Raw genomic sequence first — 57,671 nt, forward strand, 5'->3', positions numbered from 1 at the left:
GTGACATTTGAGGAAATTGATCACCACTAAAGCGAGCACAATTTGCTGCCTTAGAATTGTTCCGCCTAAATTCGACGGTTTCACCGCCTGACGCCGGGTTGGACGGCGAACGCAGCGGAGATCAAAAGCAAAGTCCGCGTGCACCGGAAACAGGATGTTTCTAGGTTTATGATTCGGCAGCTGATAACATCGTCATTGAGCCAGGAGAGCTATCGTACGTTCAATCAGTTTTAGAGATACCGGACAATATGAAAACACTTTTTTCAATCACCCTTTCGATTGCCGTACTCGTGTTGAGTGCGTCGGAATGTGTCGCCGAGCAGTTCGTGCTTTTCGACACCACATTTACGATTACCAAAGCGGAGGCCGATGACTCGAAGCCGAGTCCGTCGCACGTTTACCTCAAAGGAAAAATGCTGAACGCCAAACGTCCAACGGACTGGACATCGCCAATCGACTATCGCAACGGAAGCGTCCACGTTCGACTGGAAGTCATCGATAAATCCGCTGGCGGCGAACCGACGACCTGGAGTGTCTGTTACATCCCGAACAAGCGACAAAATGGAGGCTACGGTTGCATCGGTACCGATGTCTACAAGGAAGCGGGAGTCTACGAGAAAGACATCGCTATGACAAAGTTCTGGCAAAACGATGGCATTGTCTGGACCGAAGGCATCAAGGAGATGCATCTCGTGATCAAGGACAATAGCGGCGGCAAGGGGCATGCCCACAAGCGTTCTGACCACCAGAAATTCTTTCCCACCAAAGTCCGCATGACGCTGGTCCAGGTCGCCAAGGGATCAAAGTACGACCCGAAAATGATTCCGAGTCAGCCTGTTTCGAACGCTGACAAAACCGACTGAGGACGAGCGTTCTGGCAAGGAGATGCGTTCATCCCAAGTGAACGTGCTGAGCCGAATTCACTTCGACGCGGTGTCGGCCCTGTTAATGGACGCTCCCATGTGATCGCCGACTCTGGCGTACAGTTCGCGGTGCTGCTGTGAGTTTTCGACGAGGTCTGTATCAAATTTGATGCGTCCGGGTTCAAAAATGGTGATCGTGGAGGAGCCTCCAAAACGAAAGTACCCTTTCTCGTCTCCTTTTTCGACGAATGCTCCTTCGCGGTACGTTTGGCAGATGCTTCCCACGCAAGTCGCTCCGATTTCCATGACAATTACTTTGCCAAACGATTCTGTTTCCAACTCGGTCAAGCATCGTTTGTTTGTCGCCAAAATCTGAATGTTTTGACGCAGCGCGATTGGGTTCACCGAATACAGCGGGCCGTTGATCAGTCGTGTCGCGCCTGGCACGCCAGCAGCAGGGAAATGAAAGCGGTGGTAGTCGACGGGGCACAATCGCGAAAGAAGTAGGCTTCCCTCAGCGTATTGCTCTGCCAGTTGCGTATCGCCCACCAATGTGGCCAAGTCGAACATTTCGCCTTTGACAAACAGGCCTTCGCACCGCGATAGATCGGGAACACAAAGATGGCGACCGTCCGCGGGGAACACGATCGAGGACGCGTCTGAGTCAATCGGCCTGGCTTCTGGTTTGAGCTCCCTGAAAAAGAACTCGTTGAAATTTTCGAAGTCCTCGACATCACGCACGAACTCGGTCGCGTCAAGTTCATAGTTCTTGATAAATGGCACGATCTTTTGACGCGTGCTGGGACGGTCCATCTTCCATCCATACCAACGCGAAAACGCCGCACGCTTCACAAGGGCGTTCAGGGAGACTCGCCCGCCCAGCGTTCCGTAAGTCCAGCGAAGTGCTTTTTCGCCGTAGATTTTTTCAACGCAGGTTTCGTCGCGGTATCGGTCGTAGTAGACGATTTCATCCATATCAAAAAAAGTCTTCCATAAGCGGTTTGCTGGGGCCAACTTTGTCGCCAACATGGCAGAAAGGTGCAAGGGAGGGCAGGGTAGTCGGATCAAAGCAAACGCATCGACCGCAGAGAACGCGTTGTTCGCCGTGTCTGAAATGCTCGGTCGACGCGTTTGATCGAAAGATAAGTTGAATCTGGAGGCCGACTACTTCACGATTGTCTTTAGCTTTTGCAGCGATCGGAGGGAGTCATGGCCAGCCTTGGTGGTCCGGGTGCCACTGATGTTTAACATCTGTAGTTCGCTAAGACTCTGGATGGAAACGATTCCGGCATCGGTGATACGCGTTCCACCGACCTGCAGTTTCTTCAGTTGCGGCATGGCTTTCACATGGGCAAATCCCGCATCGGTGATCGTAGTGCCGTTCAGATCCAAGTCCTTAAACTCTTTGATTTGAATCATCGCCCCGTCATTGATATTGAGAATGTCACTGAGTCGAAGACGCTCTAGCAAGACAAGGCTGCTGATGTAGTCGAGGCTCTTGTTCGCCATTTTTCCTCCGTTTCGGGCGATGTCCAAGAACTGTAGTTGCTTCAGTTTGGGCAGGAATGACAAGCCTTCGTTTGAGAGCTGGCATGCACTTAGGCTTAGTTCTTGCAGGTTGGTTAGGTTGGCGAGTTCGGCCAAGTCGTCATTGGAAAGAGCGATCATGCCAACGTCCAGTCGCACCAATCGCTTGGTTTTGCTGGCGTGGCGGACGGATTTTCCCGTTAGCCCATTGGCGACGTGACTGCCAAAAGACAACGATTCGAGTGCCGGAAAACTCTGCAGGTTCGCAATGCCTGAATCGGTCACCTGTGTCATCTTCAGTGATAACTCTTTCAGGTTCTTTAGGTCGGATAGATGAGAAAGTCCGCCATCGGTGACGGGGGTGAAATTAAGATTCACGACTGTGACGTAGGGAAGTCCTTTCCAGTTGACCCTGGCAAGCCACGCGTCGGTCATCTGGGAGCGATCCTTGACCATGCGGGAAGTGACTTCGACGACGTTTCCCAGAGCATCTTGTTTGATAACGGCCCCGGACCGTTTCAATGCTGCCACCGCCGTCGGGCTATCCTTGATCGATGTCACCGCAATGCTGGTGATTGCAGCAGTCGCTTTGTCGAAGATCACTGCTGCATGACGGTCGACGGGAAGCTGTTCCAAACTCGCTTCGTCTCCGTTGATGGTGACACTCGCGTCGGCGGCCAAGGGGAGAGTGCGTACTTTCCCCCGGTAGATCAGTTCGATCGCGTGATCGGCATCGTTCCAAGACTTGATCTTCACTTTGACCGGCGTCGCTGCGTTGGCAGTCGACGCGAACAGAGCAGAGATCATGATCAGCCAGAACGATACGCGAACGACTAACATCAACGCATTCCTTGGAAAATGCTGGCTGGGGACACAATGCAAATCATCCTATCGGAATGTTGGCAGCTTGTTCAGGCTGACATCATCTGGTCCGCCAGAAGAACGCAAAATGGTGTCGATGCCAGCAACGATCTGCGTTGCGTTGTCCCCGTGCGGTTACTTTAACCCTTGCTGTTGAAGCCACTGAGCGACATCGGCGCGGCCTTGCGTGAGTGACTCCAAGAGCTCGTTGGCCGAATCGCCTAAACCGTATCCGACGCGACCCGCACGGTAGAGGGGCACGCGATTTTTCGGTGACCGTGGTGTTGCCGTTGCATACTCAAGTGCATTCTTGCCGTCGATTCCGCCGTAAAGATCTTGCAGCACATCGGCAACGAACGACCCGACGACGGTTTTATAGACGGGTCCCAAGAGGGTTGAGTAACGGCCTTTTGTGACCAACGTCGGTGCGTCCCATCGGACTTCAAAATCCGCATGCTTTCCGCCTTTAGCGATCGCGGTTTCGTCGCAGCCAAGTGTGGAGACGGCATTCAGATCGGCACCTTGTTCAATCAAGTGTTTCACCAACTCTAAATCTCCGCCGGCAGCGGCAAAGTGCAGAAGTGTTTTTCCACCGCAGCGACTCTCCACTGTCAGCTTGCCCGTTTTCAACGCCTGCATGACGGCGGCGGAGTCTCCCAGAATCAGTGATTCGATTTCCGATGGATACTTGATCGTTTGACTGAACAATCGAAAGGCGTAGTGAGGTTGAATCAGTGCCAGTTCGTTCATCGTCAATCCAGAAGCGATTTGCCATTCGACAAGGCCTTCGGTCTTGATATCGGCCAGGACATCCAGGCGATGCTGATGGTTGATCAAGTTTGCCAATTCTTGGTGGCCGGACGTAGCAATGAGGTGTCCGACGGCACAGTGAGTTCCCCACGGATCAATGAACACGGGCCGGCGTCCGGCAACGAAGGTGTTTTTCGGAAACATGCCGTTGGTCATGTAATCGTGCAACCGCTGAATTTTATCGATCCGCTGTTCACGTTGTGATTCGCTTAGGTGTTCGACGTCCGCCGACTTCAATCGCTGGATTACCAATGCAAAGTGACTCTGAATCAGAGACACTTCGTCGTCCAAGTCGCCAACGTTCGCGATGACGGTAAAGTCAGGCGTCTCGTCCGACCAATATGGGTTCAATTGACAAAGACGCTGGTAAAGGCTGGGTGTTGGGTCAGTGTTGGCGGCCATGTCAGCACGAGCAGATGCTGCGAACAGCAAGGCCGGCAGGACTATTAGGACGACGCGTTGGATCAATTGTTTGGCGTGAATCATCGGATCAGTTTCCATCGGAGAAAAGGGAGCTTTCGGGCGAAGTGTTCATCGCCTGTAACTACACCTGTGGTTTTTCTCCGTCGGGGCCTCAACAAAATCCAGAGGAATTCTTGAATGATCCGATCCGCTGCGAACAAAGCGTCTTTTTGCAGTGTGTAGCGTGCGAAAAACGTGGCGTCGTCGGTGTGGGATATGGGCAGGATAAGCACTGCCGAGTTGTTTGGCCCCTGAATTTTGAGTTTTGGTTAAGGGATCTGGACCGTAACCGCACATGGTCTTGCGAAGCTGGCATGAGCCAGTTGGAACGAACGTCCAACCACCGAGATGATCCCATGATCCGAATTCTTATCACGACTGTCGCCCTAGCCACCTGTTCGCTACTCGCGTCACCTGTATCGGCCAGCATTCCTAGCAGCCTGCCTCAGACCCGCGCGATCTATCAAGATCTGGCGGGTTTGAAAACGGAGTGCGATCGAACGATTCAGATGGCGTTACGACTTCGCGAAGCCACACGCGGTGCCCGACGCAATGTGGATCAGTCGATCGAAGTGACCAAGGCCATCAAATCGATGGACGGACGTTTGGTCCGACTGATCGACCGATTGAAGCCATACGCATCCGTCCCCAAAGTACGCACTGTGGTGCGAACACTTTCAAGAAATTTGCAACGCATTCAAGCAAAGCTTCATGCGGTCAGAAAGAAGACGGATCGCTGTGAGAAAGAGGTGCTTCGTCCCACACAAAAACGGCTGAAAGATTTGGAGCAGTCTTTGGCCGGTGCCGAGCAAAAGCTTCGTGGACTTAAACGTGATATTGACGAGAAAATGATGCAACTGGAGCAAGCGGCCCAGGTCGCACAGCGCACGCGGTTTACTCGCCAAACACTGGAGACAACTGCTCGATCGCTTCGACAAGCCACGTCCGTGACGCTTGATGGCGTTCGCCAAATCCGCCAACAGATCGATCTTGTCGGACGCAAGTTGCCATCGTTGAATCAGCATGCAGCCAGTTTTCGTACGGTCGGAAACTCATTGAGTGACATGAATCGCAAAATGCGTACGCCGGAAGACATGGTCGGCAAATTGGACAAGGCGATCGGCAAGAAGCTGACGATCAAAATTCCGTTCTCTCGAAAGTCGGTCAGTTTCACTATTCGACAGATTTTGGAGAAGCCGGGCCAAGTCATCGGGATCGTCTTGAAGCCCCTGGAAAAACTGGCCGACGGAATACTGCAACCGATCCTTGGGAAGATGAAATTGGAAATGCAACCGCCCAAAGGGCTGCACGAATTGGAACAGAAACTTGCGTCGCTCAGCAGTCTCAATCGCTCGCTGGGTTCTGCCTGTGACAAACTGGTCGGCCAGTTGAATACCCGCATCGATCAGCAGCGAAATGGACTGAGAGCGATTCGGATAACAATCCCAGCAACACCTCGTCTTGCCCAGCAGTCATCAACGCAATGAAGCGTGTTTGGAAACGCTATTTTTCCTGACTCGCTGCGGCTGATGTTTCTGCAGGCACGCGATCCTGCTTGGACTTTACCCAAGCGGCGGCCTCTTGAAAGGTTGCCACCCAGACCGATTTGTCCTTCTGCAGAAAGCGAAGAATCTCTTTGTGGTCGTTTGCACTGATTGCCAAGTGGTCGCCACCCACACCATGAAACATAAACACAAGCCAGCCGTGCTTTTCTTTTGTGTTGGTTACTTGGGAAAGCTGATACGCCAGGTCGCGTTCGTGGCCTGCTACAGTCTTCACGGCAAAGAGATCAATTTTCTCTTTGCTGGGGACATGAAATCCAAATTTGGTGGTTCTGGCGGCAAAGAATCGCTCTTTCACCAGCGGGATGTAGCTATGATTGTCTTCGCCGATGTACGTGGCTCCGCAAGGAAAAGCAAACGTAGCCTTTTCTCGCTTGACGCCATTTCGGACTAGGTTTCCTAGGTTGTCATCGAGTTCTGCTGCCATGCGTGCATCGTCGTAGTCTTCCAGAGCATCGCCCGGTTTCACCCAATCGTTCTTGCGAGCGCAAGGATGCTTGATCGTGTGTCCGGCCAGTTCGTGTCCTTCGCTGCAAACTTGATCCAAGTCTTCTTGCGACCACCGATAGGTAACGTCTCCGGGACAAAAGAACGTTCCCTTCAGTTTCGCGGCTTTCAACTGTGGCAATGCGTGATCGATCTGACTTGGGATTCCGTCGTCATACGTGAGTGTCACACAGTAGGTTTTTCCCTGTGGCCAATACCCATCTTCTGCGGCGACCATCGACGGAACGGTGATTAAGGCGGCAAGTGAAAGGAGCCATAATAGCTTCGTGGAACCGAGCATGAATCGAACTCTACGCAAAGGATTGCTGGACATGATAGGGTCGACTAAAGGCCGACACTTGCAGCAAAAGTGCTGCGTGGTCATCGTAATGCAAATCGAAAAGGAACGCGAATGGTTGGGGTAACGCGGCAGGGCGAATCACTTTTGAAATGTAGAAGCTTTTATTAGGCGGAATGGCGCCAGCCATCTGCTCTCGTCGCTCCGGACGGCTCGCGCCGTTCCGCTCACAGTTGAGCCCGTTTCAGAAAGCGAAATGCCGTGGGATGGTCGCGTTGCGGTCAAAAGTGTCGGCCAGTTCATTTAACGTTGTTGAATTTCAATTAGAATACAACGGTCGTCATCGCTGGATCGACAGAGACTAAGACGTTGGCAGGTGTAGCGGAAAATCGATCGACGGCTGACCTCTCTCGGATGCAGAGTCTTGTGGTCAGCGGCTGTTTGATTGGCGTTGATAGCGAATCTCTAATACTCATTGCGAAGGTGGATGCGTCAACCAATGTCGCGTTTAGATCATCGACTGGGCGAACAAATTGTTCGTTTTTGCGGCGTCGGGTTCAATGTGATTGAATGGATTTGCCGGTGGTTGGGCCGTCGTCGTGTGGAAGTGATCGCGACCAGTGACGTCCGCGCGAAGATGATGCGAGACAGTGCCAGCCATGTCTTAGTTGACGTGCGCAGTGCGGCAGAACATTCGGTTTCCAGGATTCCTGGCGCGATCACTCAGGCTGAGTACGAAGCCGACGCCGACTCTTTGGCGGGGCGCCGAGTCATTGTCTACTGCACTGTCGGTGGACGCAGTTATCTTTACGCTCGAAAACTGGTCAGCGATGGCATCGATGCGGTGAACTATCAAGAGGGGATCTTGGGTTGGTGTCGAGCAGAATTACCATTGGAATCGCCTGGCAAGCGACCAACCGCTGAGGTGCATCCGTATTGGCGAATCTTTTGGGTGCCGGATCGCTACACGGTCAAAACGTAGCGGACGTTTACTTAGCGGCCACGTAAAGTTCTTGTCGGTCACATGAGATCGTGATGGGGCTGGGATTCAGTGAGGCTGTTTCGCGGTTGGTTTTCCGAATCGAAAAGGCTTCCCTCGGCGTGGCACGGGAGTGACAGTAAAATCGGTGAGAGGTTCACCTTGGGGGTAAAATGCGACCCAGCCACCCGGCAACGTTTTGACTTGATAGAGACCGTCTTGGGAAACTTGCACGGTAGTGTCTGGCGACGTCAAATACTGCGCGGCAGGCATTTGCGGATCGATGGCGACGGTGCCACCGCTTTGGGACTGTATGACCGCCCATTTTGTGCTTCCTTGTTCACGGCGGGCGCTCACGAGAAAAGCACCTTCGCCGCGCAATTGGTGAAACTGGACTGTGGACCAATCGTCTGGTACCGCCGGAAAGATTCGTAGCCGTCCACCCCAGCTTTGCAACAGCATCTCCTGGATCGCGGTGGCACCGTGTAGTGGTGTTTCAATGACCGGCAACCCGCCTGCTTCGGAATAGAACGTGTTGGCGTGAAGAAAGTTTTTCAGCCGACCCAAAAACTCTAAGGCCCGATCACCGTCGCTTAACAAAGCCGCCATGCAAGCACCACCAGTGGCGGAGTAGCCCGCCAGCCCGGCTTTGAAACTATGCCAATGATCCAAGCTGCGTGTGATGAGTTCACGGTCCTCGGCAGTGTCGGGCGTGAGATTACGAAGCGGATAGATCGCCATGAGGTGCGACCAGTGACGATGCGGTCCGCTCAGCGGCAAACTGCGTCCGATCATTCGGCCGGTTTTGTCGACGTGACTTGGCACCAGTCTCTTTTGAATATCTTGCCACGCTGAAATCAAAGGTTCGTCCGCCTGGTTCAATCTGGATTCTTCAGCCAGTTCCAACAATCGGCCACTGCCCCATCGCAGCAAGTCCAGGTCATAAGTACAGTCTTCGGCGAGTCGGTATTCGGGGCTGTATGTCTGTGGCAAGTGCAGGAGACCATCGGGTTGTTCGACAAGGAAATGACGATAGTAATTGACGGCTCGCACAAGCAGCGGGTAGAGAACTCGGTCGCGCAATTCCTGGTCCTGCCAGTAACGGTATTCCAGATCAACGTTGTGAAGTGCCCACAGCAAATTGCCGCACTCCCGGCCAATCAATCGATCCATCGGCGGTCGCCCGGTTCCAGGTTGACCGGCGCGACCCAACAAATCCCAGCCGGAAGAATTGCGTCCGATTGCATAGGAGTCTTCGCGGTAGGCCGGAGCGACGTTGCGGGCAAGATTTTCGCGTTTGATATCCAAGCGATAGCTGAGTGCCGATCCCATGTCACGGCGATTGGCCGTTGCAAATCCGCTATGCGAAAGCTGCGCGTTTAGGTTCCACCAGATGGAATTCCACGCTGTCGGTTGCAACCACGGTCCTTGATTGTCGAGTATCCAGCCTTTGCCGCGAGTCGCCGATGCGAGTTTGTATTGCTGCGCCCAATAGAATGCGTCCCAGTAGGGATCACCGGTCGACACGAAACTAGCGTGATAGTACTGGTGCCACCAATCGCGGTGCGTTTGCAACCAAACGTCTTGGTCAGCGGCCACCGCCGATCGAACGGCGCTGACTGCTTTGTCCATTGCAACTTTGTCTGGAAAACTATGTTGCACACTCAGCCACAACCACTGGGTGCCATCGATGTTTCGTTGTTGCCAAGCCACGGCGGTTTGTCCGCCCGCGTGCAGATTGTGCACAGCGGTTTGAACACCATCGGCCAGCTTTGATTGGACCGGAGCTGGGTTGGCGGGAATGCGAGGTGTTTTTGCTCTCTGCGCCCGAGGATTGGTTGCCGGCTGGGGCACATACGCCATCACCATCCCTTTAAGCTGGCCCGTTGCTTTGCAACCAAGCCGCATGACCGGTGCGTTTGCGTGCACCAGGGCGGTCCATTCGGCGTTGCCCGCCAAAGAGTCAAGTGTGCCGGTTGTTTCCGCGTTCCATAGTCCAAGTCGCGCGGTTCCGCCGGTCAGTTTCGCTGGAAACTGCATCTCAAGATGACCGATGAAGTGCCGTCCGCGATTGAGCGTCGCGACGTTCTTTTCACTTTGGTCATCCTGTTCAAAAGGGCGATGATCATGAGCGGCCGAACAACCCACGTCCCAGCGCAGACGGCGATTGTCGATCTGGTACATCATGGTGCCCTGTTCGCCATTGCCCAGAAACGGTGCTTCTTTCCAATTTCGCGGCAACTGGTCCCAGATCATGTCCTGTTGGGCCAAAGTGGTTTTCCAGTCGACATGGTCAGCTACCGGGACAGTAATCGGCAACGAAGTTTTAGTCGGAATCGAATTGCTCTCATCGGCTGCCGTCCAGGGACTGGATGATACGGCCAGAATGACGATCAAGATGGTAGGATGTGCGAACGACTGAAAATGCATGGCGGGTTTCGGGGTTCGTCGATCGAATCTTCACGGAGAATGGGCAAGTCACATTGTAGCTGTGGACTTGCAGGCGCCCACGTCGCTGACTGAGTGCGTTTCTGCGGAAATTCTGATGTGGCTGCTCGGTCAACTTTGCATGGTGTTGGTCGCCGTTCGTTCTTTTGTTTTCCAGAGTTGGATTGGTCTTTTACGATGATGCGTTTTATCTGTGGTGTTTTGCCCCTGTGGCTGATTCTTGGCAATGTGCTAGCGGCAGATGAATTGGCAGTGCAGCAACGGCAAGCAACGGCGCTGCGGCTGTCCAGAATGTTTGGCGACGGCATGGTTTTTCAACAACAATCCGACGCAGCGATTTGGGGCTGGACCAACGCTGGTTCAACGGTATCGGTGACTCCGTCGTGGTCGAATGAAACGTCTCAAGTCACGGCGGGAACCGATGGGAAATGGCAAACCAAAGTCAAGACTCCTCGAGCAGGCGGGCCGTTTCAGGTTCGCGTGAGCAACGGCAACGAAACGGTTGAACTCAAAGACGTGCTGGTGGGCGAAGTCTGGATCTGTTCGGGACAGTCCAACATGCAGTGGAAGATGCGTGGTTTTGGGCTAGAGCATTTTGCCGAGGACGTTGCCAAAGCGAAGCATCCACAGATCCGATTTTGCGACGTGCCGCAAGTCATTGCACTCAAAGGACGCGATGATGTTCAGGCAAAGTGGACCACGTGCAGTCCGCGGTCCGTATTGGCATTCAGCGCGGTCGGCTACTTCTTTGGATCGCGATTGCATCAAGAGCTTGATGTGCCGATCGGATTGATCTCGACCAGTTGGGGAGGATCGTCCGCGGAGGCTTGGGTGAGTCCCGAAGTTTTGAAGAACCAGTTTCCGGAATTCAATGAGTCATTCGAGATCAATGCAAAAACAGCGGATCAAGCTGGCGTTTCGTTCGGCCGAACCAACAAACCACCTAAAGGATTGAATCAGCGGAACCCAAGTGTTTTGTACAACAGCATGATACGGCCGCTGATTCCGTTTTCGTTACGCGGCGTCGTTTGGTACCAGGGAGAGTCGAATGTGAAGGAACCTGAGCAATATCGAACATTGTTTCCCGCAATGATTGACGATTGGCGAAATCGTTGGGGAGCGGGAGACTTTCCGTTTTACTTCGTGCAGATCGCACCCTTTGCGTATAAGCAGGAGCCCGTCAGCGCAGCGTTTCTACGGGAGGCTCAGATGATGACTTTGTCACAGCCGAACACTGGCATGGTCGTGACGATGGATATCGGCAACCCGACCAACATTCACCCCAGACAGAAAAAGCCAGTGGGCGATCGGCTTGCTCAAATGGCTTTGGCACGCGATTACGGACGCAACGACATTGTAGATTCCGGACCTTTGTTTCAGCGAGATGAAATCGAAGGAGCAACCATTCGGCTGCATTTCACGGACATTGGCGGCGGGTTGGCAACGCGTGACGACTTGGCTCTAAGCCATTTTACGATCGCAGCAGCGGACCGCAGATTCGTTCCCGCGAAGGCGATAATCGATGGAAACACGATCGTTGTTAGCAGCGAATCGATTGGAAAACCGGTTGCGGTTCGATATGCGTGGGGAAGCGGCGACACGCCCAACTTGTCCAATCGAGAAGGGCTGCCGGCATCCTCGTTTCGCACCGATGACTGGCCAATCAAATGATGCGCGGTGTTCGTTGCTGGGACGACAAAACCAAGCGAGCAATGCAATTGCGAACTTCGTACTACGGAATGATCGCTTGGGCGAGGTCGCTGCCAACGACGAAGTAACCAAGCGGCTGTGCGTCGCTGGTCTTTACTAGCCATACGTGGCCACGACTTGTCTTGTAAGGTTTGAACCAACCAGATTCAAGGATTCCATAGGAGTGTTCACTTGCATCGGCGTCGATGCGCACGATTTCGACGGGTTGCCCGCTCTTGTTATTGAAGAAGATGTCGAACGACTTGCCGGTTGGCGCCGCCAGCGGACGCGACTCTAAATCGGTCCGCCATTTCAGCTGCGGGAGTTTGCCCACGTCAGCTGGAATGAATTGGGCGAACGATTTTGGGGCGTGTTTTCGCAACGCTTCTTTTTGCTGAGTGTACTTCGCGTCCTCGGCGAGGTTCGTCCATTCGTACGGATCAGCTTGGATGTCGTACAGTTCTTCGTTGCCGTTGTCGTAGTGGATATAGCGAAATCGTTTTCCGCTGATGCCGTAGTTGTTTGGTGTTTGCAGGTGTGTCACCGCGGCATGGTCCCACTTGGCTTGCGGATCATCGAGCAGCGGCACCAAACTTGGCTCGGTCGAACCGTCCTTGGCTGGCAGGCCGGCGAGCTCGGTCAAAGTAGAATAGAGGCTGGCCAAGCTAACCGGTTCGTCGCAGCGCTGGCCGGGCTGAGTTCCCGCGGGAAGTCCGGTCGTTCCGCTGGGCACTTTCACGACCAGGGGCACACGGCTGCACGAACGCCACGCGGTGTACTTTTGCCAGTGTTGTTTTTCGCCAAGATGCCATCCGTGGTCGCTCCACAACATCACGATCGTGTTGTCGCTGTTCGGGCCCTGCTCCAGCGAATTCAGAACTCGACCGACCATTGCATCGGCAAACGCAATCGACGCCAGATAGCCTTGAATACCCTGCTTCCATTGCCCCTGTTCTTGGATGTGTTTGAAATAGCGATTCGGTCCAAGTGCTTTGCCGGCGGAGGGAAGATCATCCAAGTCGTTGGCGCGATAACCGGGTGGCAATTGGATTTCGTCCAACGGGAACAAATCAAAGTACTTCTGCGGGACAAACCATGGTTCGTGTGGACGGTAGATTCCGCAAGCCAGAAAGAACGGCTGGTCGTGTTGTTTGCGAAGTTGTTTTCCGATCCAGTCTGACACCAACCAGTCGCCGCCGAATTCCTCGTCGCTGACGTCCAGCCCGCCCCAATCGGTTTCGATGTATTGCCATTTTCCGCCGCGCGGCAAACTGACGGGCCGTTTCTCCGGATAGAGCGTGCGTGGAAACGGATTCTCGGTAAACCGTTTCGGGAAATATTGGTCCCACGAATCCCCATCGATAAAGTAGTGAAGGATCTTTCCCGATCCCGCTGACCAGTACCCGTGGCGAGAAAAATAGCGAGGGATCAATTCGGCAGTGGGCAGTATGTTTCTCATGCGTTGCCGATTGTCATACAGTCCCGATCGATAGCAGGGGATTCCCGTCATCACGGCTGTGCGCGAAGGATTGCAAGATGGCGACGAACAGTGCGCATTGGTGAACAGGACACCGCTGTCGGCCAGTCGGTCGATATTGGGAGTCCGTGCCTGGGGATGCCCTTGGAGACAGCCGACCCAGTCGTTGAGATCGTCTACGGAAATAAACAGCACGTTGGGGCGAGCAGTTTCATCGGCCATCGCTGGCCAAGCTGTGAGAACGCAAAGCAGAAGGGGCACGGACAACCAAGTACCGCGCAGAGTCATTGGCAAATGCATCATCAGTCGTTCCGAATTGAGAAGTGGTCATCACACGAAGGGATAAGACGACTCGCTAGAGTTTTTCGTAATCGGGAGCGTCGTACATTTTTCGCAGTCGATGGTACTCGGCGGTTAATGCTGCGCGGGTATCCTCGTAGACCGGGTCCGCATGAACACTTTGCATCTCTTGCGGGTCCGTTTTTAAGTCGAACAGATTCCATTGGTCGGCTTGCGGAAAGTAGATCAATTTGTGCCGGTCGGTACGGACGCCAAAGTGCTGTGGCACGGCGTGTTCGCCTAGTTCGTAGTAGGCGTAGTAGAGTGATTCTCGCCAATCGTTCGTATTGCCCGTTAGCAAGGGAACCAGGGATCGGCCTTGAACTGCCGAAGGGATTTCTACCTGAGCTGCCTCCAGAAACGTCGGTGCGTAGTCAATGTTCTGAATCAGTTCGCGTGGTTGCGAGCCAGCATCGATGACACCAGGCCAGCGGATGATAAACGGCATGCGAAACGATTCTTCGAACATCCAACGTTTGTCGTACCAACCGTGTTCGCCCAAAAAGAAACCCTGGTCGGACGAGTAGATCACGATGGTGTTGTCCGCCAAACCATGGTCGTCCACGTACTTCAGCATACGGCCGACGCTCTCATCGACGGCTTTGACCGTACTGAGATAATTTCGCATGTAGCGACGGTATTTCCAACGAACGACGTCGCGGTGCTTGAGTTTTCCCGCTCTGAAGTCCGCCAGAAACTCTTTGTTCTTGGGGCCGAAGTGGGCGTCCCAGTCTTTGCGTTGATCCGCATTCATGCGGTTGTACTCGGGAGTGCCATAGCGATCCGGCGCGGGGAGTTTGACGTCGCCCCGTTCGTCTTTGCGGATCTTGACGTCGTAGGCCCAGTCAAAATGACGATCGATCTCCATTTCGTTTTTTGCGAGCAGATCGGACCGATTGGAGTAATCGTCAAACAGTGTGTCCGGCTCGGGAATATCGACATCATCGAAATCGCCAAGGTGTCGCAGCGCGGGTGAAAATGTTCGATGCGGCGCTTTGTGTTGACACATGAGAAAGAACGGTTTGTCGGCGTCGCGTGATTCCAACCAAGCGACGGCTTTGTCAGTGGTGAGGTCCGTCGCGTAACCATCGAACCGTTTCCGCTGACCATCCATCTGCAAAAAATCGGGGTTGTAGTAGCTTCCTTGGCCAGGCAGGATTTCCCAGTGATCGAATCCAACGGGATCGGATTTTAAGTGCCACTTTCCGATCACGGCCGTGGTGTATCCGCTTGCCTTGAGTTCTTTGGCAACGGTCCATTGCTTGGCATCGAAACTGTTACCGTTGCGCATGAAGCCGTTTGCGTGACTGTGCTTGCCCGTCAGAATCGTTGCCCGCGAAGGCCCGCAGATTGAATTGGCACAAAACGAATTGCGGAACACCGCGCCTTCGTGGGCAATGCGATCGATGTTGGGAGTCGGAGCGACCTTTGCAAGGGACCCGCCGTACGCCGAAATTGATTTGACTGCGTGGTCGTCCGAGAACAGAAACAGGATGTTGGGCCGGTCGGCAGCATAGGAGTTCCCGAGCTGTGTAGAGAGAAGGACGAGCAAAAACAATGCTGGACGTGGCACATTCATCGGCGATGGATCCCTTGGTTCGTAAACGTATCAGTCACTCGACTGGTTCCATTAGTCTGTTGCATCACGAACGACCTGGCAACTCGCCTAACGCCGATGATCACTGCGGCAGTTGGTAGCGACGCGTCCTCGCCCAAAAGGTTTGAGGGCATCGATTTGGTGGGCGAGCCGCGTGGAAACCAAATACAATGTTGGGACTGTACATGCCCAAGTTGAATCGCACGTACGCAGCGATCCAGGACCAAAATAGCTGTTCGGCCCGATCGTCGCGGAACCGTAGTCTGTCGTTGAACGAATATTTATTAATTAGGAAAGAATAGACGCGATGAAGTATCCCCTGACGCTGTTAGCTCTTTTACTTTTTGCAAGCGATGTGGCGGCCGAACGATCGGTGAACTCGCCACCAAACATCGTCGTCATCTTTGCCGACGACCTTGGCTACGGCGATGTAAGTTGCTACGGAGCGACAAAAATCTCAACTCCCAACATCGATCGACTCGCAAGGGAAGGAATGAGATTCACGGATGCTCATTCGGCGGCTTCGCTGTGTTCGCCCTCACGCTACGGTTTGCTAACGGGGCGGTCTCCTTGGCGATTGCACAAGAAGGGCAACGGATTCCGCCTTCGGCCTGGCCAAATGACAATGGCGGCGTTTCTAAAGGAATGTGGCTATCGATCCGCGGCCGTTGGAAAATGGCATCTGGGCTACAGCAAGGACTGGAACACCTTACCTATCACAGGACCGCTGGAAGTCGGATTTGATTACCACTTTGGCGTTCCGCAAAATCACAACGATTCGACCAGAGCCTTCATCGAGAATCACGACTTGGTGGGCCGCGAACCAGGCAAAAAGTATCGCATCGTCAAAGGCCGTGACTTTCCCGAGGGGCTGGCACGACCGCGCATCGAGGATCAAGTCGACAGCACTTTGACGGACAAAGCTGTGGGATTCATTCGTCGCAATGTGGAGCAACCTTTTTTTCTGTACTTCACGCCCTGTGCTCCGCACACCCATGTCACACCGACTTCCGCTCTGCGTGGTTCCAGCAAGGCAGGTCTGTACGGCGATCATGTGCAGGAACTTGATTCGCACGTCGGAACCATTCTCAGTACGATCGATGAACTCGGATTGTCGGACGACACGCTCGTGATATTTACAAGCGACAATGGTTCGACGCCTAAGGATTTCAGGGGCACGCAAGGAGTTCGGTTGAATTTGGCCGACGATTCTGGTGACATTCGCAAGAAGTTTAAGACCGCCAAAGCAGACGCGATGAAACTTGGGCATGTGACCAACGGTCCCTGGCGTGATGGCAAAGGCTATGCATACGAGGGAGGTCACCGCGTGCCCTTCATTGCTCGATGGCCAAATCGAATCGCGGCCGAGACATCATCCGATTGCACGACAAGTCTGACTGATCTGTTTGCGACTGCCGCCGAAGTCGTCCATCACGAACTGCCGAAAGATGTCGCCGAAGATTCGTTCAGTTTGCTGCCTGTGTTGCTGGGCAAGAAAGAGCGGATTGCCGGACGTGAAACGGTGTTCATTCTGGGGAACGGAAAAGACAGTGCTGTTGCGGTCTGCAATCGAAAATGGAAACTGATCCTTCGCTACGGCGCTGACCAAGAGCAAGGGCATGAGCTCTACGATCTTTCCAATGACCCTGGCGAGTTGACTGACTTGGCCGATAGGCATCCCGAAGTGGTAACGAGGTTGGCCGCCGATTTTGAGAAAGCCGAAGCAGCTGGCCGCACCCGCCCTTAGCGATTTGGTCATACGTTGATCGGGATGCAAACAGTGACTTGGCAATGATCGTCAGCCAAGGTGACCAAGAAGCTGCGGGAGGACGTCAATTTTTCTCCGCATGTCGTTCGCGTGCGACGAGATATCGCTACGATGAGCGAATGATCGAAAATCAAATTCCGCTGATCGCTGATCCACGCAAACTGTTGCTGGAGATGGCACGCTGTCGGCAGCTTTCCGAGGTGCTGTCGCTAATCGTGGCGACGATGGCAGATTCGCCCGCCGTCGCGCTGGCAAGGATTTGGCTGATCAAGCCGGGCGAAGGCTGCGGGACCTGTCCGCGACAGTCGGAGTGCCCCGATCGAACCAACTGCCTGCATTTGGTCGCTAGTGCAGGAACGTCTTTGGCCGATCCCGGTGACGATCTGTCCCGTTTGGACGGGAATTTTCGGCGGTTTCCAATCGGGGTTCGCAAAGTCGGACGCATCGCTGCGACAGGGCAGGCAATGGAGGTTCCTAGTATCGAAGGCGAACCGGATTGGCTGGTCCGCCCCGAGTGGGCCAAGGCCGAGGGGATCCGCAGCTTCGCCGGTCAGCCGCTCGTTCACCAAGGCCAGGTGCTTGGCGTTCTGTCGATTTTTGCACGCACAACGATGGGTGACGACTGCACTCAGTGGCTGCGTATGATCGCTGATCACGCAGCGGGCGCATTGGCAAACGCGACGGCATGGGAGCAAATCGAAACACTTAAACGTCGTCTGGAATTGGAGAACGATTACCTGCAGGACGAAGTGCGCCAACAGAAAGCGTTTGGTGACATCATTGGAGACAGTTCCGCGATTCGAAAAGTGGGCGAACAGATCGACTTAGTGGCTCCCACCAACTCCACGATTTTGGTGACCGGCGAAAGCGGCACCGGCAAAGAGCTTGTCGCTCGTGAAGTGCATCGACGTTCGAATCGCAGTGACAAACCCTTGATCAAAGTTAACTGTGCCGCGATCCCACGAGAGCTTTACGACAGCGAGTTCTTTGGGCACAGCAAAGGCAGTTTTACGGGAGCGGTCCAAGATCGCATCGGGCGATTTGAGCTAGCCGACGGTGGCACTTTATTCCTGGATGAAATTGGCGAGATACCACTTGATCTTCAAAGCAAGTTGCTAAGAGTTTTGCAAGAAGGTGAACTTGTTCGTGTGGGTGAACAAGCGACACGCAAGGTAGACGTGCGGATCATCGCGGCGACCAATCGTGATCTGAAAGCAGAAAGCGATGCGGGGCGATTCCGCGCCGATCTTTATTACCGACTGAGCGTTTTCCCCATCGAATTGCCGCCGCTCTCCAAACGCAGAGACGACATTCCGCTATTAGCAAAACACCTGCTTTCTCATTTGGCGCGACGACTGGGAAAACCCCTGCCGAAATTGACATTGGCAAACGTCAAAGAACTGCAAGCCCACGATTGGCCCGGCAACATCCGCGAACTACAACACGTTCTGGAGAGAGCCTTCATTCTTGCTCGATCGAATCGTTTGCATTTTGAGTTGCCGTCTGCATCGACTGCAAACGCACCAGAGGTCCAAGTTCCACTCGGTTCGGACAACGCCGAAATTCTGACAGCTGCGGAACTGAAAGCTCTGGAAGCACAGAACATTCGCCGTGCGCTTAACCAGTCAGGTGGCAAAGTCTACGGAGCCGGCGGCGCAGCGGAATTGATGCAGATGAAGCCGACCACTCTGGCTTCTCGAATGAAGAGTCTTGGCATCTCGATGAAGTGATTGCCAAGCGCGCAATGGCTGTCCAGTCGAGTCAAATCTCTTTCAGGATAACCGAACACGAAAACTCGGGGTTGCAGCACGGGTTCTCGTGCAGCACGAAATGTCGTGACGCGCGGATTCTTCGATCGATTCGCGTAAGGCCTTTAACAGAAAGTAGTTAGGGGATTGCTGGGAGCTTTGGCACGGTTGGTGCATAGAGCTGCTCCGATCAACAAGATTGCTTGTTGAGAGAAACTTTCACCAACCCAAGTTACTGGAGCCTGATTATGTCACGCATCGAAACCGTCGATCCTTCTACCGCCACTGGCCGCGCCAAAGAACTTCTGGATGGCATTAAAGTCAAGTTGGGAGTGACACCCAACATGATGCGAGCGATGGCAAATTCCCCGTCCGTTTTGGGGGCGTATTTGCAGTTCAGTGGTGCACTGGCTGATGGCGATTTGAGCACCAAGACCCGAGAGCGGATTTCGCTAACGGTCGCTCAAGAGAACTTATGTGATTACTGCCTTGGAGCTCACTCCGCGATCGGCAAATCGGTCGGACTGAGTGCGGATCAGATTCGCGACGCTCGACATGCTGCAGCGGACGATCCCAAGTCCGACGCAATTTTGAAGTTCGCTTCTAAGGTGGTCACGAAACGCGGTCGCGTTTCTGACGCCGATCTCTCTGTGCTAAAAGCTGCCGGCGTAAGCGATGGGGAGATTGCCGAAATTGTTGCCAACACTGCGCTGAACTTGTTCACCAACTATTTCAATCATGTTTCAGAAGTGGAAGTTGATTTTCCTGCTGCTGAATCTCTTGAACCCGTCGCTGACTCCGCATGCTCATCATGCCAAGCGTGATCGTCAAGTTTCGCCAGTCACGCTCTGACTGACAGGCGTTCGTTTCGAATGCCGATTCTGAAACCCTTCTTTCCAACAGTTCTCAGCTGACCCATCCCAACCCAAAGAACGAAAATGAAAACTCTAACCACCTTCGCCGCGACAATCGTAGTCGCGGCCATAGTACCGACCGCGGCGTTTGCAAATGGTCTGACGCAGAATCCCAGCAAGACGCATGTGCCGGTCTATCACCGCACAATCGAAATCGAAGGCCTGGACATTTTTTACCGCGAAGCGGGGGCAAAAAATGCTCCCACCATTCTGTTGCTGCATGGCTTTCCGACGTCGTCGCATATGTTCCGCGACCTGATCCCCTTGCTGGCCGACAAATTTCACGTTGTCGCTCCCGACTACCCTGGCTATGGAAACAGTTCGATGCCATCGGTGGATGAGTACGATTACACGTTCGACAATCTTGCTGGTGTGGTTGAGAAGTTTACCGAGAAAGTGGGGCTCAAGAAGTACAGCCTGTACTTGATGGACTACGGTGCTCCGATTGGTTTCCGGCTAGCCACAAAACACCCTGAGCGTATCGAATCGTTGATTATCCAAAATGGAAACGCTTACGACGAAGGGATCGACAACGATTTTTGGGAACCGATCAAGGAGTACTGGAAAGATCGCAAAGCGGTCAACAAGGGATTGGACAATCCGTTTTGGATCAATGTCAAAAAGGCGCACAACAACGATAACCTTGCCGTCGAAAGCGCTCTCGCATTTTTAGTCACCCTGGATGCAACGAAATGGCAATACACCAACGGTGTCCGCGACGTCAAAACGATCAGCCCCGACGCGTGGGACCACGTTCAGAGTCGATTGGACCGTGCTGGCAACGGATCGATTCAGCTGCAAATGCTGTACGACTACGGAAGCAATCCTCCGTTGTATCCCGATTGGCAAGCTTACTTTCGCAAACACCAACCGCGGACGCTGATCGTGTGGGGAAAAAATGATCAGATATTCCCTGCCGACGGAGCATATCCCTACCGACGCGACCTGGAGCATACCGAGCTGCATTTGTTGGACACCGGCCATTTTGCTCTCGAAGAGGACGGTGCCCAGATTGCGGATCACATTCGTCGCTTCCTAAGCGTAACGAATTAGATCCTCTCGCAACCCGGCGACTTGTTTGCGCCGACGACGACAGCGTGGGGCGGGTTAGGACGTCCTTCATCAAGCAGAGCCTCGATCGTGCGACGCGCATCCGGGGCCTGCTAGGGAATTGTGACAGCGATGGAAGCAGCCTACCGCGTTGGGGGGGAGTGGTTTTCGCTGCAAGCAGCTCGCGGATCGAACTCGTGAATGCCTTTCTTGATGGCAGATTCGCTGATAAAATCGATCGACGCCAATCTGCAACATTCAAGGTAAATCCTGCGAACATGGCTGACGTAAATCCTGCTAATTGGGTCGATGATTACGGCGACTACCTTTTTCGGTACGCCAAGTCGCGGCTGCGCGACCCTGGGGCTGCTGAAGAGGTGGTGCAAGAGACCTTCTTAGCTGGTGTCCGATATTCGCGGCAGTACTCGGGAAGCGGTTCGGAGCGGGGTTGGTTGATGGGTATCTTGAAACGCAAGATAGTCGATCACATCCGAGCGCGAGCCAAACACAACCAGGAACTCGTTTACGAAGACGAGCATGATCCTTCGGAACAGCTGTTCGATGCTGCAGGCAACTGGAAGCCCGGCGCTATCAACTGGTCGCCTCCGCCCGATCAGGAAATCGAAATGCAGGAACTGCAGTTCGTCGTTCAGGGGTGCTTAGAAACGCTGCCAGAGAATCAGGCGGCAGTTTTTGTTCTCAGTGCAATGGAAGAAATGGACACCGACGAGGTTTGCCGCGAACTGGACATCACACCGTCGAACATGTGGGTGCGAATTCATCGCGCTCGTGTTGGGCTGGCAAAGTGCGTCAGTGCCAAATGGCAGGTTGACCAGAACATCGGCACCAACGAGGTCAAGCAACATGCCAAATGACAAAGCGATCAGTCACCTGATCTCGCAATCGATGCGACGCAAATTGGACGATGAAGAATCCGCAAGAGTGGACAGTCATCTCCGCGAGAGTGAAGAGGCCCGGAAATTTGCCGAACTGTCTGCGCTGATTCAGACGTCAGTGTCCGGAACGTCTCTGGTCGAATCAAGTGGCGATCAAAACGGGCTTTCTCAGGAAGCGAAGGCAAGACTGAAGGAGTCGATTCGCGGAGCGGTTCAGCAGAAAGCGAGTCTTTCTCAAGCGGATTCGGCCGGTAGCATTTCTGCTAGCGACTCCGGTAGCGGACGTCTGCATGATCCTCAGCTCGCTGAAACGTCTCCGGTGCAAAAAGAGGTTGGGCAGTCCTTGTACCAGGGCCATGAAAATCGGCAAGCCGCGGCCAGTTTTCGACTTGTTCGCCCAATCGCCGAAGGCGGGCTCGGAAAGGTTTGGTTGGCCCAAGACGAGAAACTTGGCCGGGCCGTTGCGATCAAGCAGCTAAAGTCTCAGTCGCTCGAGTCTCCGCAAGCATGGCAGCGGTTTCATCGGGAAGCTGAGATCACCGGCCATCTTGAGCACCCCAATGTTGTGCCGCTGTATTTCTATGGCGTGGACCGACAATCGGGCGAGCCGTTTTACGCAATGCGTTTCGTCGGCAAGCGTACGTTGTCCGATGCAATCGAAGAACACCATGATCGGGTGGAAGCGGACGAGGAATGCTGCGTCAGTGTCCATCGGCTGTTGTCGATTTTTCAAGACATCTGCCAGGCGATTGCGTATGCCCATTCACGAGGTGTCGTTCATCGCGACTTAAAGCCAGACAATGTCGTGCTGGATAATTTTGGACAAGTGATTGTGATTGACTGGGGCTTGGCCAAAGTCCTGGAGGACGGGGAACTGGCGACGAAGCTGACCTCCGATGCTTTGCTCAGTGAATCCGACTTGCTGCAAACGATGCAGGGGGAGGCGATCGGCACACCGTTGTATATGTCTCCAGAACAGGCGGCTGGCGAACTCAACAAGATCGATCATCGCACGGATGTGTACGGTTTAGGTGCGATTCTGTTTTCGATTTTGACCGGCAAGGCTCCGCATGAAAAAAGCGTTGTCGGAACGCCGCCCGACTACAGTTCCGATTTGAATTCTGTCTTGAAGATTATCGCCGCGTCGGATCCGCCGACCGCCAGCGACTATGGAAAGTCGGTACCACGAAAGCTGGAAAACATCTGCGTCAAGGCAATGGCTCGCAAGCAACACATGCGTTTTGATTCGGCGGTGGATTTGGCATCTGCAGTCGAGAGCTGGATGGCAGGCCAAAGCGGCAAACAAGCAGCGTACGATGCGCTACGTATGGAAGGTCGCGAGTTGCGAGCCGACATGCAGGCGACTGTCCGCGACATGGCACGCAATATTCGTTTTGCTGCCGGGATGCCTTCGATTGAGGGATTGATGAAAGCAGAGTCTGACGAAGACAAACAAGTTTGGCGAAAACGATTGGCGACGGTGTTCCAGGGCTTACTCAAAGCGACCCCCTACTTTCGCAGCTTTGTTTACATCGCAGTCGGTGACGGTCAGTTCACCGAACAGGTTCGCGCTGAACGGCATAGCAGCGATATGTCCACGATTCGCGTGGTTCCGCGCAGCCACCTTCGATCGGGCCAGATTAGCGAATTTGTTCAACGTGTCGCCGATGAAATGCCGGAAGAGGTGTATACGTCTGTCGTCATCGATCCTTACGGCGATTCGCAAGAGGGATGCGCGACAGATCTGCGTTTGGTTTCGGGAGTACCTGTCTACGATTCCGAAACAGAAGACGTCTCTGGCTGCGTGATGATCGAATGCGAAATCAACCAGTTGCTGCGCGATCAGCTTAGTCGGGGCAGCAGTGCGGCCGAAGTGGTCGTGGCTTGCAATGCGACCAACCGCGTCTTACTCCAGTCGCGATCGGGCCAGATCATTGACACCGGCCAAATCGAGACGGTAGAGCAAATCGCCGACCACTTTTTGACAGCCGTCGAAACTTTGCAAACAGAAGCCGATTTTATTGACGGCCAAGATTCTGCGATTTTTGGTGCTACGCTTTGGTTCGTCCCAAACGAACGCGGCATTAGTTATTTGCTAAGACGCAAATAGTCCTGGGGCAGTGCGGGGCGATCGGACGCCCGCTAAACCGCTTCTCGTATCTGTTACCTTGTACCGAATACATTGCCGCCGAATGGCCGAATGCCTGCGGAATGTCTACCGAGCTTATTTGACACTCACGAGTTCGACGATGAAGTGAAGGGTCGAGTGAGGCGGAATGGAGCCTGGCGAGCCTCTTTCGCCGTAGCCCAGACGGGAGGGCACCCACAATTCGATCATCCCGCCTTCGCCAACCAACTGCATGCCTTCCGTCCAACCGGCGATGACATTTCGCAGCGGAAAGGTAGTCGGTTCACCTCGTTCGTACGAGCTGTCAAAAACGGTCCCACTGTTGAGCCATCCGCGATAGTGAACGCTAACCGTGCTGTCAGCCGTTGGCTTTTTGCGATCGGACTTTCGCAGAACCCGATACCTCAATCCTGACGCAGTCTTCAAGAATTCTGGTGCAATCGCCGCATCCATCGGCCCCGTTCCGTCTTGAAATTCCGGCTTGTCGACAAACGAAAGGGTGGTTGGTTCCGCGGGCATGGTATCTGGAATCGCTGGATCCGAAGCAATCGGTGCACTAGTCGGGGCCGTGGAGCGACACCCCACCGCAAGCGACAGCAGGCACAAAAGACACCATGGCGACCATTTCTTCATTTCCACTTCAACGCTCCCGTCTCGTAACCATTCAAAACGTTCGTCGGAAGTGAACCATGCCTTCCTACATTCGGCTGGGAGACTAGCGAAAATCGAAAAATCAGGAAAGTCCGTTATTCACATGTCGATGCGGTTGCAGATACCGCTGGTGGAAAGCAGCCACACCGGCCAGCACCAATCGGCCAGCACCAATCGGCCAGCACCGATTGGTCTGGTAACAATGTCGGTTAGGGCCACTGCCGCTCATGCCGCGACCGCTTAAACTCGGTCGTTCAACAATGGACCGAGCTTAGATACAGAGGATTCTTAGAGATGAACGTCATTGTCGATTTGTGCGTTGTCCCGATGGGCGTGGGAGTTTCGGTGGGCAAGTACGTCGCGGAGTGCCAGAACGTGTTGCGGGAAGCTGGATTGGAACACCAGCTTCATGCCTACGGCACCAATATTGAGGGCGACTGGGACGAAGTGTTCGCTGCCATCAAACTTTGCCACGAACGAGTTCACGCGATGGGGGCTCCGCGGATCACTACCAGCATCAAAGTCGGGACTCGTACCGACCGTCCACAATCCATGCAAGACAAAATCAACAGCGTGGCTGATCAGAAGAATTCGTAGATGTAGGAGCCTGGCCTGGTGAAACGGATGTCGACCGAGTCAACGTGCGAAGCGACGCGCATTTGGCAGCACCTAGTTGACGCTGGAAATCCATTTGCAGGGTATTTTAAAATTCTTGAACCGTTGGCCGAACGACGATTTCGTTGACGTCCACCTCTGCTGGCTGCGAAATGGCGTAGGCAATCGCGTTTGAGATCGCTGATGGTGCGATCGCCATTTTGTAACGTTCGTCGATGGCTTGAGAACTCGCTTCATCCGAACTCCCCAGTTTCAGTTCGGTGTCGATCAACCCGGGCAGGATCGTCGTGGTGCGAATGGTTCCGCCAATTTCCTGCCGCAGACCTTCACTGAGCGCACTGACGGCAAACTTGGTCGCACTGTAGACGGCACCTCCAGGTGCCACCTTCAGGCCCGCGACCGAACTGATGTTGATAAAGTGCCCGGAGCCCTGACTCTGAAACACCGGCAAGGCCGAAGCGATGCCGTACAACACTCCTTTGACATTAATGTCGATCATGCGATCCCACTCGTTAACCTTCAGTGCGCTCATCGGGGCGATCGCCATCAGCCCTGCGTTGTTGATCATCACGTCGATGCGGCCAAAGACTTCCACGGCCTTGTCGACCAGCGCTTTGACTTGGTCCGCTTGGGTCACGTCGGTCGCGAGTGCGTCTGCTTTACCACCGCTTTTGCGAATATCGGCCACGATGGATTCAAGCTTGTCCACACGCCGAGCACCCAGGACTACTGCGGCGCCTTGGGATGCTAGATGTCGCGCGGCGTCTTCCCCTAAACCACTGCTGGCACCTGTGATGACAACGACTTTTTCTGCGATGTTCGTGCTCATGTTTGGCTTCCTAATTGTGCTGTGATTGCTGAGCTAGAGTTTGCCTGGACGCTGTTTCAGTTTTCTTTTGAATCGTTTCGTTCGGAATCGATCGCATCGTCGCAAGACTGATTGGACGTCTTGCGAAAATGGAGGCTCCACCCAAAGTGCCGCCATCTGAGATTGACCAATTAGTTCTGCGGGCGAACGCATGCAGGCGTGATGCAGTTGCACCACGGCAAGCTATTTTCGCGTTTGATTCCTTGGGCCAGTCTGGTCAGCCCTTCGAGGTGTTGGTCACCATAGATTCCCAACTGCCCTGGAAACCCTTAGCCGATGGTCTGGACGCGAGCGGCGCAGGTCATCGTTAGTCCGAATCCACCCTTCGCCCGCATGGTCAACCAGTGATATTCGTCGTCGGGCAACGTGCCGTCTTGATGACTTTGCGAATTCGTCAGAGGAGCCAGCATGAAGCGGTTCTTCATGTTAATGCTGCTGCTAAACACCAGTGTTTCAAGTAAGTCGTTCATCTAGGAATTCCTATTTCCGTTTTGCATCCCTCCGCTAGAGGAATATGTTGTTTTTCTAGTTTGCAATGAGTCGCGTGAACAGATCGCGACTGCGCTTGATCACGACTGAGTGTTGCGTGCTCATTTTTCTAGTTAGCTATTGGCAACGCGGATGACGAGCTTACCGGAATTTTCGCCTTCCAATAGTCCGATGAATGCGCCTGGCGCGTTTTCCAGACTGTCTACAATGTCTTCATGGACTTTGATTTGTCCTTCTTTGACCCACTGTGACATCTCCGTCGCAAACTCGCCGAAACGATGTTGGTAGTCGTCAAAGATGATGAAGCCTTGCATCTTGATTCGTTTGATAAGTATTGTCTTCATCAGCAATGACAGACGATCAGGGCCTGGCGGCAACTCGGTATCGTTGTAATGGGCGATCAGTCCGCACAGAGGGATTCGTGCTTTGGTATTAAGTAGCGGAAGCACACCGTCAAACACTTTGCCGCCCACGTTTTCGTAATAGACGTCGATCCCTGCTGAACATGCTGCGGACAGTTGATCAGCGAAGTCGTCGGCGCGGTGATCGATGCATACATCAAAGCCAAGCTCATCGACAGCGATGCGACATTTGGTTTCACCGCCTGCGACTCCGACGACGCGGCATCCTTTAAGCTTTGCGATCTGCCCAACGACCGAACCGACTGCTCCGGTAGCGCCAGCCACGACAACGGTCTCGCCAGATTTTGTCTGGCCGATGTCCAGCAGTCCCATGTACGCAGTGAAACCTGGCATTCCCAGCACGCCCAGAGCCAACGAGGGACGTTCCATTTCGGAATCTAGCTGCACCAGTCCTGTGCCATCGGAGACCGCGTAGTCCTGCCATCCACTGAAGCTGAGAACTAAGTCGCCGACGGAGTACTTCGCGTGGTTCGATTGCTCCACGCGACAAACTGTTCCACCAACCATGACGTCATCGATTGCAACCGGTTCAGCATACGATGGCCCATCGCTCATTCGACCTCGCATGTAGGGATCAAGCGAAAGATACAAAGTACGCAGCAGTACCTCACCATCACCCGGTTCAGGAATATTCGTTTCCTGCAATCGAAAGTCATCGGGTTTCGGCGCACCATGCGGACGTGAGTTCAATAAGATTTGTCGATTGCTTTGTTTCGTTTGGGCCATGTCTCTATTTCCTTGTTTGAATCAGTTTTATAATTGGATTCTGTGTCAACGGATGCGAGGCTTACTTTGCGTTGACACCTTTGATAATTGTCACGAGGTCTAGCAAATCGTGCGCTACATAGTCGGGTTTGGAAGCGTTGGGATACAGCGTCTTTCCAGGGCGTGCGATGAACGCCGTTTGTAGTCCGACGTTTTTAGCACCCGCCAAATCCCACGCATGGGCGGCAACCATCAGCGCGTCGCCAGCGTTGACGTTCAGATCATCCAGAACCACACGGTAAGTGTCAGGATGAGGCTTGAACTTCTTAACACTGTCGACGCTATACCGTTTTTCAAACAAGCCGGTCAGTCCTGCGTTCCTAAATTGCGTTTCGACTCCCACGTCGGATGAATTAGTCAAACTGACGATTCGGAAACCGTCTGCTTTCAATTTTTTCAGCGCATCGACAACATCCGGATGGGGAGGCAACGATCGAAGAGGCGTCACGATCGCAGCTTTTGCTTCGTCGTAGTCGAGTTTGATGCCTTGCGTTTCGGCGACCATCATCAGCGCCGCAGTACCGATCTCACCAAAGCTGTGGTACTGATCGCTTAGTGTTTCCACCAGCGAGTAATGCAACATCGTCGAAAACCACAGCGGCAACAGGTCTTCTCGCCCTTGAAGAGCTTTGCCAACCGATGTCTTTAGCGGAGCAAGATCGAGCAACGTTTCGTTGACATCAAAAATGATCACTTGCGGTCGTGGAAGTGATGGATGTTGCATCGGTTTGTCCATGATTTGCACTTCTTGCGAATTGACGGCAGTGATGGAGCCTAGCAGAAGAGCGAAAACGATTATTAATGTCGAAGTTGACTTGTTCATCAGTACTGCTTTGAGAGATTTGCTCGTGCATGCCAACCGCCAGCATTCCAGGAACGGTGGAAATAAGTTGCCCCATTCACTACGTCACGACTACGCAGGGGATACTTCCATGTCGGATTCGACGACGTTCTCGGCAAAACTTTGATAGGCGGCTCCCACTTGTTCGGCCATCGGATCAGGCCAGACGTGGAAGAGTCCTTCGGCGATTGCGTCGAAGATCGCGGTTGCGACCAGCGATGGCGAAGCAGCCATGTCGCCGAAACCCGCTTCTTGTCCCATGTCGGTTTGAATGGGGCCTGGGTGAACACTGACAACATGAGTGCCTTGTTCCTTCAATGAATCCCGCAGTCCCTGTGTGATGGCGTAGCTGGCTGCCTTTGAAGCGCAGTACGTGGCCATGTTTGCGAACGTTTTCACCGACGCAACACTGTTCAGTTGAGCAAACGCACCGCCACCGTTGGCCTTCAACACTGGTGCGAATGCTTGTGCGATTCGCATCAATCCATACACGTTCACGTTCATTTCAAACTGCAGTGCTTCGATCGATCCATCATCTAAGGCGGACTTCTTCTTCAACACGCCAGCATTGTTGATAACAACATGAACGTCCGCAGCGGTTTCCGCCGCAGCCGCAATCGAAGCAGGGTCGTCCAGATCAATGCGAACCGGGACGACTCGATCACCGTGTTCTGCAACGAGCGTTCTAGCCGAATCAACATTTCGCACAGCGGAGTAGACCTTTGCTGCCCCACGCTTTAGTGCCTCTTCTAGAATTACTTTGCCGATGCCACGATTTGCACCGGTCACCAATACGGTCTTGTCTTTCACATCAAATGTCATCTGCTAATCCTTGAAATGGATGTGCTTGTGGTGCCACGTTTGTGGCGGTCGATAAAGGGGGGGACGAGGAGCTCAGGCTTGACTTACGGAAAATCGCGGGAAACATCACTGTTTGCTGCGATTAACTTGCTGGCTGTGCTTCCGCACTCCACTCGTTCTTGGCGAATGCCTTGTCCAGCGGAGTTTCAGCGACGTGGTTGGTGTAGTTGGACAGAACCTTGAAAGCAGTGCCCACGACAACATCTAAAACGGTCTGCTTTGTGTACCCAGCAGCCAACAACGCTTCGATGTCGCTGTCATCCGGCCATCCACGACTGAGATTGACTTTTTCGGCGTACACCCGCAGTGCTTCCAATTTTGGATCGGCGATCGGAGTGCCGTTTCGCAGCGAAGTGATCACATCCTCGGCTACTTTTGCACCTTGCATGATCGATGTGTGAGCAGCCATGCAATATTCGCAACCATTCAGTCGGTTGTTGGTCATCGCGACGATTTGTTGCTCCGTCACATTCAGGCTTGATCTGCCAAAAATGTCCGCAACCGTTTTGTAGGCCTCTAGCAGTGCGGGCGACTCCGCCATGACGGCGTGCAGATTGGGCGCCATTCCGTAATCTTTCTTGCTGCCTTCCAGAAGCGGTTTGCTCGCGGCGGGGGCTGATTCGATCGAGTGCAATTGAAAGTTAGTCATCTTGGTTCTCCATTGTGCGACGACGGAACCTGTCGTCGCGGGTTCGGAATGAGCGACGTATGTCACTCGTTTGATGGGTGGGAGACGAGCATTCCGCGTTAGCCTTACAGAACAATCCGAGTTATATTGAGAAAAGGCCATTTGGTCGTCGAAGACGCCAGAATCGATTCGAAACGAAGCGTCTTATTGCCAGATGCGGACGTCGTTTTCGTCGAACGTCGCTCTATCTGCATCAGGAGTGCGATCTACGAACGCCACTCTCGCTTGGCGATTCGGAGAACGGCGGACGCCAAGCCCCACCGCAGGGGCGGTCGGCAGAAGATCGCAAAAGAAAAGCGAAACCCGCTTGATCAGGATCGGAAAATAAAGCCCGTTCTCGTCCGGAATCATCAAGCATTCGTCGACTCAATCGAACTGGCCAATCTAGTGTGCGAATTGCGCCGCTTGGCAGAAGGATGCAGCGCGTCTGCGAAGCAACAGCAAGCTTGCGTGGGAGCCCGAATCTGCGCTAGCGATACTTGCGTTCGGATTTCACTGGCCGCAGCTGCCACACACCGTGCGGATTGTGGAACAGATTCCCTGGTGGAAACTCCGTGCACTCTGCTTTGGTAATCGTGTAACGCGGTGACCGATCATCGATCGCAAAGGTTTCGTCGTCGCTCATCTCCGGTGACTCGCTGATCAGATACAACAGAAACGTATCCAGTAGCGTGGCCGCCGTTTCGGGCATGACGTCCGCTTCAAGTGTCGCGTCGGGAAGTCCAAGGTTGTGCATTCCGCAGGAGTAGAACGAACCTGCGCTGCCGACGTAGGTCACGAAGGCACGCATCAGCGCGGGAGGCGAACCGTCTTGCGTCAGTTCTCTCCACCGCTGAGCCGAGTGCGCGATTCCGGTCGATTCAATCTTGACGGCGATGCCGCCGCAATCCAGGAGTGCCGCAGCAAAACGCATCAGTGTTTTTGCAGAATCCGGCGAATTGCTTGGGCCGCTGACATAGAGCGCATTGCTATGGTCACCGATCGCAGCCAAGTCGTCGTCGCTAATTTTCCCGCATCCGGCCAGCGTGTAAGCCGCCAGTAGATCGGGGGCGCGGTCATAGACTTCCAGTTTGCAGACTTCTTTGCTTTCGACGTGCGACATCAGGGCTCCGACGAAAAGGTATCCGCCGCTGTTGGTCGCGATCGAATTCACAATCGCGGTGTGGTCCGCCCAGTTCCCGGGGACACCGATGACGAGTTTTGATTCTGCTGACACAAGAGATCCTGGCGAAATACCGAACAAATGCTGCAAGGGAACACGTCAAAAACGCGCCCGCGACGACTCACGAAGCGGCTGCAATAGACTAGATTCGTCTTCGATGGCCAAGGTTAGCAATCGCAAAGGACTGAAACGCAGTGACCTGAGTGCCGATTCGATTAGCGATCGATTGATCGCGTTTGCCAAATGGCTAGTCGATCTTGTGATTCGACCGCTCAGGGCGTTTGTCGCTAACGAGGGAGCATGATCGCGTCAGGTCTGAAGCCATGGCTGGATGATCCGAGAGGCGATAGGAAGCGTTTCCATCTGCGCTAGTTCGGATCAGCACTACAAGGGGCTCGGGCATGGACCAGCGTCTGGTCGATGCATTCCTAAGAGTCATCGCCTGAGAAGAAACTCACGTTTCAGCTATTTCGTAAGTTCGACATACGTGTTGACTTCTTTCTGGTTTTCACGCGTCTCTCGGTTGCTGAGTTCAGGATGATCTGACTCGCCAAACTGACAGTACTTTACATCACGAAAACCAATGTGTTTGGCCACCGTGACTAGTTCTTCGCGTGAGAAAAAGTGAAAGTGCCCAAGATCGTCATACGCAATCTGTCTTGCCGTCACGGCCGTTTCGTAGTCGGCTGTTTGGTAATGTTTGCGAAGGACGCCTTCTAATCCAGGGAAAGAAAGACGCAACGTGCCGTCAGCGGCGAGCGTACGGAATGCTTCGGCCAAAAATATCAGCGCGTCTGCTTGTGTCAGGTGTTCCAGAAAATCTTCACCGTACGCAAACTCGAAGCGATCACTCGGGAACGGGTGCCGCTGCGTGAGGTCGACTGTGAAGTATACGTATTGGTCGTCCGGTCGTCCCTTCAGTGCCTTTTTCTTGGACACCATGTCGACGTTCACCCAGTCGGACAGCAAGTTTTTGAAGCAGGCGTACTGAATTTTTTTGAGACCGTCTGCTTGCTCGCAAAAGTCATCGCCTTTGTAGAGTTTCAGCGTCCTGGGGCGGCGACTCAGTTGATAACCGAAGGAGGCGGCGATCGGATCGAGACCCCGGTGCAGGGTTTGTCTTAACGGATTCATCGAATGTCCAGCAACGAATAGCAGAGGAATGGGCGTATCGTGAAATGTACCTACCGATCACGAGCCTTCGTCGTCAATACCATTCCAGCTGTCTGAAGCGATTGCATCCTGCGCTACCGACCTTTCACTGCTGATTGGTCGTTTGCCGGATCTCTTGTTGTGGACTGAATGCAGTCGTTGGCTGAATCAATCAGCCGGTTGTGTCCTGGGGGATCAGAAACCCGAGATGATGCCCGGCGTGCATCCACATGAACTGTTGCCAGTCGTCGACCTTGAGTTCGTTCAGAAATGGGTAGTTCTGGATCGGTCCTTTGAAAGACGCCGCTCGCTCGATGGTGGCGATGCAGGTGTCGATGATCGCATCATCATCGGTGCCACCAGCCGTTTTGGGTTTCAGTCGGTCCAAGGTGGGACCGCTCGACATCTTTCGCGTTTTCAACATGCGATTGAAGATCCATTTTAAAACGGTCACCCGCAAAATCCACGGAAGGCGGAAACCAAAACCATCAATGCCTCCAGCCATCGTCGCCGTCAAATGTTCGCAGATTTGAGTCAGATTCCAGTTCTTTGTTTTTGAGTACTTGCGGGACCGAAGTCGCTGGATTTCCGCAACGACTTCGTCGCCGGTGTGGAAGTCAAGCGTGCGCCGTTTTGTGCTGGCCATGAATCGATATCCTGCGTCAGAGTTGCAAGGAGTGAATTGTCGCGATGAGGAGACAAGAGGGGCCATTGTATGACGCGACCCAGGCTCAGACACCGGTAACTACTCTGCGTGTCACTTTGCCGCACGATAGAGCATGCGAAAGCGTGTCCCCTGGTCGGCCTTTTCCGTGCCGGTTATCTAAACGGTGCCAGGTCAGCATGATCCAGACGGGGCCAAGCTAACGTGACACGTTCGCCCAAAGGTCTGTCGAATGTCTTGCGATCATCCGTAAGGCGAAATTTGTTAATCTCGAATCAAAACTAAACCAAGCACAGAGACATTCATGACGCGAACTCAGAAAGAGAGAATGCTTGCTGGTGATCTTTATGACGCAAGCGATGCAGAACTTGCCGAGGATCGAATGAGGACGCGTGAACTCTGTCATCAGCTCAACCAGAGTTTGCCAAGAGACGAGAGCATTCGTCGCGGAATCTTAAGCGATTTGTTTAGCCAGGGAGGTGAAACAGTTTGGCTTGAACCGCCGTTTCGTTGTGACTACGGCAACAACATCTCTCTCGGTAAGAACGTGTACTTCAATTTTGACTGTGTGATTCTGGACGTTTGCAAAGTCCAGCTTGGCGACAACGTATTCGTCGGCCCAGGAGTTCACATTTACACGGCGACGCATCCATTGGAAGCGATCCCTCGTCGTACGCAAGAGTTTGGCAAACCGGTCACGATTGGTAGCGATGTCTGGATTGGTGGAGGGGCGATCATCTGCCCGGGAGTGACGATCGGTGACCGCAGTGTGATCGGTGCCGGCAGCGTAGTTGCCAAAGACGTACCAGTCGGCGTCCTTGTCGCCGGCAATCCCGCCAAATTGGTTCGGCAAATCGAGTGAATTTCGCTGGCAGACAACCAGGGGTAACAGCCGCCTACGCACTCCAGTATTGAGGCTGATTGAGCACACGCGAGCATTGAATGGTTCCGTGGTTTTGAGCAATCGCTCCTTGGCGTAGCTCAATCACCATCCACGCGTCAGCGTACTGAGGTGGAATCACATGAGGGGCCTGAAAGCCGAGCTCACCTGCGGGCCGAAATCCGAAACGTCCGTAGTATTCGGGGTACCCCAATACGAAAACCAGTTCCACGCGAAGTGATTGCAACTCGCCAAGTCCATATCGGATCAGCTGCGATCCGATTCCTCGCCGTTGCATCGACGCATCGACAGCGACGGGCGAGAGTATCATTGCCGATACGTCGGTCGCGTTCAGCTCGATCGACACGGTCGTTAAAAGAACATGTCCCACCACCGCTTGGTCCATCTCTGCGACGAGTGACACAATGGGCTGGGCCGTTGTGTCCGCGAAAAGGTCATCGACAAGCTGGGCGATCTCGTTTCCTTGGTTGTCGCTGAAGGCCGATCGGTGCACGCTGGCGATCGCATCACGGTCCGTCGCCTCAGTCGAACGAAATCGTAGCTGGTCGCTCATGAATGAAGTGCCAGCAATACAAGCACACAAGATCCGTCGTCGATCACGTTGATGCCTGCTTGGCGTGCGGCATTGCTGGCTTCTAAGTCTTCAGCGCCGGGCTGCATCCAGATGTTCTTCACACCGGCTTCAATCGCATCGGCAACGATTTGGCGAGTGACTTGTGGTGGCGTAATGATCGAAAGTGATTCAGGGACAAATGGCAGGTCCGCAATTTGCGGATACGCTTGGTGCCCATCGATTTCTTCGGTGACCGGGTTCAGTGGATAGGTGTCGCGCCCCGATGCAAGCAAGGCCTTAAACACCTTGTAGCCGTACTTGTGGGGGCGTGCCGATGCGCCGGCAACGGCGTACAAATCGGCGGCCAAAAATGTTTTTGTGTTGTTCATCTGATTCAAACTGGGGGATGGTGGTTCGGTGCGACATGGTCCGTCGCGAGCAATCGGAACGCTATTGGGTTAGGAGAGCGGCAATTACTTGAGCATAGACGCGGTGGGCAAAGTCGTTCGGGTGATTGACTCCGTTTCCAGTTAGGTCCGAGTCCTTTTTGCGTTTCAGAAACTCAGTCCAGACGCTTGTCATGTCTGCAATCGCAATTCCTGGGCGGCAGAGCGAAGCCAATTGATCGCGGTACTCGGGGAATACGTCATGTTTCAGTCGCACCCAGTCGCGATTGCCCAACATTGATGCGACCAGCACAAACTCCGCTTGAGGAAGTTCGTCGCGAGTTGCTTTGATGATGGCGGCCGTATTATCGCCGAACTCTTTGGCCGACCGACTGGCCGAATCGTTCATCCCGAAGGCCAAGATAACCAAATCAGGAGCATGCGAGACGACTTGCGGAACCATCGTCATGCCCCAGGGAGTTGATTTTCCGCCTACCGACAGGTTCGTCAGTTTGATCTTCGCGCGAGTTTGTTTTTCCAGATGCTCTGCCAGCAAGTCTTGATAAGCGGGTTGAAACGGTGCGCCGTCGCCCCAGCCCGACGCGTTGCAGCCGGTCGAGATACTATCACCGAGCACAACGATTGAGAGGTCTTTGCGTTGTTGCAGCTTTGAGATCGTGACGGGAAGCTTCGCGGGATCAAATGTCGGCATGGAAACCGGCCAAGCGTCATCCGCTTTTCGATAAGTCACGGAGGTTTGCAGTTGATGATATTCCAACTGAGCGCCGAACAGAATTTCGCCCTTCCCATCGCGGTGAGTTAACTTGTGTCGTTGTGAATTGTCAGGACGACGCAGTTGTGACGCCAAGGTGGTCACGATGCGCGATCCGTTGGGGATCACTAACTGGTTGGTGCCGGCGACAAAACGATAGTCACGACCTTGCCTATAAGTCGTCTGGCCAGACGAACTTTGCACCGAAACAATTTCGCTGATTGGAAACAGCACTGAACCTTTGGCTGGCTGCGTCTCATCGTCTCGCAGGAACAGGACAGGCTCGCTTTGCACAACGTCTGTCTGCCAGAACGGCTGGAGTAGCGCAGGCGAATAGGCCCAACGCTGCTGAGCGATCTTGCAGCTCAACCAAGAATAGATTGTTGCACCAAGCTGTTTGTAACCATTCCGGTTGGGGTGCACAGCGTTGTTCGTAGGATATCCGTCAATGGGATCAATGTTCAGCTGCGTAGGAACAACCGTGAGTTGCGGATCTGATTTTGCATCGACAAACTGTAGCTGCCGTTGGACCAAGCGATGCTGAATTCGTTTCCATCCCCAGCGACTATACCGATCTTGGTAGTTCGCCACGAAGGCCTCTTCACGAGCGTTTGGAGGAGTCGTCAAGCAAAAACCAATATGTGCCTTGGGCGCCGCTTGCCGAATTGAGCCCAGCAATTGATCGGCGTAAACCAGCATTTTGTCAATTTTCGCGTCGACACCCGTTGCATCGTCTGCCGGAGCGCTGAAGCAGTCGTTGATTCCTAATAAGATGACCACGTAGTCGGGGAGGTGGCCGTTGCACTGCTGATCAAAGTAGCGGTGCATGTCCAATTGGGGTTTTGAGTCCTTGTCGAGAAAAACAAACGGACTGCTTCTGACCTTTTTTCCATCCGGCCGCGGTTCATATTTGGAAACAAAATTGTTCCACGTCCATCCGCCGTAACCTTCATGTCGGACACCTTTCGCAGCAGAAGCCGGTTTGTGCGTACCAAGCATCTCGATTTTGACGTTGCTATGCTCCGCAAACAAGCGTGCAATCTCGTTGGGATACGCCGATCCATGCGTCAAACTATCGCCGATGATCAATAGACGAATCGGATCTGTGGCGTCTTTGGCAGTACTGCTGGACGCGTTTTTCGGAGCACTACCGTGAGCCGTGCCAACCACTTTGATCTCGCTTGATGCTGACGCAACCAGTTTGCCATCGATCCCAGAGATTTGAACGCGAATCGGATGAGTGCCGATGTCCTTGTTTCTGGGCGTAGCCGACCAATTTCCTGGCAGCGTCTGCCCGATATCGCAGACGACCTCGAAGCGAAATTTGCTCAGGTCTTGCGATAGAACAATGTTGTCAAAATATACGTTGGTCGGCACGTCGGTCGAAGCGAAAATCGTCGGCGGAAGCGTGAGCTCCAACGCGTGGGTGGGCTGTTGAGCACGGGCAGTAGCGCAGCTGAAGAACAGCAAAACGACAAGCCAGTGTGTTCGTATCATGTTGAAACTCGAGGATGAAATTCGGTCCGCGGATCGCCTATGCCAAGTTTACCTTATCAGCAGCGGAGCAGTTCGCGCCGCAAGACTAGACGCAAGGATCCGTGACGCCCCAGCGTTTAGAATTTTGTAGCGACGCTCGCTAGTTAGACTGCCTGGTCATCATCTCTTTTCATTTCATACGCGTCTGCGACAATGCCGCAAAGTTAATGACACGCCCGAGTGACCGATCCTATGACTGATTTTCCGAACTGCCCTCAATGCGATGGCGAATTTACCTATGCAGATGGACCGCTGTTCGTTTGTCCAAGCTGCGCCCACGAGTGGTCGCCTTCGGATGAGGCTGCTGCGGCTGAAGAAGACGCGACCCGAGATGCCAACGGAAACTTGTTGGAGAATGGCGATGCGGTGATCGTGGTCAAGGACCTGAAGTTCAACGGCGGTGTGGTCAAAGGCGGTACGAAAGTGAAGAACATCCGCATCGTAGACGGCGATCACGACATCGATTGCAAGATCGACGGGATCGGGGCGATGTCGCTGAAATCCGAATTCGTCAAGAAAGCCTAATTGCTACGCTGACAGCCGATGTACAGCGAGGCAATGCTTCATTGTCCTGCGTCGACAGCGTTCAATCGCAGGGCGTAGTTGGAGATTGCCAGGCGAAGCCGCTGGATTCGGTGAAAGAAGGCGTCGTGGCGACTCCGATCTTTTACCTGGGCAACGGTCGCACAACCCACGCAGCAACCGGATAAGTTCTCTCAGTCAGCTTTGCTGTTGAGTTCAATGCCGCTGCCTGATCCCGGTCCCAGGGTGATGTGCCCGCTCGCGTCGACCGCTACTCCAGTCGCGATGTCTTCGGATAGGAGGACGGCTCCGTCAAGATCTGCGTAGTCGAGCAAGGGCAGCAACTGCGCAGCGCCGGAAATGCCGACGGAGCTTTCGACCATGCAGCCGACCATCGTCTTTAAGCCCAGTTCACGCGCTTGACGCAACATTTTGACGCCCGGGGTCAGCCCGCCACACTTGCAGAGTTTGACGTTGACGCCATGAAACAATCCGGCGCACTTGGCGACGTCCGATTCAACCAGGCAATTTTCGTCAGCGATGATCGGCAGCGCGGATTCTTGGAGAACCCGCTGGTGTTGATCGGTCGCTGAATCCGCAGGCAGCGGTTGCTCAATAAACTCAACGCCAAGCTCTTTTAACTGATGCGAATAAGAAATCGTTTCGTCCACCGTCCAGCCGCAATTGGCGTCCACTCGAAAAGTCGCTGTGGTCGCTTCTCTCAATGCACGAATGATTTCGACGTCTTGCTTGGATCCGAGCTTGATTTTGTAGATGTTCCAATCCGGACGGGACTTCAGCTTGGCAATCATCTTGTCGATTGAGTCGATACCAATGGTGTAGCTTGAATCGGGGATATTCTCCCAAGCCAATCCAAGCGTCTCAAAGGTTGGCTTCTGTTTCAGTTTGCCGAATAGGTCGTACGCGGCCAAATCGATTGCTGACAACGCGAAAGAATCGTTACGCAAAATCGGCTGCAACTCTTGCCACAACTGTTGCGGGCGACCGAACTGGAAAGCTTCGATTGTTTCGCGGCACTCCAGCACAGAGTTGGACATCGATTCCAACGTATGACCGTAATACGAATTTGCGGTCGCTTCGCCGTAGCCACTCACTCCATCGTGTTGGAGTTCCACGACCAGTGATGGTTGCGTGCTGATGGATCCTCGCGAAATGGTAAACTCAAATTCCAAAGGCAGCTGATAGCGATGAAGTTTCAGTTTCATCTCAAAATCTCCGGGGTCGAAACTTGCGTGCCAGCGGCCGAGGCCAATACGCCGCCAAAATCGATACTGCCGTCGCGAGAGCCAAGGCTAGCCAATCGTTCTGCGTCTCGATCCACGAGATGCGAAGCGAACAAGTTGAGTCGATTCATTGAGATCTTGGTTGCTGACTGATGAGTAAAAGTGAGAACGATGGTCAATCTTTGTCTGGTGGAAATTCGACGTACCGCCAGTACATGTCGATGATATCTATCAAGTTGAGAAAGTCCTCGCCTGCTTGCGACTTGACCATGTAGCCGGCAATCTGCTGGTCGTACGCAGCGACTTTGTCTCGGTCAGCGTCAGAGGTGGTGAGCACGAATACGATACAGCCTTTCAACACTGGATCACCACGCATCTCCTGTAGAAATTCGATGCCATTCATGCGTGGCATATTGAGGTCCAGCAGAATGATGAACGGTTGATCCAAAGGCACTTTTCCGGCTTCACCTCGCAGGTGCTGAAGAGCTTCGATCCCGTCTCTAGCGACAACGATTGGATTGGCAATTCGCTGATTGTGCATCGCCCGCATCACGGCTTCCGCGTCGATCTCATCGTCCTCGACGAGCAGAATGTTGACTGTTTTGTTTGGTGGCATGCGGTGGGACCTCGGTAGGATCTTCGAACGATAGGATCTCGGGGTGCATTATTCGGTTGACAAGGAATCGGTGATTCGATCGAGCTCGGCCAGGAACTGCCGTGTATTGAGCGGCTTTGCCATCGTCGCCTCGGCGCCTGCTTCGACTAGTTCCTTAATTTGCGTTTCGCTTAAATAGCCACTCACGACGATCGTGGGGATCGACGCGTTTCGTTTTTGCAATTCCTGCAGCAACTGCAGTCCAGAGAGACCACGGAGCCGAAAATCGACAATCAGACAATCAAGTTTGTCGAGCGACTTAGAATTTAACAAAGTTTCGGCCGAGTCGAACTCTTCGACTTCATATTCACGAAGACTTTTCAGCAGGGCTCGGGTCGAAAGCCGAACAATGGTTTCGTCGTCGACGATCGCAATGCGTTTTTTCGTCATGACATTGGCAGCTCAAAACGAAAGATTGAACCTGGGTGATGTTCCGGCACAGCGACGGAGATCCGCCCGCCGTGATTGTCTAATATTCGGGCGCAAATCGCCAGTCCCATGCCAAGTCCGTCGCTCTTCGTCGTCTTGAATGCGGTAAAAACCGCTCCAGCATCCAGTTGTAATCCCGATCCATGATCGGTGATCTCCACGACGATCATATCATCCGTTGCTGACGTGGCAGCAACGATCAGACGATCCGGCTGGGGAGTATCTTCGAGCGCGTCAAATGCATTTCGCAGCAAGTTGATAATGACTTGACGAATTTGAGTTCGATTTCCCAAAGCTTCTAGGCGGCCTGAAGACAATTCCTGCTGGACCGTGACCATCCGTCGACGGCGTTCGTAGTCGACAAATTCAATCGTCGAGATGATCAATTCGTTAACGTCGAACGATTCGAACTGAACCGAGTCATCACGGATAAACTCGCGCAGTCTTCGCAGGACATCACCAGCGTGCGAATTCGCTTCATCCAATTTGCCCATCAACACCCCGCAAAGTTCGTGGTCGATGGTCGTCTGTTGTAGAGTGGCATCAAGAGCAGCGACCAAATTGGAAATGACCGATAGCGGCTGGCTGACTTCATGTGAGATCTCTGCGACCAATTCGCCCATCAGGGCCACTCGCGCTAGGTGCGCCAAGCTCTGTTCTTGTTCGCGCAACTCTTCGGAAAGACGTTCGCGTTCAGTTTGCTCAATTTCCAACTGCTGAAGAAGCCGTCCTCGTTCGACCGCAAACTTCAGAGCTTGGACTGCACGTTCATCAAGTTGGTTTTTGAGCAGATAATCTTGGGCACCCATCCGAATGATTTGGACAGCCAAATTGCGATCTTTCAATCCAGTCAGAATGACGATCGGAAGCCTGGGTGCCGTCTGGCGGATACGGAGGAACGAATCGACCCCGGAACTATCCGGCAAGCCAGGGTCAAGCAAGATCAGATCAAGCGAAGGATCTTTGGCACTCTCAATCGCATCGTTCAGTGTCGTGGCATGCTGCACCAACGTTTGCCGAGGCAGCGAACGCCGGACGGAATCCGCATCAATTTCATCGTCTTCGATCAACAAGATCGACATAGGGCTGTCAGTTGGCATCACGTTTGCCTGATGTGTCAGCGGGAAACGCTCGCCCACTGTCAGAGCGGACGTGCGTTATTGATTCAATCGCAAGTAACTACATTGGCCATGTGAAGCGAAAAACGGCTCCATGCCCCGGTTCGGACTGTAGGGTGACCGATCCGTCACGCAATTCTACTTCTTTTTTGACCAGCGCAAGCCCCATGCCACTGGCTTCGACTTCGTCCCGAGGACGCAGCGTGTGAAACATTCGAAACACGCGATCATGGTATTCTGCGGCAATCCCGGGACCATTGTCGGCAATAGAGAATTCGATAAACGAATCCACCGTCTTCGCAGAAACTGTCACGCACCCGTCCACACGGTCACCGTGCTTGATGGCATTGCCAATCAAATTACGAAACACCTGCTCCAGTGGCACGCGCTGCGTTTCAAAGACCGGCATGCTGCCTTCGCATTCGATTCGAAAATCCAACGGAGCGGCCAGGAGGTCGGCGACTTCTTCGATCAAATGTCGCGTGTCAACCGTTTCCTTTTCGGATGGCTGTCGACCAACGCGGGAATACGCAAGGAGATCGTCCAGCAATCGCTCCATTCTGACCACGCGACCGCGAAGTTTATCTAAATGCCGTTGGGCAACGGCGGGCAACGAATCTCCTGAGTCCGATGTGATCCATTTCGCTAAGTTGTCAATTCCTCGCAACGGTTGTTTCAAATCGTGTGACGCGATGTAGGCGAACTGCTCCAGATCTTCGTTGGCTCTCTCCAGTTCGTTTGCGTAGCGTCGCAAAATAGCAAGGTCGTCCAGCGGAGTCGCGGTTCCAATGATCTGTTGGACATTTCCATCGGGCGATCGCTTGAAAACACGGTTGGTGCTATAGACTTGACGGTAGTCGCCGCTGAGTTGCTTGATTCGACAGTCGAATTCAAAACGATCTTCATCGCTACCGGAACTAATCAAGCCAAAGTGATCCATCAAACGCAGATGATCGTCGGGATGAACGAGCGTTTCAAAAAGGTTGCTGCCCAGTTCCATCACTTGTTCGGCGGTGTAACCGAGCAGCGATTTGACATGCCGATTAACAAAAACGCTGGCCTTTTGCTGAATGTCAAATACGTAGAGCGTCATCGGCACCGCGTCGGCGATTTTCGTCAACACGTCGTGGTCCGCGTCGGTGACATCAGATGCAGTAAAGTAGATGGTTGATTCACCTTTCTGGGCAGGAGCACCATTCCAGTTGATCCATCGGTAGGCGCCATCTCTGTGCTGCATCCTACCCAGAAAACCGCGTACCGGTGTGCCGCTAAGCAATAATTTCATGCAGTCTTCGAACGCCCCCCGGTCGTCAGGATGCGTTAGATCCAGAAACTGTTTTTGCATCAGTTCTTCGATTGGATAGCCAAGCACGTCCACCCAATGCGAACTTAGACGATACCAAGTTACCTTTTCCAAATCGGCGATGCCGTAAAGCTGAATCCCCGCATTGAAAAAACTTTCCTTTTCAAAATCAGCTTGTTTCATCTCCGTAATATCGTAGATCGAGCCGACCATCTTGATTGGCTCTCCGTCATCGGTGTAGATCGAGTTCGAGCGAGCACGAACCCAGATGTAGGATTCGTTTTGGTGGCGGACGCGAAACTCAGCGACTAGCGGTTGCCGGTTAAGCAACGACCGTTGTACCGATGCCTCAAGACTGTCGCGGTCATCTGGGTGCAAGCGGTCTAGGAATGCTCTTGCTGTATTGGGAAACTGAGTGAGGTCGTCGCCTTCAAATCCAAGAAGCTTTCGATAGCCGGGAGCGTATTCGCACAAATCGGATCCAACGTCCCATGACCAGACTCCGTCGGTGGTCCCCAACAGTTCGACCATCGCCCGGCGATCCTCGTTGAGCCGCTCCAGCTTTTCTCTGGCTTCGACGCGATCGGAGATGTCTTGGATGAGTGCCAAAAAACCGAGTGGTTCGCCAGAGGAATTGGAGACCTTTGCTCCGATGGTTTCGCTCGTAAACGTCTCTCCATTGCTCCGCCTATAATCAACTTCGTAAGGTGCTAGGTGCGACGGGGCATAGGCATTGAATCGTTGATTGAGCTGGACGGAAAAGTCCTCCAATTTGCTGTACAGTTTTTCTGTCGACTGGCCAACGAGATCTTTTGCGTCGTAGCCGAACATATCAGCAAAAGCTGGATTCACACGGGTAATTCGACGCTCTATGTCGGCAGTAATCGCCGCCAGCGGAAGTGCGTCGAAAAACAATTGCAGCTCCGCCGTCCTTGTCTCTAGCAATTGCTGTCGGGCTAGTCGTGCCGTGATGTCACGAACGAACGTACAGAAAAATTCTTCATCATCAAATTCGATCATACTCGAGGAAATTTCGACCGGGATCAACGTGCCGTTCTTGCGTTGATGAATCGTCTGAAACAGATCCTTCTTCTGTTCATTGACTTGTGTTTTCCGCATCTCCAGGGCATCAAGCGACCGCATGTCTGGATCGATATCCGAGATTGTCATCGACTGTAATTCTTGTTGGGAATACTGAAGTCTTTCGCATGCCGCTTGGTTTGCATAAGCAATCGTGGTGTCCTGACGCACCCAAAAGATTGCCTCGTGCGATGTGTCCAATGCACGCTGTGCACGCTCCAGTGCGCGGGTGCGAAATCTATGGTCGGTGATGTCGCGGCTCGTTTCTAGGATAACGCTTGTTTGACCAATGGTGACGCGTTGCAGTCTGGTTGAAACCCAAACGGTCTCGCCCGACTTTGTCTGCTGCTTCAGTTCGCCTACCCAGTCCTGTCCATCAGATAACGATTCGGCAATCTCGTCGGAGGCAGCCCCGGTCGTTTGAAGCAACTGCGAGGGTGTTCGTCCTTTGGCTTCCTGACTGGAATACCCGTAGAGCTTTTCGGCACCTGAGTTCCATCTGAGGATCCCTTCAATGCTGGTCCAAGAAACGATGGCGTCACGGCTGGCGTCAATCAGCAGGTCACGTTGCTGCAGCTCAAAATTGGACTCTCGGATTTCTATTAGCTTTTCGACGTGCGACGCGAGGAGGGAAAGGGTTTTCAGCTTCCCTTGGTCGATGGTCATCACTTGATCACTGATTACGCACAGGGTGCCTATCGGCATCTTTTCAAGGGCGGTGACCAAAGGAACGCCCGCATAAAAGCGAATGTGTGGGGCACCATTGACCAACGGGTTATCGGCGAACCGCGGATCTAGTTGCGCATTCGTCACGACCAGGGGATCCTTCGGATTGTGGATCGCGTGGGCACAAAACGCTTGGCTACGCGGAGTCTCGCGACTATCGATACCGAAATTGGCTTTGAACCACTGACGGTCCTTGTCGACAAGGCTTATCAAACCAATTGGGGTCCCGCAGACTTCTGCCGCTAGACGTGCGATATCGTCATAGACCGCCTCGTGCGGGCTATCGAGAATATTGAGTTTGTTAAGGGCATGCAGCCGTTTCGACTCATTCTTAGGTGGGAGCGCTTCTGGCATGCGTTGCTTCTTCTTCGACTAAGTTCGGCAATCGAAAGGACGTCTGAAACGAATTCTGAAATTATCATACCCGTTTGACTGCCAAGAGATTGCTCCACGAACTGTTGCCAGCTCGCCATTTGGACATTCCGCCTCTTACCGTGATATTCTGGAGTCTCTGCTTCATTAAGACTTCGCGCGCGGATAGAGAATCTGCTGTGAGTATCCACGCAAACCAGTCGAGCGTGCGGAAACCCGAAGTCGCTTTACGCAAAGCTCGTCGCGGTGTCCACGCCGAGGCGATGGACAAGCGATCCTGTATCTATGCGATTGCGATGAATGCTAGACAGCAGTGTCGCTCTGTTTTGAATATCGACGGAGCATCACATAAAAAACTGGCGTTAGAAACAGCCCAAATAGCGTCACGCCGAGCATACCGCTGAAAACAGCTGTCCCCAGCACGCGTCGCATTTCGTAGCCTGCACCGGTCGCGACCAGCAATGGCACGACGCCCAAGATGAACGAAAATGCCGTCATCAGGATGGGGCGCAGACGTAGCCGACACGCTGAAACAGCCGCATCGAAACGATTCTTGCCAGCGTCCTCTTCTGCTTTGGCGAATTCGACGATCAAGATGGCATTCTTGCATGCCAAACCAATCAGGACGATGAACCCGATCTGCGTGAGCACGTTGTTGTCCATGTCGCGAAACCAGACACCGACGATGGCAAACAGCAGACACAGCGGCACAATTAAAACGATCGCCAACGGCAGGAGCCAGCTTTCGTACTGAGCCGCCAGGGCTAGGAAGACGAATAGAACCGCCAATGGGAACAAGAACACGATCGTGTTACCAGCTTGTTTCTCTTGATACGCAAGTTCCGTCCATTCGTAGCCAAAACCTGAAGGCAGGGTTTGATCCGCCAGCGATTCCATGGTCGACAGTGATTGACCTGTACTGAATCCGGGCGTGGTCGAACCGTTCAAATCAGCCGCCGGGAAAAGATTGAATCGTACCAATCGGTCGGGGCCAGCAGTTGTTTTCAGATTGACGACGGACCCGAGTGACACGCTGGCGCCGCGCGAACTGCGTGTGCGGAGTTTGGCAATGTCACTAGCGTCGTCGCGAAACTGCGGTTCCGCTTGAGCCGTCACACGGTAGGTTCTTCCCAAGAAATTAAAGTCATTGACGTACATCGATCCCAGGTAAATCTGCAACGCATCAAAAACGTTACTGACCGGTACATCAAGCATCTGCGCTTTGGTGCGATCAACATCGGCGTAAACCTGTGGCACGTTCATCCGCAAGTTTGTGAATACCTGCATCAGACCAGGCTGCGCGTTGGCCTGTGCCAACATGGAGTCGGCGACTTGACTGAGTGCCGCGGTTCCGGCACCGGAGCGATCTTGCACATACATTTTGAATCCTCCCCCGCGGCCGATACCGCGAATCGGAGGCGGCGGAATGATCAGAATCTGTGCTTCGTTGATTGCCGCGACTTCACGGCGCATGTCGGCCACGATTGCTTGAACACTGCGTCCTCGAGCCGCACGCTCTTTTGCGTCCTGAAGTGGTAAAAACGTAACCGCCGCGTTTGGTTTAATCGTAAACGTGGCACCAGATAGGCCCGCGATCCCGACAGCGTGCGCAACCCCATCGATCTCGCGTCCGATTTCAGCCACACGGCGCGTGACTCTGTCCGTGCGTGACAGAGACGCCCCGTCCGGCAGATTGATTGCGACAATGACGTAACCCTGGTCTTGATCGGGAATAAAGCCCGTCGGAACCATGTTAAAACTGAGAGCCGTACAAATCAGCAGCACGGCGTATATCAACATGGAGAGGCCAGTTTTTCGGACCAACCGCCCCACGACAGCAGCATACGCATTGCTGGCGAAATCAAACGAACGATTGAACAGGCGAAAGAAGGAGAACCGAGTCATGAATGCTGCAAGACGTGATTTCGGCTTTTCACCATGATCAGTTTGGCGTTTCGGCTTAAGCAGCAGAGCACATAAAGCGGGGCTAAGTGTGAGCGAGACAAACGTCGAAATGGCCGTCGAGATGGAGATCGTGAGCGCAAATTGTTGGTAGAACTGGCCACTGATTCCCGGGATAAAGACCGTTGGCACGAATACGGCGATCAACACCAAGGTTGTCGCGATCAGAGCCGAACCGACTTCGTCCATCGCCTTGTGCGCCGCAGCGCGCGGAGCGACACCTTCACCAATCAATCGTTCGACATTCTCAACGACCACGATTGCATCATCCACCACAATTCCGATCGCCAGAACGAGGCCGAATAGCGAAAGCGTGTTGAGTGTGACGCCTAGGAATTGCATGACCGCGAACGTGCCGATCAAAGAAATCGGGATGGCGATCACGGGAATGATCGTGGGACGCCAGCCGTGCAAAAACAAGAACACAGTCAGGACCACGAAGGCTGTCGTGATAAACAGTGTCTCGAAAACTTCGTTGATCGACTCTTCGACATAGTCGGTCGGGTTGTAAGCGATCTCGTATCCGATGCCCTGCGGAAAATCGCGGCTCATTTCGGACATGACCTCTTTGACTTTGGTTGCCGTGTCGACAGCGTTGGTCCCTGGACGTTGGTAGATCAATACTGCAATCGCGGATTTGCCATCCAAGTAGCTGAGCCGCGAATAGTCCTGAGCGCCCAATTCAACGCGAGCCACATCGCGAAGCCGGGTGACTCGCCCGTTGCTGCCTCGTTTGACAATGATATTGCCAAACTCATCTTCTTGAATCAGACGACCTTGCGTCGTGACGTTGAGTTGGAAATCACCAGTGTCACTGGTTGGCGGTTGGCCGATCACGCCGGCTGCGACCTGAACGTTTTGACCGCGGATCGCTTGGACGACTTCGCCGGCAGTCAAATCGACGTGTGTCATCTTTTCGGTGTCGAGCCAGATTCGCATTGCATATTCGTTGCCGCCCGCGATCCGAATTTCCCCGACACCATCAAGACGCATCAATGCATCGCGAACACGCAGAAAAGCGTAGTTGCTGATGTAGAGGTTGTCTCGGCTATCGTCTGGTGAGTTCAAGTGAACGACCATCAGCATGTCCGGGATCTGTTTGGTCGTCGTGACTCCGATCTGCCGCACCTGTTCGGGCAATCGGGATTCAGCAATCGCCACTCGGTTTTGAACCAACACCTGCGCGTCGTCCAAATCCGTTCCCAGTTTGAAAGTGACCGTCAACTGCATCGTGCCGTCGCTGCTGGACGACGACTCCATGTACAGCATGTCGTCGACTCCGTTCATCTCTTGTTCGATCGGTGTCGCGACCGTATCAGCAATGACTTGGGGAGTCGCACCTGGATAGCTGGCGCGCACTAACACGGTCGGCGGGGCAACGTTTGGATACTGCGACACCGGCAGCGTGTAATAAACGATTCCGCCGACTAACACGATCACAAAGGACAGTACTGCCGCGAAGATTGGGCGTTCGATAAAGAAATGAGGAAACTTCATGAATAAGTCCCTCCTTGGTTTCCGGCAGCTTGCGGAGGCAACACCCGAACAGAAGTCTCAGTTGCAGTGAAAACACTCCCTGAGGCCAAATGCACCATGTGCGAGAAAGCAAATCGTTCTTCAGGCACGTGACCAAGACATCCCATCACCGATTGGTTTGCCCAGCGAATCGGGTTGATTTGATTGGTGCTGCTCGCCGACTTTGGCAGCGGATCAGGGCCAGGCGAAATCCATTCTTCCTTGGGCACCGGTTGGTAATTGTCCGGCAATCCGTCTTCGATCGCTTCGATGGTGCCTTCCACGACGTTCACTTCCGCGTCGGGGCGTGACTGCAGCAAACCTTCGATGACCAGCGTTTCATCGCCGGTAAGTCCTTTGCGAATCACACGCAGTCCGTCCACGATCGGCCCCGTTTCAATCGGACGACGTTCAATTTTTCCGTCAACCACAACGTACACGTATTGAGACGATTGATCAGTTCCGACCGCTGAGTCGGGAATCAAAACCGCTTCATAGGAGGCGCTGCCAGGAATGCGGATTCGCGAGAACATGCCCGGCAACAACAATTGATCATCGTTTGAAAACACGCACCTGGCTCTCATGCTGGCGGTGTCGACGTCGAATCGGTTGTCAACAAAATCCATGTGCCCGCGATGCGGAAAACCGTCTTCATCGACCAATCCTAAGAACACCGGGTTTTTGGCAACGCGTGAACTTTCGCGTTCGCCCGATTGCGCCAAACGAACGTACTTTAAGACGTCTTGTTCGGTAGCGTCAAAGACACAGTAGATCGGGTGCATCGATGTAATCGTGGTCAGCAGAGACGACGAAGCCGTGCCACCGGCGATCAAGTTTCCTTCGGTGATCGCTTGGCGACTGATGCGTCCCGAAACGGGCGAGCGAATTTCGGTGTACTGTAGATTCAATTCGGCCGTTTCCATGCCGGCTCGAGCGATCGCGATTTCCGCTTGGGAAGTGGCGATGTCGGCTTGAGCCGATTGCACACTGGCTTTGACGCCTTCGATATCGGCCTTCGCTTGCAGGAGTTCCGCTTCGCGCTCGTCCAGTTCTTCTTGCGATCCCGCGTTCCGCTGGCTCAGTTGGCGTGCCCGGTTGTAACGGAGTTCCGCCAGATTGAGCTGAGCATCGGATTGCGACGAACGCGCTTTCGCCTCATCCAACTTCGCTTCGGCCTGTTTCAACCGCGATTCCGACTGCTGCAGCTTTGCTTTGGCGGCGTTTAGTTCCGCTTCGAAAGGGCGAGGGTCAATGATGAACAGCAAGTCCCCCTTTTCGATAACTTGTCCTTCGTCGAAATGCACCGATTGCAAGTAGCCACCGACTCGGGCGCGCACTTCAACCAAGTCGACTGCTTCGAGTCGCCCCGTGTAGGCATCCCATTCGACAATTTGTTTGACGACCGGTTTAGCAACCGTCACAGTTGGTGTCGGCATTTGCATCGGGCCCGACGGACCTTTGCCGCAACCAGCGACCAGCAAAATTGCCAGTGACGATGCCACGGCCATCGCCGTCGTAGGTATCGAACGTCCGCGCCGGTCCAAGTCTTGGTTGTCCGCTGTATTCTCGCTAGGGATGAATTGAAACCTCACGCGTTTGCCTCGCTCTTCTTTTCTGCTGTTGTTTTGGAACCAAAGACGCAATGGTCAATCGAAAAAGAACCGGCACCCGTCATCAGCAAAGATGCATAAACGAGCAAGTAGACCGCCGCTAGTTCTTTGGCTTTCCAAGGATCGTCCGCATGAACGATGAACAATGCCACGATCATGGTGAAGGCTAGCGGAATGGCTGCCAGCCGAGTTGCAAAACCAATGATTAACAGCAACGAGCAACCGACTTCTGCTGCGATGGCCATGATCAGGCTTAACTGGCTACCCACGCCGATCGGATCAGGGAACTTGTCCGCCATGACACTGAAACCATTGAGCTTGGTCAAGCCATGGACCAGCATCATGCCGCCAATGCCCACTCGCAACACGAGTAGCCCCGCCGAAATAGGTTTGTCTTTGTGACAGCACCACATGTTCTTATACCTGGAGTTAGGAATCACACTGCGAGATCGAATCACGCGTTTTTTCGAGCAGCCTGATCAACGCCTTGCGTTCGCTTTTGTTCAGTTTCTTCATCAGTCGCTGTTCCAGTTCCGCGAGCGGCTTCATCGTCTGATCGGCGAGCTTTTTGCCTTGCTTCGTGATGCTCACGTAGACGACGCGTCGATCTTCTGTGGAACGATTGCGTTCGACTAGTCCTTGCTTTTCTAGTTTGTCCACCAAGGAAGTGATTGCAGGGACGACCTGGATCATTCGCTCACCAATCTCGCCGCACGTTAGTGTACGATCAGCCACAATCAAGCTTCTTAAGACGTTGAACCGCGACAGAGTCAGCCCATGTTCGCGAAACAGCCTTGAGAGGCGATTGTCAATTTGGTCACCGGCGCGTAGAAGGTTGAGCAGGGTTTCTTGTTCGCTGGTAGCGAACGGTTCTGAACGTTTCAGTTCCTCATGCAGTTTCATTGCCTACCCATCCTTTTGCGAATACACCACTAGTAAATAGATTACTAGTGAAGTAAATGAGGGCAAGATGGTTGACGCCAATTTGCGGTGATTTGACCGATTGCGAAAATATCTTCGCACTATCCCAGAACCCGATCGGTTTTCGGGTGCCGGTGTCTCGCTGCATCAACGTCGATTTGACCGCTCCTCGACTCTGACAGCACTAGCCGCTGCGCACTTTGCGTTAACCATTGCACCCATCGAATCCGTCGCGCGACTCAAATTTGGCTACGTTGGTAAGTTCTGTTTCCAGATCGCTCGGAGCGCAGACGCATGCAACATCGATCGACCCGTCGTGTCAAGAGAGTCGCAAAAAGTCGGCCCTGCGAGCCGACGGCAAATCACCCGCACTTGGCTTTTGGGGCCGACCTAGCGGACGGCCAGCATCCTTAGTACCGGGCATCCATCTATCAGCATCCCTACAATCGATTTGCACAAGCACATTTGAACGCTCATGCGGTTTGTATCGCCGGCCTGGCAAAAGTCGCACCTCTTGCGAACTGAAAAAGATCTTGACGCGTTGTTTGGCGACGATTCTTTGCGCCCAATGTCGCCCACCTGCTACACTACAACGTTCCGCCGCCTGGCGTAGAGCCGTTCCAAACGCCATGTCATCGAGTCAGTTTCTATGAAACCAAACTTTCGTACCGTCGGTTTGCTTGCCAGTATTCTTGCTTGTGTCGCTCTGCTGGGGTTTGGGGTTAAGGAGTTCGCTGGCAAAAGCGACGTGAAAGGCACGTACGTGTTTTACACAGTTCAAAAGACAGATCTACCGATCGTGGTGACGGAACGGGGAAACTTAGAAAGCCAAGTCGAAACCACTATCGCGTGCCAAGTTGAGAACATTGGCGACCGTAGCAGCTCAGGAACGCAGATCATTTTCATCGTGCCGAATGGCAGCGCGGTCGAAAAAGACCAATTGCTTGTCGAATTTGATTCGGCCACTATTCGAGATCGGCTAGACGAGCAGACGCTCGCTTTTCAGCGTGCAACGTCGTCCAAGACTCAGGCGATCGCGAAGTACGAGAATCAGTTGTTGCAGAACCAAACCTCGTTGGCGGAAGCCAAGCTCCAAAAGGAACTCGCGGTCATCGAACTTGAGATGTACAAGGATGAACAAGACGGTACGGCAAAGTTGGCGAAGGAAGAGATTGATCGAAAAGTCGACGAATCCAAAAACGCAGCGAACGAGGCGCGTGCCACTCTCGAGCTCGCCGAAGTCGAGCGAGACGGAATGAAAGAGCTTTTCAAGTTGGGATACCGAGGCAAGAGTGACCTGGAACAAAGCCGCCTCAAGTATCTCCAGGCAGAAGACAAACTCGCTTCATCCCTCAACCAGATCAAGACGTTTCATGGCAACCGACGGAAACTTGATCGCTTTGAGCGATTGATGGAAGAGAAGCGATTGCAGGGTGCCGTCGACACTGCCGATCGAAGCATTCAGCAGGTGATCAACGACAACAAGTCGCTACTGGAACAGGCACTTGCCGCCAAGAATGAAGCCATCAACACAGAGACGAAAGAGAAAGAGCGTCTTGAGCGGATGCAAGCTCAACTTGTCAATTGCAAGATTTACGCTCCTCACAGCGGCATGGTTGTGTACAAACGCGAGCGTCGTGGGAATACGGAAATCATGGAAGGTGCCATGGTGCGTGAGCGACAAGACATTTTGACGCTTCCAGATCTTTCCAAAATGAAGGTCAAAACTCAGGTTCATGAAGCCGCGTTGGATCAGATACGTCCGGGGCTGCCAGCCTCGATTCGTGTCGATGCATTCCCTGATCGAACCTATCGCGGCGTTGTTGAAAAAGTCGGTGTTGTTCCCACGTCCAGCGGTGGGTGGTACGGCTCAGGTGGCGTGAAAACCTACGAGACCGAAGTTCGCTTGTTCGACGAAGTCGAAAGTCTGAAGCCCGGCATGACGGCAGTGGTCGATATGCACGTCGACCGTATCGAGGACATCTTGGCCGTCCCGGTACAGTCGATCATTCAAACCGATGGTGAGACATGGTGTTACATCGAAGGCGAAAATGGGGTGATTCGGAAACCGGTTCAGATCGGCCGGTCAAACGACAAATTCGTGCATGTCCAAGAGGGCATCGCTCCGGGTGACCTTGTCGTATTGAATTCGATGGATATTTACGAGCAACAAAACGATCAGCCGAAAGGGATTTCAGCTGATTCGGGCGCACCAGAGATGTCTGAATCGCTTGCCCAAGTCGGTTACGATACTGCAAAAGGTGACTTGACCGCTAATGCCGCAATGAAACAGGGCGGTGGCAAAGGTTCGGCAGCTCCAGTGAGCTCGCCGAAAAGACAAGTCAATGCTGCGGCACGCGCGAGTGCTAAATAACCATGTGGCGAGATACGATTCAGGTTGGCGTCAAGAATCTTTTGTTGCACAAACTGCGAAGCCTGCTGACCATGCTGGGTGTGATCTTGGGTGCCGGTTCGGTCATTGCCATGCTGGCGATTGGCGAAGGATCCAAACGTGAAGCCCTTGAGCAAATTCGGCTTCTCGGTGCCAACAATATCATCATTCGAAGTGTCAAGCCTGGGCAAGGCGGTGGCGGTGACGAGAGCTCGTCGGCGTCTCAACAAGCGACCAGCGCAATCCTGGAATATGGTCTCAAGTACCGAGATTTTGAACGTCTCAAAGCAACCATCCCCACCATCCTCAACGCGATGCCCATTGCGTTGGTGACGCAACCCGCATTTCATAATGGTCGCAACATACCCAATGCCAGGATTCTAGGTGTTACGCCGGATTACTTGGGCATCAAGAACGCCCAAATGCGGCACGGCCGTTTTATCTCGTCCCCGGATGGCCACAACCGTGCCAATGTTGCCGTTCTTGGTGCAGGCGCTGCCCAGCGTTTGTTCCAGTTCAAGGACCCACTGGGGCAGTCCATTCTGTTGGGCGAAGATGTTTATCGAGTGATCGGTGTGCTCTCTGGGCAAGGCAGCGGGAACGCGACGCCTGGTGCGGTAGGCCAACAGGATCTCAACGATGACATCTACATTCCTATCGCCTGCGCTCGAACTCGGTTTGGCGAAGTGCAAGGAATCAGCAGTGCAGGTACGCAGAGCTTTGAACGCACCGAATTAAACGAGATCACGCTTCAGGTAGCCGATCCGAAACAAGTCAGCCTGACTGCTGGAATGGTTCGAGTCTTGTTGGAGCAAACCCATCCCATCAAAGACGATTTTCGGATGGTCATTCCGCTCGAATTGCTCAAGCGTGCCGAAGAAGAGAAACGAATTTGGAATCTCGTACTGGGAAGCATCGCAGGGATCTCACTCCTGGTGGGCGGGATCGGCATCATGAACATCATGCTGGCCAGCGTCACCGAACGAACCCGCGAAATCGGGATCCGACGCGCGTTGGGCGCGAAACGTCGCGACATTACATTTCAGTTTCTAGTGGAGACTGTTTTGCTTTCATCCACTGGCGGCGTTTTGGGAGTGGTACTGGGTGTCACTATCCCGTGGGTTGTCAGCAATTTTTCAGACATTGAAACGATCGTTCAGTGGTGGTCCGTCGCACTTGCCTTCTTTATCTCGGTCGGTGTGGGAGTCATCTTCGGAGTGTACCCTGCTCGACGGGCGGCGATGATGGATCCGATCGAAGCGTTACGACACGAATAGAAAACGACTCATGCTTCGATCGATCATCCCACCATTTTGCCTAATCCTTGCCCTGCTGCTGGCAATCACAGGGTTTTCAATGCTGGCATTTGGTGCGCCGGAGCCAAGCGTGCCACTGCAGGCGGCACGCGCCCTCGGTGATGACCTGACGACATCGACACTGGAAGGCAACCTAAAACGGAAGCAGACTTCGCGAGTCGTCTTGATCACATCGATTTTTGTGGGGTCTGGCTTGATGACCTTCATCGCGTTTGCGTCGATGGGTAAGTCACCCCAAAAATAGGCTCAAGCCCTAGTACCCCTACAACCCGAACCTGACGTCGTCAGATTGCGCCGGGTCGTTGGGATTCTCCTGCTTGTCACGAGAGTGACGAACCGAACAGTCTTGTGAGTCGTTCCGTGTGTGTCCGATTGCACGGATTTGTCGAATGGACGTGATAGGCAAGGAGATTCCCTACGTGAATCGCAAATGGATCTTAGGATTATTGCTGATTTTGGCTGCTTGCGTGTGTGCGACTGGTTGTTCACGTGATCACTATCGGATCCGGGCGGACAATGATGCTTATTCTCGGATCCTTGAAAAGTCGCAATGCACACCTTGGGCCGTTCCCAGTGATCACAGCGTCTACCCCGCACCGGATTCCCGCTTGTACCAGCCGACTTGCGTAAACGATCCTCGCTTGCCGAGTCCATCGCCGCAACTGTACGCCTATGAGCTGCCCGAGCTACCAGAACACAAAGCATCACGGTTTATTCCGCGTCAATCAAGCTTTGAGGGAAAATCAAATATTACCCCAACCGGCGTGGGCGAACCCTCTTCTGCACCGCTAGGTCGGCCCCCGAAAAATGAAGGGCAAGACAAGAACGATCCAACGGGCGAGGGATTAGAGCTTACTGTTGCCAAAGTAAGTTACTCCAAGCCACCCGGAGCAGCCGCAGACTCAGCACCCAACGAGTTGCAGCCAGCAACGCAAACGGAACTGTTGCCAAAGCCGAAACCTGATCCGAATAAGTCATTCGAGGAATTGCTGCGCTCAGGACTCAAGAAGGATCAGGATTCCCAGAAAGGCCAGGATTCTCAAACTAGCTCTGATTCAAATGAAATGGCAGACACTGCCGAGCAAGACAACAAGGATCCGGACGAGGACAAAGAGGCCGACGAAGAAACCCAGGAAGTTCAGGCCAATCAGGTTCCCTTGCCGCGGTCTTACTGGGAAACGATTCCGATCGAATGCCTGTCGCGAATGTTTGAATTCAAAAGTGTGCGAGATGAGTACGCACGATCATTTGGCAGCCCTGTCAAAGAATCGCAACTCGACCCATCGCCGCGGCTCGCCCTCGAAGACATTATCTCGCTCACGTTGCTGAACAGTCGCGAGCTTCAGACGCAGAAAGAGGCGTTGTATCGAGTGGCACTGACGTTGACGTTACAGCGTTTCGCCTACCAGCTGAAACCGTCGGTCGGAAATAATGGCTCCAGTGCCGGTTACATTCACAATCGGTCCGGAGGAGAAGAGGTCAATACGCTGGGATTGCCAACCAATTTCCAGCTTGAAAAAATGCTCTACACCGGTGGCGACTTCATTGGACGTTTCGCAAACGACGTCCTGTTGACGTTCAACGGACCGCAAGGCTTTACAGCGGATGTAGGGTCAGAACTTCTTTTCAGCTTTTCGCAGAGCCTCCTGCAACGCGATGTTCAGCTAGAGAGCTTGACGCAAGCGGAACGAGACGTCGTGTACGCGGCACGTGATTTCACGCGTTTTCGAAAAGAACTTTTTGTTCAGCAGGCTTCTGACTATTACAGCTTGATTCGGCAGTTTCGTCAGATCGAAATCCAATGCCAAAACTACTTTACGCTTGCTCGCGAATTCAACCAACGATCCGTCGAAATTAAATACGGAATGGCGGCTAGGACGCAGTTGGACCAAGTCGAACAGCAAGTGATCAACGGACGCCAAAGTATTCTGTCATCCTGCACCAACCTTGAGAACGCGCTCGACAGTCTAAAAATTCGGATGGGTATTCCCACCGAACAGCCGCTCAATATTGATTTGTCCGAGCTGGACCTGCTCACGTTGCGGGACGAACTGGCCGTCAATGCGGAGTTAATTGAGCGAACACGAACACGCATTCGCCGTGAGATCAATGCCGAGTCAAGATCCGCTTTCGTAGTACTCGGTGGTGTTTCTCAGCTCGCCGAACAGATGGTCGATTCCATCCATTTGCGAGAAAAGCTAAGCGACCAGCCACTCGATTCGACCGACTTGGAGAATCGTCTGCTGGAATTGCGAATCGAGGCAGCAGATATCGACATTGCGGAAGACCGCAGTGTTTTGGATCAAGAGTTGGCCGACGAGGCACCGGATTCGACGAAAGTGATCCAGCGGCGGCGCGATGTTTCGCAAGAGTTACTGCGTAAGGTGCTTTGGCAAATTCGTCGCTTGGATCAAACCGGAAAAATCGATCAAGAGCAAGACGAAGATGATCAGTCGATTGATGGCCAACAAGCTGGCGGTAAACAACAAGCTGGCGATGAAAAGGGGCAAAGCGATCAGCAAGACGACAGCCAGTCGGAGGAAGTCACCGGATGGATCAATCTGTACGAAGCATTTGGCGATCGGCTGGTGGATCTCGAAGACAGCTTCTTAAACGCCATCTTCAAAGAACAATCCAGTGCAGGTTCCGATGTCAACGAAGTCCAGGATGCGGAATCACGCTTGATCCAAGCGGCATTGACCCTACAGGAGGACTTGCAGTCCTTTGCTGATCAACTTGACGAACGATTAGGACGGGTCGCGGCAACAGACGACGCTGGATTTGATGAGCGGGCGATTGAATTTGCGAATGAATTGATGAGGGAAAGCGAACGATTTCGAGATGGTGCGAGCGGGGGACTTGCTCCCATCGAGATTGCGATGGATGAAGCAATGATGACGGCTCTGGTTCAACGATTTGACTTGATGAACCAAAGAGGCTTTCTCGCCGACGACTGGCGGCAAATTAAGTACGCGGCCGACGATTTGAAGTCGATTCTTAATCTCACCGCGTCTCAGTCGATTCGCACTCGAAGCGGCGAAAACCAACCATTTGACTTCAACTTCGATGACAGCACAACTCGCGTGGGTGTGTCACTGGATCTTCCGTTTAATCGTCGTGCGCAACGTAATCAGTTTCGCGCTTCGCTGTTCAACTACCAGCGAACACTAAGAAACGTGATGCAGTTGGAAGACAACATCAAACTGGCAATCCGCCGAGACCTTCGATCTTTGAAACTGAACGGGCAACAGTATGCCAATGATATTGCTGGTGCTGCA

At 53.5% G+C, this 57,671-nt stretch carries 50 protein-coding genes (2 of these 50 running past the window's edge); 20 read left to right on the forward strand and 30 right to left on the reverse strand.

Annotated features, from left to right (window positions below; genetic code table 11):
* A protein-coding gene (locus tag K239x_RS28615; protein ID WP_473163592.1) for a serine hydrolase crosses the window boundary here: on the forward strand, positions 1–30 show its end. The gene continues 3,750 nt to the left of window position 1, outside the view; only the last 30 of its 3,780 coding nucleotides appear in the window; its start codon lies beyond the left edge, outside the window; the stop codon is at positions 28–30.
* Between the two features lie 218 nt (positions 31–248).
* A complete protein-coding gene (locus tag K239x_RS13355; protein ID WP_145418550.1) occupies positions 249–863 on the forward strand; it encodes a hypothetical protein in 615 nt (204 codons plus the stop codon).
* A 57-nt stretch (positions 864–920) separates the two neighbouring features.
* Here the strand turns inward: K239x_RS13355 and asd are convergent, their stop codons facing one another.
* The 3 genes from asd to K239x_RS13370 form a co-directional block, all read right to left on the reverse strand.
* Complete coding sequence (gene asd / locus K239x_RS13360; protein ID WP_145418551.1) at positions 921–1,838, reverse strand: archaetidylserine decarboxylase; 918 nt, start codon at positions 1,836–1,838, stop codon at positions 921–923.
* Positions 1,839–2,027: 189 nt separating this feature from the next.
* A complete protein-coding gene (locus K239x_RS13365; protein WP_145418552.1) occupies positions 2,028–3,230 on the reverse strand; it encodes a leucine-rich repeat domain-containing protein in 1,203 nt (400 codons plus the stop codon).
* A 156-nt stretch (positions 3,231–3,386) separates the two neighbouring features.
* Positions 3,387–4,547, reverse strand: a complete 1,161-nt coding sequence (locus K239x_RS13370) for an ankyrin repeat domain-containing protein (RefSeq protein WP_145418553.1) — start codon at positions 4,545–4,547, stop codon at positions 3,387–3,389.
* Between the two features lie 332 nt (positions 4,548–4,879).
* On the opposite strand from K239x_RS13370, the gene K239x_RS13375 reads away from it, so the two are divergent.
* Positions 4,880–6,010: a hypothetical protein gene (locus tag K239x_RS13375; protein WP_145418554.1), complete on the forward strand. Its 1,131-nt coding sequence runs from the start codon at positions 4,880–4,882 to the stop codon at positions 6,008–6,010.
* Between the two features lie 16 nt (positions 6,011–6,026).
* Here K239x_RS13375 and K239x_RS13380 read toward each other — a convergent pair whose 3' ends face one another.
* Complete coding sequence (locus tag K239x_RS13380) at positions 6,027–6,872, reverse strand: polysaccharide deacetylase family protein (RefSeq protein ID WP_145418555.1); 846 nt, start codon at positions 6,870–6,872, stop codon at positions 6,027–6,029.
* Between K239x_RS13380 and K239x_RS28620 the strand changes: the two genes are divergently transcribed.
* A complete protein-coding gene (locus tag K239x_RS28620; RefSeq protein ID WP_419190015.1) occupies positions 6,871–6,996 on the forward strand; it encodes a hypothetical protein in 126 nt (41 codons plus the stop codon). The genes K239x_RS13380 and K239x_RS28620 overlap by 2 nt on opposite strands.
* A 372-nt stretch (positions 6,997–7,368) precedes the next feature.
* A complete protein-coding gene (locus tag K239x_RS13385) occupies positions 7,369–7,851 on the forward strand; it encodes a rhodanese-like domain-containing protein (RefSeq protein ID WP_419190016.1) in 483 nt (160 codons plus the stop codon).
* A 66-nt stretch (positions 7,852–7,917) separates the two neighbouring features.
* On the opposite strand, the gene K239x_RS13390 is transcribed toward K239x_RS13385, so the two are convergent.
* Positions 7,918–10,278 (reverse strand): glycosyl hydrolase family 95 catalytic domain-containing protein, encoded by a 2,361-nt coding sequence (locus K239x_RS13390; protein ID WP_145418557.1) that lies wholly within the window; start codon positions 10,276–10,278, stop codon positions 7,918–7,920.
* 195 nt (positions 10,279–10,473) lie between these two features.
* Here K239x_RS13390 and K239x_RS13395 point away from each other — a divergent pair, with 195 nt between their 5' ends.
* The gene (locus K239x_RS13395) at positions 10,474–11,967 is read left to right on the forward strand and encodes a sialate O-acetylesterase (RefSeq protein WP_145418558.1); all 1,494 of its coding nucleotides are present in this window, start codon (positions 10,474–10,476) and stop codon (positions 11,965–11,967) included.
* 61 nt (positions 11,968–12,028) lie between these two features.
* Here K239x_RS13395 and K239x_RS13400 read toward each other — a convergent pair whose 3' ends face one another.
* Positions 12,029–13,765 carry a sulfatase-like hydrolase/transferase gene (locus K239x_RS13400; protein ID WP_419190017.1) on the reverse strand — a complete coding sequence of 579 codons (1,737 nt, stop codon included), beginning with the start codon at positions 13,763–13,765 and terminating at the stop codon, positions 12,029–12,031.
* A 52-nt stretch (positions 13,766–13,817) separates the two neighbouring features.
* Positions 13,818–15,380, reverse strand: a complete 1,563-nt coding sequence (locus tag K239x_RS13405; RefSeq protein WP_145418559.1) for a sulfatase family protein — start codon at positions 15,378–15,380, stop codon at positions 13,818–13,820.
* Positions 15,381–15,705: 325 nt separating this feature from the next.
* On the opposite strand from K239x_RS13405, the gene K239x_RS13410 reads away from it, so the two are divergent.
* The 6 genes from K239x_RS13410 (at position 15,706) to K239x_RS13435 (ending at position 23,884) form a co-directional block, all read left to right on the forward strand.
* The gene (locus K239x_RS13410; RefSeq protein ID WP_145418560.1) at positions 15,706–17,145 is read left to right on the forward strand and encodes a sulfatase family protein; all 1,440 of its coding nucleotides are present in this window, start codon (positions 15,706–15,708) and stop codon (positions 17,143–17,145) included.
* Between the two features lie 140 nt (positions 17,146–17,285).
* On the forward strand, positions 17,286–18,896 hold the full coding sequence (locus tag K239x_RS13415) for a sigma-54-dependent Fis family transcriptional regulator (protein WP_145418561.1): 1,611 nt from the start codon (positions 17,286–17,288) through the stop codon (positions 18,894–18,896).
* Between the two features lie 266 nt (positions 18,897–19,162).
* A complete protein-coding gene (locus tag K239x_RS13420) occupies positions 19,163–19,738 on the forward strand; it encodes a carboxymuconolactone decarboxylase family protein (RefSeq protein ID WP_145418562.1) in 576 nt (191 codons plus the stop codon).
* Between the two features lie 114 nt (positions 19,739–19,852).
* Positions 19,853–20,881, forward strand: a complete 1,029-nt coding sequence (locus K239x_RS13425; RefSeq protein ID WP_145418563.1) for an alpha/beta fold hydrolase — start codon at positions 19,853–19,855, stop codon at positions 20,879–20,881.
* A gap of 275 nt (positions 20,882–21,156) precedes the next feature.
* Complete coding sequence (locus K239x_RS13430; RefSeq protein ID WP_145418564.1) at positions 21,157–21,753, forward strand: sigma-70 family RNA polymerase sigma factor; 597 nt, start codon at positions 21,157–21,159, stop codon at positions 21,751–21,753.
* Complete coding sequence (locus tag K239x_RS13435) at positions 21,743–23,884, forward strand: serine/threonine-protein kinase (protein WP_145418565.1); 2,142 nt, start codon at positions 21,743–21,745, stop codon at positions 23,882–23,884. The genes K239x_RS13430 and K239x_RS13435 overlap by 11 nt, the downstream gene beginning before the upstream one ends.
* 114 nt (positions 23,885–23,998) lie before the next feature.
* On the opposite strand, the gene K239x_RS13440 is transcribed toward K239x_RS13435, so the two are convergent.
* The gene (locus K239x_RS13440; protein WP_145418566.1) at positions 23,999–24,541 is read right to left on the reverse strand and encodes an FKBP-type peptidyl-prolyl cis-trans isomerase; all 543 of its coding nucleotides are present in this window, start codon (positions 24,539–24,541) and stop codon (positions 23,999–24,001) included.
* A gap of 306 nt (positions 24,542–24,847) precedes the next feature.
* Between K239x_RS13440 and K239x_RS13445 the strand changes: the two genes are divergently transcribed.
* On the forward strand, positions 24,848–25,150 hold the full coding sequence (locus tag K239x_RS13445) for an MTH1187 family thiamine-binding protein (RefSeq protein WP_145418567.1): 303 nt from the start codon (positions 24,848–24,850) through the stop codon (positions 25,148–25,150).
* Between the two features lie 106 nt (positions 25,151–25,256).
* On the opposite strand, the gene K239x_RS13450 is transcribed toward K239x_RS13445, so the two are convergent.
* From K239x_RS13450 to K239x_RS13480, 7 genes are all read right to left on the reverse strand, one after another.
* Complete coding sequence (locus tag K239x_RS13450; protein ID WP_145418568.1) at positions 25,257–25,997, reverse strand: SDR family oxidoreductase; 741 nt, start codon at positions 25,995–25,997, stop codon at positions 25,257–25,259.
* A 308-nt stretch (positions 25,998–26,305) separates the two neighbouring features.
* A complete protein-coding gene (locus tag K239x_RS29050; protein ID WP_473163585.1) occupies positions 26,306–26,506 on the reverse strand; it encodes a hypothetical protein in 201 nt (66 codons plus the stop codon).
* Between the two features lie 132 nt (positions 26,507–26,638).
* A complete protein-coding gene (locus K239x_RS13460) occupies positions 26,639–27,673 on the reverse strand; it encodes an NADP-dependent oxidoreductase (RefSeq protein WP_145418569.1) in 1,035 nt (344 codons plus the stop codon).
* Positions 27,674–27,734: 61 nt separating this feature from the next.
* Entirely contained in the window at positions 27,735–28,535 is an 801-nt protein-coding gene (locus K239x_RS13465) for a haloacid dehalogenase type II (RefSeq protein WP_145418570.1), read from the reverse strand.
* Between the two features lie 90 nt (positions 28,536–28,625).
* The gene (locus tag K239x_RS13470; protein WP_145418571.1) at positions 28,626–29,375 is read right to left on the reverse strand and encodes an SDR family oxidoreductase; all 750 of its coding nucleotides are present in this window, start codon (positions 29,373–29,375) and stop codon (positions 28,626–28,628) included.
* A 121-nt stretch (positions 29,376–29,496) separates the two neighbouring features.
* Positions 29,497–30,063, reverse strand: coding sequence for a carboxymuconolactone decarboxylase family protein (locus tag K239x_RS13475; RefSeq protein WP_145418572.1), 567 nt, complete (start codon positions 30,061–30,063; stop codon positions 29,497–29,499).
* A 508-nt stretch (positions 30,064–30,571) separates the two neighbouring features.
* Entirely contained in the window at positions 30,572–31,318 is a 747-nt protein-coding gene (locus tag K239x_RS13480) for a DUF4261 domain-containing protein (RefSeq protein ID WP_145418573.1), read from the reverse strand.
* Positions 31,319–31,421: 103 nt separating this feature from the next.
* Here K239x_RS13480 and K239x_RS28625 point away from each other — a divergent pair, with 103 nt between their 5' ends.
* Entirely contained in the window at positions 31,422–31,568 is a 147-nt protein-coding gene (locus K239x_RS28625) for a hypothetical protein (protein WP_419190018.1), read from the forward strand.
* Positions 31,569–31,729: 161 nt separating this feature from the next.
* Here K239x_RS28625 and K239x_RS13485 read toward each other — a convergent pair whose 3' ends face one another.
* On the reverse strand, positions 31,730–32,398 hold the full coding sequence (locus K239x_RS13485; RefSeq protein ID WP_145418574.1) for a class I SAM-dependent methyltransferase: 669 nt from the start codon (positions 32,396–32,398) through the stop codon (positions 31,730–31,732).
* A 190-nt stretch (positions 32,399–32,588) separates the two neighbouring features.
* Complete coding sequence (locus K239x_RS13490; RefSeq protein ID WP_419190019.1) at positions 32,589–33,062, reverse strand: DUF1569 domain-containing protein; 474 nt, start codon at positions 33,060–33,062, stop codon at positions 32,589–32,591.
* Between the two features lie 322 nt (positions 33,063–33,384).
* Here K239x_RS13490 and K239x_RS13495 point away from each other — a divergent pair, with 322 nt between their 5' ends.
* Positions 33,385–33,942 (forward strand): sugar O-acetyltransferase, encoded by a 558-nt coding sequence (locus tag K239x_RS13495; RefSeq protein ID WP_145418576.1) that lies wholly within the window; start codon positions 33,385–33,387, stop codon positions 33,940–33,942.
* 34 nt (positions 33,943–33,976) lie between these two features.
* Here K239x_RS13495 and K239x_RS13500 read toward each other — a convergent pair whose 3' ends face one another.
* The 3 genes from K239x_RS13500 to K239x_RS13510 form a co-directional block, all read right to left on the reverse strand.
* Entirely contained in the window at positions 33,977–34,534 is a 558-nt protein-coding gene (locus K239x_RS13500; RefSeq protein ID WP_145418577.1) for a GNAT family N-acetyltransferase, read from the reverse strand.
* On the reverse strand, positions 34,531–34,923 hold the full coding sequence (locus K239x_RS13505; protein WP_145418578.1) for a CoA-binding protein: 393 nt from the start codon (positions 34,921–34,923) through the stop codon (positions 34,531–34,533). The genes K239x_RS13500 and K239x_RS13505 overlap by 4 nt, the downstream gene beginning before the upstream one ends.
* Before the next feature lie 61 nt (positions 34,924–34,984).
* Positions 34,985–37,189: an SGNH/GDSL hydrolase family protein gene (locus K239x_RS13510; protein ID WP_145418579.1), complete on the reverse strand. Its 2,205-nt coding sequence runs from the start codon at positions 37,187–37,189 to the stop codon at positions 34,985–34,987.
* 231 nt (positions 37,190–37,420) lie between these two features.
* Here K239x_RS13510 and K239x_RS13515 point away from each other — a divergent pair, with 231 nt between their 5' ends.
* Positions 37,421–37,753: a zinc ribbon domain-containing protein YjdM gene (locus K239x_RS13515; protein ID WP_145418580.1), complete on the forward strand. Its 333-nt coding sequence runs from the start codon at positions 37,421–37,423 to the stop codon at positions 37,751–37,753.
* Positions 37,754–37,944: 191 nt separating this feature from the next.
* Here K239x_RS13515 and K239x_RS13520 read toward each other — a convergent pair whose 3' ends face one another.
* The 10 genes from K239x_RS13520 to K239x_RS13560 all read right to left on the reverse strand — a co-directional run bounded on the left by K239x_RS13520 (position 37,945) and on the right by K239x_RS13560 (position 50,667).
* Positions 37,945–38,976: a dipeptide epimerase gene (locus tag K239x_RS13520; RefSeq protein ID WP_145418581.1), complete on the reverse strand. Its 1,032-nt coding sequence runs from the start codon at positions 38,974–38,976 to the stop codon at positions 37,945–37,947.
* Complete coding sequence (locus K239x_RS28630; protein ID WP_419190020.1) at positions 38,973–39,125, reverse strand: hypothetical protein; 153 nt, start codon at positions 39,123–39,125, stop codon at positions 38,973–38,975. The genes K239x_RS13520 and K239x_RS28630 overlap by 4 nt, the downstream gene beginning before the upstream one ends.
* A gap of 44 nt (positions 39,126–39,169) precedes the next feature.
* Entirely contained in the window at positions 39,170–39,610 is a 441-nt protein-coding gene (locus K239x_RS13525) for a response regulator (RefSeq protein ID WP_145418582.1), read from the reverse strand.
* A 48-nt stretch (positions 39,611–39,658) separates the two neighbouring features.
* Positions 39,659–40,039: a response regulator gene (locus tag K239x_RS13530; RefSeq protein WP_145418583.1), complete on the reverse strand. Its 381-nt coding sequence runs from the start codon at positions 40,037–40,039 to the stop codon at positions 39,659–39,661.
* On the reverse strand, positions 40,036–41,178 hold the full coding sequence (locus K239x_RS13535) for a hybrid sensor histidine kinase/response regulator (protein WP_145418584.1): 1,143 nt from the start codon (positions 41,176–41,178) through the stop codon (positions 40,036–40,038). The genes K239x_RS13530 and K239x_RS13535 overlap by 4 nt, the downstream gene beginning before the upstream one ends.
* 79 nt (positions 41,179–41,257) lie before the next feature.
* Positions 41,258–44,659, reverse strand: coding sequence for a PAS domain S-box protein (locus K239x_RS13540; protein ID WP_145418585.1), 3,402 nt, complete (start codon positions 44,657–44,659; stop codon positions 41,258–41,260).
* 321 nt (positions 44,660–44,980) lie between these two features.
* Complete coding sequence (locus tag K239x_RS13545) at positions 44,981–48,136, reverse strand: efflux RND transporter permease subunit (protein ID WP_145418586.1); 3,156 nt, start codon at positions 48,134–48,136, stop codon at positions 44,981–44,983.
* Positions 48,133–49,746, reverse strand: coding sequence for an efflux RND transporter periplasmic adaptor subunit (locus K239x_RS13550; RefSeq protein ID WP_473163586.1), 1,614 nt, complete (start codon positions 49,744–49,746; stop codon positions 48,133–48,135). Before K239x_RS13550 ends, K239x_RS13545 begins: the two co-directional genes overlap by 4 nt.
* The gene (locus K239x_RS13555; protein WP_419190021.1) at positions 49,743–50,222 is read right to left on the reverse strand and encodes a DoxX family protein; all 480 of its coding nucleotides are present in this window, start codon (positions 50,220–50,222) and stop codon (positions 49,743–49,745) included. The genes K239x_RS13550 and K239x_RS13555 overlap by 4 nt, the downstream gene beginning before the upstream one ends.
* On the reverse strand, positions 50,194–50,667 hold the full coding sequence (locus K239x_RS13560; RefSeq protein ID WP_145418588.1) for a MarR family winged helix-turn-helix transcriptional regulator: 474 nt from the start codon (positions 50,665–50,667) through the stop codon (positions 50,194–50,196). Before K239x_RS13560 ends, K239x_RS13555 begins: the two co-directional genes overlap by 29 nt.
* A gap of 667 nt (positions 50,668–51,334) precedes the next feature.
* On the opposite strand from K239x_RS13560, the gene K239x_RS13565 reads away from it, so the two are divergent.
* The 4 genes from K239x_RS13565 to K239x_RS13580 all read left to right on the forward strand — a co-directional run.
* Positions 51,335–53,059, forward strand: a complete 1,725-nt coding sequence (locus tag K239x_RS13565) for an efflux RND transporter periplasmic adaptor subunit (protein WP_145418589.1) — start codon at positions 51,335–51,337, stop codon at positions 53,057–53,059.
* 2 nt (positions 53,060–53,061) lie between these two features.
* The gene (locus K239x_RS13570; protein ID WP_419190022.1) at positions 53,062–54,354 is read left to right on the forward strand and encodes an ABC transporter permease; all 1,293 of its coding nucleotides are present in this window, start codon (positions 53,062–53,064) and stop codon (positions 54,352–54,354) included.
* A 10-nt stretch (positions 54,355–54,364) separates the two neighbouring features.
* A complete protein-coding gene (locus K239x_RS13575; protein WP_145418591.1) occupies positions 54,365–54,637 on the forward strand; it encodes a hypothetical protein in 273 nt (90 codons plus the stop codon).
* 145 nt (positions 54,638–54,782) lie between these two features.
* Positions 54,783–57,671, forward strand: partial view of a TolC family protein gene (locus K239x_RS13580; RefSeq protein ID WP_145418592.1) — the 5' portion only. It continues 453 nt past the right edge of the window; 2,889 of the gene's 3,342 nt are visible here — the first part of the coding sequence; it begins with the start codon at positions 54,783–54,785; its stop codon lies beyond the right edge, outside the window.

The organism is Stieleria marina (assembly GCA_007741555.1).
Classification (GTDB): domain Bacteria; phylum Planctomycetota; class Planctomycetia; order Pirellulales; family Pirellulaceae; genus K23-9.

Excerpts from the sequence above, each read along its gene's own strand:
- K239x_RS13395 (WP_145418558.1), top strand. The coding sequence starts at position 10,474 with ATGATGCGTTTTATCTGTGGTGTTTTGCCCCTGTGGCTGATTCTTGGC.
- K239x_RS13495 (WP_145418576.1), top strand. The coding sequence starts at position 33,385 with ATGACGCGAACTCAGAAAGAGAGAATGCTTGCTGGTGATCTTTATGAC.
- K239x_RS13435 (WP_145418565.1), top strand. The coding sequence starts at position 21,743 with ATGCCAAATGACAAAGCGATCAGTCACCTGATCTCGCAATCGATGCGA.
- K239x_RS13535 (WP_145418584.1), bottom strand. The coding sequence starts at position 41,178 with ATGCCAACTGACAGCCCTATGTCGATCTTGTTGATCGAAGACGATGAA.
- K239x_RS28630 (WP_419190020.1), bottom strand. The coding sequence starts at position 39,125 with ATGAATCGACTCAACTTGTTCGCTTCGCATCTCGTGGATCGAGACGCA.
- K239x_RS13560 (WP_145418588.1), bottom strand. The coding sequence starts at position 50,667 with ATGAAACTGCATGAGGAACTGAAACGTTCAGAACCGTTCGCTACCAGC.
- K239x_RS13575 (WP_145418591.1), top strand. The coding sequence starts at position 54,365 with ATGCTTCGATCGATCATCCCACCATTTTGCCTAATCCTTGCCCTGCTG.
- K239x_RS13470 (WP_145418571.1), bottom strand. The coding sequence starts at position 29,375 with ATGACATTTGATGTGAAAGACAAGACCGTATTGGTGACCGGTGCAAAT.
- K239x_RS13485 (WP_145418574.1), bottom strand. The coding sequence starts at position 32,398 with ATGAATCCGTTAAGACAAACCCTGCACCGGGGTCTCGATCCGATCGCC.
- K239x_RS13510 (WP_145418579.1), bottom strand. The coding sequence starts at position 37,189 with ATGATACGAACACACTGGCTTGTCGTTTTGCTGTTCTTCAGCTGCGCT.
- K239x_RS13460 (WP_145418569.1), bottom strand. The coding sequence starts at position 27,673 with ATGGCCCAAACGAAACAAAGCAATCGACAAATCTTATTGAACTCACGT.
- K239x_RS13500 (WP_145418577.1), bottom strand. The coding sequence starts at position 34,534 with ATGAGCGACCAGCTACGATTTCGTTCGACTGAGGCGACGGACCGTGAT.
- K239x_RS13445 (WP_145418567.1), top strand. The coding sequence starts at position 24,848 with ATGAACGTCATTGTCGATTTGTGCGTTGTCCCGATGGGCGTGGGAGTT.
- K239x_RS13540 (WP_145418585.1), bottom strand. The coding sequence starts at position 44,659 with ATGCCAGAAGCGCTCCCACCTAAGAATGAGTCGAAACGGCTGCATGCC.
- K239x_RS13520 (WP_145418581.1), bottom strand. The coding sequence starts at position 38,976 with ATGAAACTGAAACTTCATCGCTATCAGCTGCCTTTGGAATTTGAGTTT.
- K239x_RS13570 (WP_419190022.1), top strand. The coding sequence starts at position 53,062 with ATGTGGCGAGATACGATTCAGGTTGGCGTCAAGAATCTTTTGTTGCAC.
- K239x_RS13370 (WP_145418553.1), bottom strand. The coding sequence starts at position 4,547 with ATGATTCACGCCAAACAATTGATCCAACGCGTCGTCCTAATAGTCCTG.
- K239x_RS13565 (WP_145418589.1), top strand. The coding sequence starts at position 51,335 with ATGAAACCAAACTTTCGTACCGTCGGTTTGCTTGCCAGTATTCTTGCT.
- K239x_RS13400 (WP_419190017.1), bottom strand. The coding sequence starts at position 13,765 with ATGATGCATTTGCCAATGACTCTGCGCGGTACTTGGTTGTCCGTGCCC.
- K239x_RS13415 (WP_145418561.1), top strand. The coding sequence starts at position 17,286 with ATGATCGAAAATCAAATTCCGCTGATCGCTGATCCACGCAAACTGTTG.
- K239x_RS13380 (WP_145418555.1), bottom strand. The coding sequence starts at position 6,872 with ATGCTCGGTTCCACGAAGCTATTATGGCTCCTTTCACTTGCCGCCTTA.
- K239x_RS13410 (WP_145418560.1), top strand. The coding sequence starts at position 15,706 with ATGAAGTATCCCCTGACGCTGTTAGCTCTTTTACTTTTTGCAAGCGAT.
- K239x_RS13385 (WP_419190016.1), top strand. The coding sequence starts at position 7,369 with ATGTCGCGTTTAGATCATCGACTGGGCGAACAAATTGTTCGTTTTTGC.
- asd (WP_145418551.1), bottom strand. The coding sequence starts at position 1,838 with ATGGATGAAATCGTCTACTACGACCGATACCGCGACGAAACCTGCGTT.
- K239x_RS28625 (WP_419190018.1), top strand. The coding sequence starts at position 31,422 with ATGGCCAAGGTTAGCAATCGCAAAGGACTGAAACGCAGTGACCTGAGT.
- K239x_RS13430 (WP_145418564.1), top strand. The coding sequence starts at position 21,157 with ATGGCTGACGTAAATCCTGCTAATTGGGTCGATGATTACGGCGACTAC.
- K239x_RS13355 (WP_145418550.1), top strand. The coding sequence starts at position 249 with ATGAAAACACTTTTTTCAATCACCCTTTCGATTGCCGTACTCGTGTTG.
- K239x_RS13405 (WP_145418559.1), bottom strand. The coding sequence starts at position 15,380 with ATGAATGTGCCACGTCCAGCATTGTTTTTGCTCGTCCTTCTCTCTACA.
- K239x_RS13425 (WP_145418563.1), top strand. The coding sequence starts at position 19,853 with ATGAAAACTCTAACCACCTTCGCCGCGACAATCGTAGTCGCGGCCATA.
- K239x_RS13475 (WP_145418572.1), bottom strand. The coding sequence starts at position 30,063 with ATGACTAACTTTCAATTGCACTCGATCGAATCAGCCCCCGCCGCGAGC.
- K239x_RS13515 (WP_145418580.1), top strand. The coding sequence starts at position 37,421 with ATGACTGATTTTCCGAACTGCCCTCAATGCGATGGCGAATTTACCTAT.
- K239x_RS13375 (WP_145418554.1), top strand. The coding sequence starts at position 4,880 with ATGATCCGAATTCTTATCACGACTGTCGCCCTAGCCACCTGTTCGCTA.
- K239x_RS13505 (WP_145418578.1), bottom strand. The coding sequence starts at position 34,923 with ATGAACAACACAAAAACATTTTTGGCCGCCGATTTGTACGCCGTTGCC.
- K239x_RS28620 (WP_419190015.1), top strand. The coding sequence starts at position 6,871 with ATGAATCGAACTCTACGCAAAGGATTGCTGGACATGATAGGGTCGACT.
- K239x_RS13450 (WP_145418568.1), bottom strand. The coding sequence starts at position 25,997 with ATGAGCACGAACATCGCAGAAAAAGTCGTTGTCATCACAGGTGCCAGC.
- K239x_RS13545 (WP_145418586.1), bottom strand. The coding sequence starts at position 48,136 with ATGAAGTTTCCTCATTTCTTTATCGAACGCCCAATCTTCGCGGCAGTA.
- K239x_RS13525 (WP_145418582.1), bottom strand. The coding sequence starts at position 39,610 with ATGCCACCAAACAAAACAGTCAACATTCTGCTCGTCGAGGACGATGAG.
- K239x_RS13490 (WP_419190019.1), bottom strand. The coding sequence starts at position 33,062 with ATGGCCAGCACAAAACGGCGCACGCTTGACTTCCACACCGGCGACGAA.
- K239x_RS13465 (WP_145418570.1), bottom strand. The coding sequence starts at position 28,535 with ATGAACAAGTCAACTTCGACATTAATAATCGTTTTCGCTCTTCTGCTA.
- K239x_RS29050 (WP_473163585.1), bottom strand. The coding sequence starts at position 26,506 with ATGAACGACTTACTTGAAACACTGGTGTTTAGCAGCAGCATTAACATG.
- K239x_RS13365 (WP_145418552.1), bottom strand. The coding sequence starts at position 3,230 with ATGTTAGTCGTTCGCGTATCGTTCTGGCTGATCATGATCTCTGCTCTG.
- K239x_RS13420 (WP_145418562.1), top strand. The coding sequence starts at position 19,163 with ATGTCACGCATCGAAACCGTCGATCCTTCTACCGCCACTGGCCGCGCC.
- K239x_RS13530 (WP_145418583.1), bottom strand. The coding sequence starts at position 40,039 with ATGACGAAAAAACGCATTGCGATCGTCGACGACGAAACCATTGTTCGG.
- K239x_RS13390 (WP_145418557.1), bottom strand. The coding sequence starts at position 10,278 with ATGCATTTTCAGTCGTTCGCACATCCTACCATCTTGATCGTCATTCTG.